The organism is bacterium, from assembly GCA_035505375.1.
Taxonomy (GTDB): Bacteria; Hydrothermota; Tepidihabitantia; order Tepidihabitantales; family Tepidihabitantaceae; genus UBA2258.
In genome coordinates, this window is sequence record DATJQV010000089.1 from 1 (window position 1) to 55713 (window position 55713).

The window sequence follows — 55713 nt, forward strand, 5'->3', positions numbered from 1 at the left end:
CTCGCTCCCCGCCCCCCGTCCCCCTCTCGACCTCCGCGGCTACCTCTGGGCCCTGCCCGTGCTTGCGCTTGCCACCGGCCTGAACCTCCTGCTGGAGCGCTACGTCAACCCGATTTCTCTCTACTCGGTCTATCTCGTCGCCGTAATCCTGGTCGCGCTTCGGTGGGGCACCGGCCCATCGGTCCTTGCTTCAGTCCTGAGCCTGCTGACATTCGACTTCCTGTTCGTCCCGCCGAAGTTCACCATGGCAATAGCCCGGCCCGGCGACGTGGTCGGCGCCCTTGTTTTCTTCCTTGCTTCCATCGTCATCGGCCAGCTCCTCCGGATTACCCGACGTCAGTATCAGGCTCTCCAGGTCCGGGCCGAACGCATCTCGGTACTCGAAGAGATGAGCAAAGAACTGCTCGCGTTACCGCCGCTCGAACTCCTCATCGGCAACATGGCCGGTCAGACCGGAGACCTCCGCGACAGCGTGAGCGTGCTGCGCACAACCGTACTCGACGACGTCGGGCAGACCACGGTGCGGAACCTATCCAAGGCAGTGGCCGACCCAATCCTCATCCTGTTCGGAGGTAGCGCCGCCAGCCTCCGCATCTGGGCCCGGTCCCAGCCCGACCTCGCGCTGACGCCTGAAGAACTCGCGGTCGCCGAATGGACCTTCGGCCACGGCGAGCCCGCGGGTTCCGGCACCGAGACCCTGGCCAGCGTCGGCTTCTACTTCATCCCGATGAAATCCCGGGAACAGACCATCGGCGTAATCGGAGTGAAGGGCGACTACCAGAGCCTGCTTCCGGAACAACGCCACCTCATCGGCGCCATCGCCAACTTGGCATCCTTGTCGGTCGCCCGCTGGGTCTCTGCCTAACCTGGCTCTGTCCTCGCTTCTGACTTCACTATTCTGCATTCTTATTTCTGACTTCGCCCGCATCCTGGACACGCCTCGCTCTCCGTCGCGCGCTGGGTCAGCGCATAAGCACGCCCGCTGACCTGAACGAACTCGCGCTGCTGCGCTGAAAGCGTCCTGCAAAGCTCGCCAGAAAGCTCGCATCAGAGTTCGCTGGAAAGTGCCTTAGAAAGCAAACTCGAAAGCTCACTTCAGAGCATCTTCCATCGCTCAGTTCAGAACTCGCTTCATCGCTTCGCGCATCGCTCGTGTCAAAGCTCAACGCATCGCTTCTTTCATCGCTCGCTGCAAAGCTCAGCCGAAAGCTCGCGCGAAAGCTCCTCTGAAAGCTCGACTCAAAGCTCGGCTCAAGGCTCGTTTCATGGCTTCTTCGAAAGCTCCTCAAAGGGCCAGCCCCCGGGCGACCCCTGTATGCGGACTTTCCCCGACGCAACAGGGCTTAACCGACTGAGAGTACTTGAGTTATGCCGGCTTCGGAGAATCGCTAGACCATCAGTTCTTGTAGGCCTTACGCGACCCCGAAATCAACCCCCCCGCGCGTCGGCAATCGCCTATCGCGGCACCGGAACTTCTCCAGAAGTGTCGGTCACCAGACTATCCGCAACCGCCCGGAGCCTCAGTTCCTTCGGGCTCTCATGATGTGGCGAATGGCAATCACGTCTGTTCATACATCACCGTACAGCTATTGATACGCGAGTTCTCGGAAAAGAGTGCAGGTTTCCGGGATAACCCCGTCGCCCCAGGGAGCGGTATGGGGGGCAATAAGGCCCGCCATGACCCCTGCCGTGACTCCAGCGATGGCTCCTGTCATGGCTCAAGTCATGACACCGGCAATGACTCAGGTCATGTCACCCGCCATGGCACAGATCATGGCTCCTGCCATATCACCCGTCATGGCTCCGGCCATGACCCAACCCGTGACTCCCGCCATAGCTCAGGCCATGACTCCAGCCATGATACCCGCCATAGCTCGCGTCATGGCTCCGGTCATAGCTCAAGCCATAGCTCCTATCATGGCTCCCGCAATAGCACCGGTCATGACCCCTGCCGTAGCTCCCATCATGGCTCCAGCAATGACTCCAGCCCCGACTTCCCGCCCGGCCCGCGGCTTGACAGCGGGCTAGGCCCGTCTACATTTCACCGTCGATGGAAGTCGATCTCTTCCCGGCCTTGACGGAAACGAGATGAATAATGTGTCCCCGAAATCTCTACGCGGACCACCCGACCGAGGATGTCGCACAGCTTGTAGGCAAATGGGTCGTGTCCCAACGCGTGGTCAGGGCGTATCAGAAAAGAGGAACCGCGACGACCGACGACTCGGTGTACCACCAGCCGGCGGCCAGTCAGCCACGGGTGTAGGAATGCCACGACTTTGCCTAAGCCTATGTCACTCTCTGCCGAGACCGGTACGATGGTTATCACGTCCCCGTCCTTGATGAACGGGGTCATGCTGCTGCCCCACACCTGAAACCGCACTGACCGGCCCTTTTCCAGCACGTCCCGCGTGAGAGCTATGAAATCCGGCATGGAGAGCCGTCGTCTTTGCCCGAGTCTCATAGAGTGTGGATTGCCCGGCGTCTGCGGCCAGTCTGTCGCCATCTGCAGTCAGTCTGAGGATTCGCCCGGCCGGGCCAGCGAGTCGGCCAGCTTCACTGCGTCCGCGCTGGTCATCCCCGCCTCGACGCATCCAGCAACGAATTTCTCGCGTCCCACCTGTCCCAGCAGCGGCTTGAGTTCCCCGGTAGCTTTCTCCGCTTTGGGCCTGTCGCCGATGGCTGAAAACACTAAAATGGCTTGAGCGAGGTACTTCAGTGCCTTGTCGAACTCGCCCTTGGAATAGCAGGTGCTCCCGATGTTACGGAGATCACTCCCCACGGCCTGCTGATACCCAACCTTGCGGGCTATCTCCAACGACTCCTCGTAATGCCTGAGCGCCTCGTCGAACTCGCCCATGGAATAGTAGATGCTCCCGATGTTGCCTAGGTCGCTCGCCACGCCCTGCTGATACCCAATTTCGCGGTCTACGGCCAGCGCTTCCTCCTGGTACTTCAGCGCTCTGTCGAGTCTACCTCTGTAGCTGTAGATGAGCCCTAGGCTGCCGAGGGCGGCCGACACGCCCTGCTGATACCCGATTTCGCGGGCCATCGCCAGCCCTTCCTCACAGTACTTCAGCCCCTTGTCAGGTTCTCCTTTGACGCTATAGATGTGCCCGAGGCTGATGAGGGCACTCGCCACGCCCTGCTGATACCCGATTTCGCGGGCCATCGCCAGCACTTCCTCGAAGTACTTCAGCCCCTTGTCAGGTTCGCCTTTGACGCTGTAGATGTGCCCGAGGCTGCCGAGTGCGTATGCTCTCCCCTTCTTGTCTCCGAACTGCTCTGCCAACCGGACCGATTCCTCGTAATTCCTCAGCGCGTCGTCCAGGCGGCCCGGCGTGTAGTGGCATAGGCCAATCAGGTTGAACAGCGCGACAAGCTGTGTACCTTTGGCGTCTATCATGGCCTTCCGGAAGTACCCGATTGCCTCATCCCACTCGCACGCCCTCATCGCGTCCATGCCTGCATCGTAGCTCAACCGCACTGGGCCGGTCGACTTGGGCAGCCCGTCGAGGTACAGAGCCATTTTGTGCATGTCGCGCTGCATGCCGTCGAGCCTATTCGCGACAGTCTTCGCATGCCGTCTGCTGGGTCCCAGCTCATACACGATGGTGGTTACGATAGCTGTGATAACGATGCCTACTGCGGCGGGTGCGACTGCCCAAAAGACAAGAGGGTCGAAGTAGTGCCCGAGGAAATGCACCATCGGCAGTCAGTCTATGCATCCTGCACCCGCCGTCAAATCCCGTCGTCTTGACTTCTAACCCCGCCGGCGTAAGATTCGACCTGTTGTGGAACCCAAACCCCGCCCGGCCTTGACGGATTTGGAGTCGAGTATGGCGCTCCCGAGACTCCCCGAGAAGCTCTGACTCATGGGTATCGCTCCGCTCTTGCCACCAAAGCGTAAGAAGAACCGCACACTCCCCATCTTGCGGGAAGTCATAGCCGTGCTGGCATGGTCTTACGTGCTGGTGAAGCTCTTCGTCTACGACGTTGACGTGTACGTGGTCGAACGACTATGTCCGGCCATCGGGTGGGTCATACGCTACAAGTTCGTCGTTCTCGTAGTACTACTTGCGGTGGTATGGACGGCGACAAGGAAGCGGACCGTCCTGTTGTGGGGGCTGTACATCGCCTTCTATCCCTTCATCGTCCTGTTCTACAGAGTCCCGCTCTTCATATTCCGTCGGCGGAGCTGGGTACTGGCCATCGCCGTGCTGGACTCAGCGATGTCCTTCTTCAGGACGACCAGGGTGAATCTAGTCCTGTTGGCTCTGCTTCTGTCATCAGGGGTGATCGTGCTCGTGACAGCGCACAGGTGGCTACTCTGGCCGACAACCGCCTCACTTGCGGTTGTCCTGCTGTTCGCGTATGGTCTGATAATCGTTCGTGTATTCAAGACACCTGCAGTGTACCGTACGTTTACTGCGATACTGACTAAAATCCGAGGCGACAGGTCGGCCTTCGCTGTAGACGAGAGCCTAAGGGGTCTTCCGGTAGCGAGCTACGATACGAGCCAGATGGCAAAATGGAGCGGTACCCTGCAGACGTCTGTCTTGTACAACCGGCTCTGTCTGTTCGGGGCGAGAAAGCTGAGCGACTTCCGCAAAAGCGGCTTCATCTACTTCTCATCTGTAGCGACACTCCTCCTGCTCCTGATACTGACCGTCATAGTCTTCGCGCTCATCAACCTGGGATGCTACAAGATAGACCATGCATCGTTTGCCGCGTTGCATCCGCCAGCCCAGTTCACCTTTTTCTACTACAGCTTTAACCGCCTAGTCTTTAACTCCATACCCGAGCTGTCGCCTGCGATCCCGTTTACCCAAGCCGTGTCCATGGCAGAGTCGTTCCTTGCGTTACTACTGGGACTGGTATTTGGCTCTTTGCTCCTGTCCGAGAGAAAGCAAAAGCGTATGGAGGAGCTGGACGACACTATCAGGCGCTTGGAGGCTGAGGGCTCCGAAATGGAGCTTTTCATTCGCGACGAGTACCAGCTGAGCTGCGTTGAAGATGCGATGGCCGAACTGGTCAAGATGAAGGCGTCCTTTGCGACGTTCCTCTACAAGATATCAGAAAGCATCCCCTAGGGGCCAGAAGCACCACTGAGAAACGGGGACACGACAAATAGGTTCGGACGCGCCCGCGTTCAACATCGGGCCACACCCCCGCTCCGCCCGGCCATCAAGGCCATCGTGGATTCTAGATTGACGATTGCAGGTTGGCGGTTGGCCGCGGCTTCGCCGCGAGGCCGGGATTGAGGCTGAGGCTAAGGTAGAGAGACGACGCGGATCTGCGTCGCAGCTACAAGCCCCAAGCCTCAAGCCTTATGCTGGCCCAAACAGCTCGCAGCCGCGACCGACGGCCAATCCCTGATCCTGAGCCACCAACCCGTGGTCCCTCCTCCTGATTGACATCCCGCCCGCGAGTTCCTAGACCGCCAATAGGCAGGGCCCTGGCCTTTCAGCCCTGACGTCCGCCTCTGTCATTGGCCTTGACTCCGATGGAATACAAGTTACTATTCCGGATAATTGGGGGCGAGGCGCGGTGGTATCTCTTCCCTGTAGTCCAAAAGACAAAGCCATCGGTCTCGCCAGAGACGATTAGATCCGCGCGACGTCGAACGCCAACACGACGTCCGATGACACGGCAGCTCCCTGCATGAGGCGGGGACAGGGAGCCGAAGGAGGTGCCCGCCACAGTGAATCAAGAAGGAGTACTGTGGACGTAAAGGTGAGAAGACCTACGTTGTTCTGCCACTCAGATGTGACGGCCAGCGAAGGACCGCGCCCGCACCGGCCTATCTGGCTCCTCTTTCTGCTCCTGGTGCTGGTCGTTCCGTTCCGGACTGTCGCGGCCAGCCCTGGTGATTCAGATGTACCGTTGAACATGCTGCCCGAGCCGGTTGCCCCAGGAGTCGTGTTACTCGGCACCGCGCCGGCAACAGTGGAACGACCCGGTTCGGCAGCAGACATTGCCGCGACCATCACCAACGCTACCGGCAGTGCGACCGCCGCGGCGTCCAACTTCGCGCTGCAGATAGCACCGTACTGGTGGCCGCATGCGCCCAAGTTGACCTACGAGAAGTACAAGAGCGACGACCTCGTCAACAACTTCCTTCAGACTGCCAGCTTGTCCATGGTTACAGGTTCGGTCGCGAAGGCTCCCGGGACAGCACTTGGGTTTGGCGCCAGATTCTCGCTAGCGCGGGGGAACGTTGATACCGTCTTCAACGGCTATGCAAAGTCAATCCGGTTTATTGACTCGGTGGCCCGAACGATTGCCGGTAAGTCGAACGCATTGGCCGAGAGCGTTCGCGGCCATGACACCATCAGGATACGCCTGATGAGTGCATCTCTGGCCGCCAAGAGCGACACTGCCTGGCAGCGTCAGTTCAACAAAAGGAACGACATCGACAACGCACTCGCTGAGAGCATCGCGGCGAGAGACTCACTGGGCCATGGACGAGATCTTGCGCGCATCAAGACTACCGCGACCAACATGCCGTTTGAGCGATTCGGATGGAAGCTTGACGTGGCCGGTGGGACCGCGCTCAACTTCCGATCATCCGTGTACGACTCGCTTACGCGCGGCAAGTCGGGTGTATGGCTCACGGGCGGCTATGAGCACCGGCATTGGAGCCTGATTGGGACGGCGCGTCTCCTCACCGGACCGGCACCGGTGGATACAACGTCACTGGACTTCGGCGCACGGTTCACCCTGCCCGCGATCAAGAAGGCAGTGCCTTCGTTCGAGTTCATCTACCGCGCGCACCCCACCACGTTACCATCTACTATGCAGCGAATACGCTTCGATGGGCTCGTCGATGTTCCAGTCGGTACGAACAAGGCGGTCTCGGTAACGGTCGGACGCGATTTCGGTGCCTGGAAGAAGGCCAAGATGATTCTCGTGCTGAAGCTGCATATGGGCTTTGGCACCAACAGACCACTCTAGGAGCCCACGGCTGGAGATAATGAGTCACTTCCAACGCCAACGGAGGATCGAAGCAATGCCCGGCCCCTGTCTCTGGCACATACGAAGTCTTGGTGAATTCAGCTGGGATTTGGGGTCTGCGGCTGCGCGCTGGACTCTGAGCACCAGCCGGGAAACTCGTTTGTTCGAACGATCGTAAACCAAGGAGGAGAACTGTGGACAAAGAGGACAGAAAACCGACGCTGTACTTCTACTCAACGAGAGGCAAACCTGTTGACCTGAGCATCAAAGTGCAAGATGGACACCGGGGTTCCACCGCGGGACCGAACGTCCCGCCGCGGAAGCCAGACGAGCGTCAACCAAATCCCCTGCCGGTTCACCTTGCGGATGATGGAAAGGAGCTTTGGGGGCGGGACATGCTGTACACAACAGAAGTTGTCGCCATGACCCCAGAACCCAGGACGAGGGTGACTTATGAACTATCGGGTGTCGACGATGCCGACTCACAGGTCAATATTCGCCCCCACCCAGGGGATGACGCCAAGGCAAAGGGCGATACGGTCGAATTTGCCCCGACATTCATGTTCCTCCGACCGAAAGAAGACGTTGAGGGCGATCAGATTCCCGAGGCGCGGCACGATAGCTCTTCCGAAGTCAAGCCGAACCCAGAGACGCGGACCGAGGACGGTGCCAAGGTCAACGTCAATTCGGACTCCACGGCACAGCACAAGAACGATGCCGAGGACAACACGAACCCCGAGGTGCCGTCCGAGCCCAAGCCACCACCAAAGGGCCCTGCTAAGAACAATCAGAACTTCGTGACCTTGAGCTTGAATGTCTTGCACGATCTTCTGGACAAGCTCACTGACGTCCTGAACTTCGGCCGTATTCTGTCCATCGGCGTCCCAGGCTTCATCGTGAACTTCAGCATGCTCATGTTGTTCTCGCTCTTCTCCGCGCGCATGCCGACACCGACTCAATGGGTGGTCGAGAGAGTGAACGAGAGTGGCATAAGGCGCGATACCATTGAGTTCACCGGGACAGCCGGTAGCGCGGTGCCCATCGCCCAATTCGATAGCGGCGGAGGCACGAGAACTGTGGTCCCTGTCTATTACGAACAGAATAGGGGCGTTCACGGACTCAGCTTCATCGATCGGAGCCGGATTGAGTTCGACGCCGAGCGAGTCGCCAGTCAACCGTACTACTGGTTATACTGGTTCATCGGCTCAATCCTCGTAGGCAGCTTGATCAGTCAGTGGGGTCATCGAGAACTGAGGAAGCGCGAAGTCCCTCATGGAATCTGGACCCGGATGATTCGGCTGGCTGGGAGTTTTGAGCCTCCCATGCTCGATGTCGTCAAGAATACCAGACCCTGGAATCTGAAAAAGCTGCGCGACGCTCTGCGTAAGCTGGAGCCAGCTGTTACTCGCGATGAAAGACGCGCTTGTGACGACTTGCGGGAGGACCTTCTGGAGCCGGCTGTCTCTCGCAGAGAAGAACGCGCGGACTTGCAGAACGACCTCTTGGAGTTGGCCGCGTCTGACAAAGAGAGACGCGCGTATGACAACTTGCTGGTTGACCTCGAGCTCGCTCGGCATGGGAGCGACGAACCAAGTTGGTCAGCGCTCCACCTGCCGCTCTTGCGCCAGACCATGATCGCTTCGCAGAACGTCACATACTGGGACCACCTGACCAAGGAATACTGGCGATTTGCTGAGTTCGCGGTCAACTGCCCGGTGGCGGTCTCACTCTTCTGTGTTTTCCTCGGATCATACTTCCTTTTGCTTTCCGCGATGTATGGCGGCGGAGCCTGGCTAGTCGGTGTCGTACTGGCATCGTCGGGCGTCGCGGTTTTCGTGGCCGCGCAGTTGTGGTGGAATCCCGTCGTAGCCTTCGCATCGTTCAACAACTACAAGATCGCCCGCTCCGGCCTGATTGCCGGCCTGTCGTTATTCCCTGCCACACAGCCCGACGTCAAGAACCCTATGCAAGAGGTGTATACGGACTGCGCCGAGTTCCGCAAATGGTACTGCGATCACTATCAAGGCAGTCTGGCGCTGCACAACCAGGGCCTGTGCGATAAGAAACCGCCCTTCGCCTGCCACAATCCGACGCCCCTGCCAGAAGGAGACGGCACTTCCATTCCGAAGGAACCGACGAAGACGCCTCGCGGCACGCAGCCCTCAGAAGAGGCCGATTCCCACAGGGGGAAATAGGCACAGCTACTCGTTCATGACGGCGTCAATTGCATCGGTCTGCGCCTCCAATTCCGCCCGCCGATTTGACCTCCCCGTCCCGAGTCCTAAGAATGGAGCCATGCCAGGGCCGGGCTCAACCGTAACGGGCCATAAGGTGGTCCACGGACTACGAAACCGGAACCAAGCAACAAAAGGAGAGCTCCGAACAATGGAGCCAAGGAGAAACTAGCATGCGCGTAGCGACTTTCAACGTCGAAAACCTGTTCAGTCGTCCGGTCGCAATGAACTACAGCGACAAAGGAATGGGGCAGCCTGTCTTGGACGACTTCCACGACCTGAACACGCTCCTGCGAAAGGAGACCTACAGCCCTGCCGACAAGCAGGAGATCGAGCGACTCTGTGACAAGTACAAGCTGACGGACCGGAACTCAGACCATCACGAGATGGTGCTGCGCGAGGTCAGAGGCAAGCTATGGCAACAGCACCAGAACGGCACCCGGGATTGGATCGCGACCGGCAGCAACGACTTTCTCGGTTGGGTCGAGCTTGTCTACGAGGCAATTGACGACCGCGCGATCCAGAATACGGCCAAGGTAATCGCCACTGTCAATGCCGACATCCAGATCATGGTTGAAGTCGAGAATCGTCCGACGCTGCAGCGCTTTCATGATGCGGTACTGAAGCCGGAGCTGGCTGCCGGACAGCAGCCCTACACGTTCATGCTGCTTATGGAGGGAAACGATGAGCGCGGCATCAACGTTGGCATCCTGTCTCGCATGCCAGTCGTTCTCATGAAGTCGAATGTCGAGCTCCGCAACAATTCCGGCCACCCGCTCTTTGCCCGTGATTGCGCGCAGTTCTTCATCGACCTGGGAGCGAACCGGCGCCTGTGTATCTTCGCCAATCACTTATCGAGCCAGGGGTCCGACCACACCGGCAAGCGCCGCAAGGAACAGGCCGACAAGGTGCGGGAACTCGTGGACTCGGTCTTGAAACAGAAACTGGCCACGGATGTCATCGTCTGCGGCGACATGAACGAACCCGAAGCGGACGGTCACCTGCAAGCACTGCTTAACCCGAACGCGGACAACAAACTCCAGGATGCGATGGACCTGCCTCAGTACCCGGAAAGCGCGCAGTTCCCCGGAACCTACAGCAACGGGACGAAGAGCAACAAGTTCGACTATCTTCTAATGTCCAAAGACCTGGTGAGCCAGGTCAAAGCGGTGGGCGTAGAACGGCGCGGTACCTACTCGAGTCAGAAGTGGACACCGTTTCCGACCGTTACCGACGAACGCAGCCAGGCATCCGACCATCATTGTCTCTGGGCCGATCTGAGCTGAGTCCGTCCTCAGGCTGCGTACCCGGTAGCGACGTCAAGCGGCCTTGCCCGCACGCGGGCGAATAGGTACGGGCCCCGGTCCGACAGCGTGCCGAACGGAGAGTTCTCAAGGCACGACGGAACCCCGATGGCCTACGGTCGTACCGTGTCGCAGGGACTTCGGGATTGCGCCCCGATTCCGCCCGGCCGTCTCGAATGAGCTTACAACCCACAGCCGGCAGCAACGTCATTCAGGATCGTAGATTTCCGATTCTAGATTGGGCGCGGCGACTGCGTCGCAGCTTCAAGCCGGTTTCTCCCCAAGCCCCATCAGCGGGGACGCAAGTCCCAAGCCCTAACGACGAATGAAGAAGGCGTGCACCTGTCACCCCGTTGGGGTGAGACCGCCTCAAGCCGCAAGCTTGAGTTCGTGAACTAGCGGTTGGCGGTTAGCGGTCAGGAACCGGCTCAGGGAGTGGAGTCAGTTCCATAGTAGAACCAGGTTAGCTGGATTTCAGGTTCGTCAATGATGTTCTCCACAGTCGTGTCGTTTCTGTAGATAACGTAGTACGTACCTGCGCTATTGAACGTGTAGTTGATCGTGTTGCACCCCTTGTACCCGCGAGTGTGGAAATCACCCCGGATGGTGGGCGCGGTGCCGTGCACCCAGTTGTTGGCGTTGTCCTCCGTCACAAGCACGCACGTAAACGGCAGGCTGTCCGGCGCATCCAGAGAATCGACCGAAACGCCGTCGGCCTCGATGTAGGGCGGGAAATCCTTGAGCATCATCTTGCTCGTGACCGTCACCCTGTAGGGCTGGAACGTGCCAGGCGCAAGAACCAGCTCCGGGCTCCCTGTATTGATCAGATCGTGTTTCGCATTCGGGACATCGTCCTTTTCGCAGCGCACCAGTACGCACAGCAGAGCGGCGGCGGCTGCAACCCGCAGCGTAAGGCGGTATCCGAGCACGAAGTCAGGCTTCACTCTTGTCTCCTTTGCTGGTCGTTATTCCTCGCGCAACCTAGTCCGGGCCTTGGCCGGCCGTTCCGAATTGGCTTCCGGCCACCGATCGTGGTCAGCCGGATACGGTGGCGACTGCCCGGACGGTAGCGCGGAATCATAGCCGGAACATGAATTGAGTCAAATTGGATAGGGGTCGCGCGACTGCGTCGCAGCTACAAGCCCCAGACTGCAAGCCGAAGGCCCGCGGCGGGAGGCCGTACGCCGTCAGCCTTCTGCCGGATGGGTCAGGTCGCAGGAGAAGACCCGAAGCGTACCTTGATGTTCATAGCCGGCCCGTTCGAGGGCGGAGTGCATCGGGCGGTTCTCCATGTCGGTCTCTGCCACGACCGTCTTGAGCCCTCTCTCTTGCAGGAGCGCCGTTCCTTTCATCAGCAGGTCGAAGCCGTAGCCTGAGCCCCGCAGTTCCGGTACAACCCCGATGTAGTTGATGCTGCCTTCGTTGTCGACCTCGATCCGTTGCGGCACGACGAGGCCGCAGAGGCTTCCGTCGGGAAGGTAGCCGAGCTGCCATTGGTCGGGCAGGAACTCAACGTCCTTGAGTATCGCCATGTACCTTTGACCCATGTAGTCCAGGCCGTACTCCGCGACGTCTGCCTTGTCCTCGCGGTCGAGGCTGCCCTCGGTGACCCGCCGCGCCGCATCCGCGAACGCGCCCTCACCGACGATGGCCATGGAGCGGTATTCCAGCCGGGTCGGCACTTCGATGGCGGCGCCCGCGTCCTGCCAGACGTACCGTTTCTTCTCCTGGAACTGACCGAACCCGACCGCTTCAAGCAGTTCCTGCTTGCGGGCCGGATCCCGCTCGTAGATGTCGTAGATGGCCGCCTTGGTACCGGTTGCGCCGGACCGGGCGAGCCGGGCGAGGGCAGTTGTCAGCAATCCTCTGCCCGTCTCCCGGAAGTCGACCGACTCATCGACGTACATCCCGAACATGTCGAATGCGGTGGAAGAACGGCCATAGAGGAAGAAGACGCGGCCAACCGGGTTGCCGTCGTTCTCCGCCACGAAGCAGAGGTCGGGCGAGCTCTTTCCTTCCCTCCAGAATCGCCTGACCACGTCGGCCAGCCAACCAGCCCCACCCAGCGCGCAGCAGGCTCCGAGTTCCTCTGCCCTGATTGTCCGTATCGTCATGAACAAGTGTAGATGACGCCCGTGACCTGTCAAAGCCAGACCGGCGTAAACAAGCCCGCCCGGAGCCGGCGCTGGACACGACCCCCCCCAGAACCGATATTGAAGCCACGAAAGCACGAAAGACACGAAGCGGACAGGATGAACCACCGATGCACTGCCTGACAGGGGCCTCGGGGGCCAACACGGATAGCCGGGCAGATGTCTCCGCCAAAACCATCTGTGTTCATCTGTGTCCATCCGTGGTTGGTCGGTCGCGTCATCCGGTTTCGTGGCCATCTATCTCGGATTCAGGGGACCCGCGCCGGCTTGACTTCTCGGCTCGCGCGAAGTATGCTTAGCCCTCCATGTCCTATCTATTCTATGGGGTTGCGTCGTGTGGCCCTGCCGAAGTGAAGACGACGCGTTGACGGCTGACCGAACCCTACCCGACCTTGTAATCGGCGACCTCGTAATCAACCCGCCTATCATTCAGGGCGGGATGGGTGTACGGGTGTCGGCGTCGCGGCTGGTTTCGGCCGTCTCGAAGGAGGGAGCGCTCGGAGTCATCGCCACGGTCGGGCTGGGCGAGGAACTGCTCGACATGACGCCCGACTACCCGAGGCGAGCGGAACTCGGCCTTCGCGAGCAAATCCAGAATACGAAGAAACACACCCACAACCCGTTCGGCGTGAACGTCATGTGCGCTCTGACCAACTACGACAACCTCGTCCAGGTTTCCGTCGCCGAAGGCGTGGCCGCAATCATCTCCGGCGCCGGCCTGCCGATGAAGCTGCCCGGCCTCGTGTCCGACCGGCACGTCAAGCTGATACCCATCGTATCTTCAGCCCGTGCCGCCGGTCTCATCTGCAAGACCTGGCAGAAGCGGTTCAGCCGCCTGCCGGACGCGCTGGTCGTCGAAGGGCCGCTGGCCGGTGGCCACCTCGGCTTCTCACACGACCAGATTCTGGACGTGGAGGCGTTCCGGCTGGAGCGGCTGGTCACTGAGGTGCTGGAGGTAGCCCGCGAGCACGGCAACATCCCGGTCATACCTGCGGGCGGCATCTACGACGGCAGGGACATTGCGAAGTTTCTCCGGATGGGCGCGTCCGGGGTTCAGATGGCCACCCGGTTCGTCTGCACCCACGAGTGCGACGCCGCCGACGCCTACAAGCAGGCCTTTCTCGATTGCCGGAAAGAGGACATCACGGTCATCCATAGCCCGGTCGGAATGCCGGCCCGGGTCATCAAGAATGACTTCGTGGAGCGATACCTCAAGGGCGAGAAGGTCAACTTCGGTTGCCCCTACCACTGTCTTCTGACCTGCGAGCCGGCGGTCGCCGGGTATTGCATCGCCCAGGCCCTGCTCGCGAGCTACCGCGGCCAGATGGACAATGGCTACGCGATGTGCGGGGCCAACGCCTGGCGGTGCAACAAGATTGTCTCGGTCCACGAGTTGATAGAGGAACTGGTCGAAGAGTGTGCCGCGGCCCTGCACGGCCAACCTTCAAGCTAGAAGACGGTTACTCGAAGTTTCGGGAACACACCCTTGTCTCATTTCGCAGCGCGGTAAGGGCATCGGACCACGACCCAGTTCCGCCCGCCCGGTTGACGGGCCGTGCTGACTCCCAGGCCCAATCGCAGCATCCCGGTGATGCTTCCTGACGACAACCTCAGAAAGCGGATACAGGACATCGTCGAGGTCGGGGCTCAGGTTGAGTCCAAGGCTTGCTACGAAGCCGACCCGGAGTTCTCCCCTCTTTCCGACGACGAGCAATAGCTCGTCCATTTGACTCCGCGCCTGTGAGCCCTAGAATCGATATTCAGCCGAGCCGGTTAGGCACGAAAGACATCGCGTGGCCGGACCGGATACGAGCTGTGGCCTGCAGGATGTTACAAACGGAGGAAAACCATGGAGAGTAAGCGACCCGGAATCGCCAGACCCCGCAGCAGCGCCTGGTACGGTTGGGTGCCGGACCTGCCGGACCAGCGCGACTTGATGTACGCCGCAATCCGCAAGGTACCGCGAAAGCTGCCCAAGTCCGTGGACTTGAGCCCGAAGTGTCCGCCGGTCGAGAATCAGGGCCAACTCGGCAGTTGCGGATCCAACGCGCTGGCCGGCGCGCTCGAGTTCCTGGAAATCAAGGATGGAGACAAGCTTGTCGACCTGAGCCGGCTGTTCATCTACTACAACACGCGCGTGGTCGAGGGCACGGTGGACACCGACAGCGGAGTCATGATTCGTGACGCCGTGAAGACGCTCGTGAAGCTGGGCGTCTGCTCGGAACAGAGCTGGCCGTACGTCATCGCGCGGTTCAAGCAGAAGCCGAGCCCGGCATGCTACAAGGAAGCCATCAATCACCAGGTCATTTCCTATCACCGCATCGCAAATCTCAACGAGATGAAGACCTGCCTGGCCGACGGTTTCCCGTTCGTCTTCGGGTTCACGGTCTACGACGCTTTTGAGTCTGACGCGGTGGCCAAAACCGGCGTGCTCAACCTGCCGAAGCCGGACGAGCAGCAGGTCGGCGGTCACGCGGTCATGGGTGTGGGATACGATGACGCCAAGCAGCGCCTGCTGGTGCGTAACTCGTGGGGCGATGACTGGGGCATGAAGGGATACTTCACGATGCCCTACGACTACGTCGAGTCCCGCAACCTCTCGGACGACTTCTGGACGATCCGGAAGGCCGAGAACATCTAGGCGCGTCGGACGAAGGGAAGCTGCAAGCCTCACGCCTCAAGCTCCGGACCGAGGCTTGTGGCTTAAGGCCGAACGCTAGGCTGTAACTTCTATCGTGCCGGGAGCGCCGGCTATGGCCGAGCCGACCACCGCGGCAAGGATACCTGCATCCTGAGCCCGGCGCTGGAATTCGGCGACACGGTTCTCAGGCAGCACAACCAACAGCCCGCCTGAACTCTGGGACTCCCAGAGGATGTTCTTCAGGGCAGGAGAGATCTCGCCCTTCCATTCGACCTTGTCCTCGAAGGAACTCTCGTTCATGGCGACCCCGGCGTCGATCATCGTCTCCGCCAGGCTGAGGACCTTGGGCAGCAGTGGTATGGCCGAGGCGCTGAACCGGAGCCGCACGCCGCTCCCCTGCGCCATCTCCTGCGCGTGACCGATGAACCCGTAGCCGGTGATGTCGGTGGCGGAGTGGACGTCGCAGGCAAGCATCGCCTCGGACGCGGCGCGATTGAGTTGCATCATTGACCGCGTCGCCGCCTGATACAGCTCCGGGTCGACTTCGTCCTGGGTCATCATCGCCTGCGCGAACACGCCGCAGCCCAGCGGCTTCGTGAGGATGAGGACGTCGCCGACCTTTGCCGCCGCGTTGGTGACAATCCTGTGCGGGTCAATCCGACCGGTCACCGACAGCCCGAACTTGATTTCCTTCTCGTTGAACGTGTGCCCGCCCGCGATCACCGCTCCTGCCTCCGTGACCGTATCCTGTCCGCCGCGCAGGATTTCGGCCAGCACCTTCTTGTCCATCAAGCCCGGGAAGCCGACGATGTTGAGGACCGTCAGCGGCGTCCCGCCCATCGCGTAGACGTCCGAAAGGGAGTTCGCTGCCGCTATCCGGCCGAACGTGTACGGGTCCTCGACCATCGGCGTCAGCAGGTCAACAGTCTGGACCAACGCGAGGCCGTCCTGCAACAGGAACACGCCCGCGTCGTCAGCAGTGCTGATGCCCACGAGCAGCCGCGGGTCCTTCTGGGGTGAGAGCCCCTCGAGTGCTTGCGCTAACTGCGCCTTGCTTAGCTTGGACGCTCAGCCGGCGCAGGTCACGGTAGCAAGTATGCCACGCTTAGCCATGTTCCTCCGTAGGTTCCAGTTGCCAGGTACCAGTTACCAGGTGGACAAGACCGTCCTGACACTGGGAACTGGTCACTGGACACTGGTCACTTTCTGCCTGAGTATTCGGACTTCGCCTTTGCGCTGCGTCACGCCGCGCGAGTCGAGGTGGTTGAGCAGCGGGATAAGGTATTTCCGGGTCGTGCCCAGTTCCTGCCTGATTTCTGAGGCGGTCAGCTCAGGCTTCCGTGCGAACTGAGCCTTGACCTTCTGCTCTGCCAGCGCGACCGTGTCGCGATGGAGTACTACCGACTCGCCGACGTCAACCAGATGACCGGATTCGAGCAGGGCGACCCTTGCCTGCTGCGCGAGCTTCTTGTCCACTCCGGCCAGCGCCTCTTCAAAACTGGGCGGAGAAAAGCCCGTTTCCTGGAACAGTTTGTCGAGGCGGTCGAACTCCTTCTGCAAGGCCGGGCTGAGCCTCATCTCGTGCGCTGCCAGCTTGACCCGGTCGTCTTCTAGCACCACCTGTCCCTCTTTGAGCAGGGCGGCGAGCACCGCCTCAAAAAGAGGAAGGGACATTGGCGCGGCCGGATGGCCTGGGGCACGACCCGGAACTCCAGAAGCGCCACGGTCATGTCCCGCGCCGGACTTGGACCGCAACTCCGGCCGCTTGAGCCCGACCCGCAACGGGTTCTCGTTGTGGAACTGGGTTAGCGCCCCGACCACGGCCGCACGCGCCTCCCCGACCATCTTCTCGTGGACGATGTACTCCTTGCCCTCGAACTCGAGCTTCCGCGCTCGATTGGTCGTAAGCAGCAGGTCGAGCATCTCCTTTGCGTCGGCGTCGGCCAATGCCAGGTCTTTGGCCGCTTGCGCGAGCGTCCTCGCGTCGAACCGGTGCTTGACCAGATACTGCTCCAGCACGCTTCCGGCCTCGCCGGTACGGAGCGCCCTGAGCCGTATCACCACGTCTTCGTCGAACCGGCGCTCCTTCGACGGGTTCGCCTCGAGCACGATGCCGCCACCGATGGTCTGCTGTGGTGCGAACGTCCTCACAACATAGTGGTCGTTCCAGTCACAAACGACCGGTTCCTCGGCGCGCACCTGGACCAGCGCCTCCTGCCCTGGTGCCAGTTCCTTGGTGTCGAGCAGCGCCACGCGGCACATCACCTCGGCAGTGCCGATGTGCAGTTTGAGGCTGGACAGGTTCTTGAAGGGCTTTTCGACCGACTTGAGCAGGTACATTGTCGCATTGAAGTTTGTCGTCGGTGCGTAGTAGCCCGGGGTCGCAAGCACGTTGCCGCGCACGACCGCCTCACGTTCAAGCCCCTGCAAATTCAGGGCCGCACGTTCTCCCAGCCCCAGCATCTCCAGCATCTGGTTGTGCCGCTGGATACCCCTGACCCGCACCTCGCGCTTCTGCGGGAGCAGATCAAGAGTGTCGCCGACGCGGACAAGGCCGGACAGGACCGTGCCGGCCACGACCGTGCCGAACCCCTTCATCGAGAAGTTCCGGTCAACCGGCATCCGGAATACGCCGCGGTCCGGTTTGGCCTCGACCTTCTTGGAAAGGTCGATGATCGCCTGCCGCAGTTCGGGCACGCCCCTGCCAGTAACGGCGGATACCGGAATCATCGGGGCACGATCGAGGAAAGAACCCTTCACCATTTCGCTGATATCCAGTTTCACCATCTCGACCCACTCGTCGTCGACGAGGTCCGCCTTGTTGATGGCGACAAGCCCTCTTCTGATGCCCATCAAGCGGCAGATTTCGAAATGCTCGCGGGTCTGCGGCATGACCCCGTCGTCGGCAGCTACGACCAGCACCACGAGGTCGATAGTGCTCGCGCCGGCCAGCATGTGCCGGACAAAGCGCTCGTGTCCGGGCACATCGATTACCGTGATGTCGGTACCGAGGAAGGCGAAGCCGAGATCGGTAGTCATCCCCCGCTCTTTCTCTTCCTTCAGACGGTCGGGGTCAGTGCCGGTCAGGGCTTTGACCAGCGCCGACTTGCCGTGGTCGATGTGCCCGGCCGTTCCGACGACTACGTGCAACTAGTTCTCCTGCCCTTCATTCGTCATTCGCACTTCGTCATTCGTCATTGTCTAGAAGCTCTTCCTGTCATTGCACCCCGCAACCCCGAGTTCGGCGCGGTACTTGGCAACAGTCCGTCGCGAGATGTCGATGGACTCAAACTTCAGTCTGGAGCAAATCTCATCGTCGCTCAAAGGACTCTTCTTGTCTTCGGCGTCCACGATTGCCTGGATCTTCTGTTTGATGCTGGTGCGCGACTTGTCACCGGCCCCGGCCTTGAAGAAGTAGTCAAAAGGAAAGATGCCCTGTTCGGTTTCGAGATACTTGCCGGCAATCGCCCTGGAAACGGTGGAGGCATGGACCCCGATGATGTCGGCGGCCTGCTTCAGGGTCGCTGGTTTCAGGTGCTGCTTGCCGTGCAAGAAGAAGTCGTGCTGCTGCTCAATGATCAGTTCCACCAGCCGCTTCAGCGTCCGGCGCCGGGACTCGATACCCTTCAGGAACATTAGTGCCCGCTGCAGTTTGTCACGCGCGAACCGCACCTGCTCGGGCGCGTAGTCCTTCGGACTCCGCAGGATATCGACGTACCGCTGGGAAAGCCGCAGCCGCGGGAAGCGCTCGTCATTGGCGCTGGCAACAAGCTCGTTGCCCTGCCACTCCACCGAGAAATCGGGTGAGACGTAATCCGGCGTACCGGGCGCGAAACAACGGGCCGGTCGAGGCTCGAGCGTAAGCAAACGCTGCACCGCCTTGCGCACGTCATCCTCCGAAACCCCGCACAGATTGGCGATCTTGGCGGTCTGCTTCCTTACCAGCAGGTCCCAGTGGTTGGTCAGCAGCGCGCGTTCGAGCGAATTGGCCCCGGTGGTAACTGCCGGGGAGTTGGGGTCGGCTTCCGCCAACTCGAGCTGGACAAGGAAAGACTCCCGCCGGTCATGGCAGGCGATGCCGCCCGGCTCCAGGCGCTGGATCGCGTAGAGTATCGACCGGAGACGGTCCACATCCACTTCCTGCTGCTGCGCCATCTCCTCGTCCGACATGGTCAGGAACCCATCTTCGTCCAGCGATTCTATTATGAACTCCGCGACCGGAGCATCCTCCTCGCTCAGCACGCTGCGGAGATGCGGCATCAGGCACTCGGCCAGTCTCTGTTCCGGCCCGGCCGCAAGCTCGGCGGCCGAGGTCTGGTCGTCGTCCGTACGCGAACCGGCATACGCGACCGGTGACCAGCCATCGTCGGGCATCAGCTCGTTGATGGTGTACTCCTCGCCTGGATTGGTTTCAATCCGGGTCTCGTGAGTCTCGGGAGCCGGTACGTTCTCAGCCGGAACCGGCGCGGCGGCCTCCGGTGCGGGTTCTGAAATCGAGGCAATGACGTCCGCCTCGATCGTACCCGGGCTGTCGTCGGACTCTTCCAGCGCCGGGTTCTTCTCGATCTCCTCGCGCACGAGCCGCTCGAGATCGAGCGCCGAGACCTGGAGCAGCTTCATCTGCAGGATGAGCTGCGGCGTCAGCCGCATCTCGAGCCCCTGTTTGATTTCCATCTCGAGCCCCAGCCTCATATCCGGAACCTCTCGCCCAGATAGACCTGTCGCGCCTTCTCATCATTGACGAGGTCGTCGGATGTACCGGACAGAAGCACTCGCGCGTCGTACATGATGTAGGCCCGGTCGGTAATCTCCAGTGTCTCCCTCACGTTGTGGTCGGTGATGAGAACCCCAAGCCCTTCATCCCGCAACTGCCGGACTATGTCCTGGATCTCGGCCCGGACGATGGGGTCAATGCCGGTAAACGGCTCATCCAGCAGGAGGAATGAGGGATTCGATGCCAGCGCGCGGGCGAGCTCGACGCGCCGCCGCTCGCCGCCGGACAGCGTGCCGCCCCGCTGCTTCCTCAGTTGTCCGACGTTGAACTTGGCCAGCAACTCGTCGACCCGGACGGCCTGTTCGGCTTTCGGCACGCCCAGCATCTCCAGAATCGCCCTGACGTTATCCTCGACCGACAGCTTTCTGAATATTGAAGGTTCCTGAGGCAGATAGCCGAGGCCGAGTCTTGCCCGCTTGTAGACGGGCATCCTCGTGATGTCGTGCCCGTCCAGCGTAATGGCGCCCTGCTCGGGCCGGATGAACCCGGTTATCATGTGGAATGTCGTGGTCTTTCCGGCGCCGTTCGGACCCAGCAATCCGACAATCTCTCCGCGCTCAAGGTCGAGACTCACACCGTCGACGACCCGGCGTTCGCCGTACCGTTTCACCAAGTCCCGGGTCTCAAGCTTCATGCGATAGTAGCAGGCTGACGTTCAGGTTCATGGTAATTCCCGATTGCGAATTCCTGATGCCCAACAAACTCTCAATCACGTCCAAGGCGCGACCGTTCGTCGGGAATCAGTCATTGGTCATTTCTTCAGATTGCTCTTGCCGTTACGAATCAGCTGTCCTGAGCTCATTTCGCTCACCGCAACCTGGTCGATGGCGCCGCCGGCGACTCGAAGCTCGATGGCCTTGCCTGCAACCACGATTGAGTCCCCGGTCTCAGTGCGGTAGTCTCCGGTCGCCCGATTGCGGATATCGACCCGGTGCAGCGCGCCGTCCTTGACCCAAAACACCATGGTGTCGCCGCTTGCCCGACTCGCCGTGTCGTGCACACGGGGACTACCCAGCGCCAGTCCCGAATCCGGCCCGGACCTGAAGTCTATCGTATCGCATTCAAGCTCGGTCGTACCTGACTCCAACCGCACGCCGCCCTGCGCCAGTGCCCGCGATGACTTCTGATACCATGACATCTGCCGGCTGGTCACGCGAGCGGAGTCCGTGTCACGCCGCCAGGTCAAGACCGGGTTTGAGTCGACAATTCCAACGTCATCGTCAAGGTCATAGGTACCCTTGTCCCCGGTCACCCTGAAGGTGCGATTGATATTCTCCAGCTCCACTCCGGAGTCCGCCAGCACAAGCTTATCCTTGGAATGATAAAGCAGCTTCGGAGCCCGGATGTCAAGCGACTCCTGACGAACGCGCACGTTGCCGTAGAGTTCGGCCAGCTTGTCGACGAGATGATAGCGGGCCGAATCGGCCCATATCTGCGCGTCGGGATTAGTGATGTGAACCGCGTCCTGAATGAACGCCAGCCCCTTGGCCTCATACATCCGCGCCAGATTCGCGGTTATGTGTGTTTGATCGTCGGTCACCACCACGCTGTCACGAAACACGGTTGCGTCGCCATCCGGGGTACGCTCGATGGACATGTGCTTCGCGCTGAGATTAGACGCGGCGCTCAATCCCAGGCAACACAGCAGCCCCGCCAGAATAGGTCCGACAGGTCCTATTCGCCCCATCACTGCTGCCTACTTTCCGGTCTCGAATTCGTAGTCCGAAGTCCCTCTTACCGGACTCAGAATGTCGATCTTGGTCAACGCGGCATCGGACACCAACCCCTTGCCCTCTACTCTGCCTTTGGGAGTCTCGATCACCAGGTTGGCGTCAGTTCTGACCAGCCGGCGCTGATTGCTCCAGGCGAGAGAATCGGTCACGAGCACCGTGCTGTCTGCGGTCCGCACGACGACATGGCCACGTGCAACCAGGTCTTCGCTCTGTGAGTATATCGAACCTCCGTCCGCCACCAGCGTGGAGTTGATACCACCGGCTTCGCTGTAGAACAACACCCGCACACCGTTCACATCGGTGCGCTGCACCGGGTCGTAGACATACGCCTTCTGTGCTTCCAGGGTGTACAACCGCTTGCCGCTGGAGCTCTCATGCACGGTGAATCCCTCGATTTCCTGGCTGGGCGGCACCGGATTCGGGCCGCAAATCGGCTTGTCGTTGCAGCTGAGCAGGATGCATACCGAGGCTACCAGCACGCCGAACGTCGTCCACTCACGGTCCGACCTTCTGCCTTCTGCCTTCATCCTGCGACTGCCCCCGCTTTGCCCCACGACACCCACTCGTCCGGATGTTGCCGCACCTGATCGAGCAAAGCCCGCACGGCAGCCCGCTCGTCTCCCGGCGGATACACGTCGATTCTAATACGGCCATTCCGTAATCTGGCAAATGCCGGCACTAGCCCCCTGCCCTCCCGTGCCGCCAGCTTGAATCCGATATCCGGCAGCCGCATCCTGACGCCGTCGCACTCAACCCAAGTCTGGTTGCCCTGGCTCGTGTTGTCCAGCATGAACCCGGTAATCGACACCTCACCCCTCGCCCCGCGGATGGCTTGCTTGAGTCCCATGGCAATGGTCACGCCTCCCGATCGACGCAAACCCGACAGCTGCCGGTCCAAGGTACGGTCGCGCTGCTTTCCGACTGCCAGAACGACCCTGCAGCCATTGCGGCTGAATACCTGCGGAAGGTACTCCCACAGTCCGAAATGGAAAGAAGCCATGGTCGCATGCAATTCTCGTTCCAATGCTTGATCACGTAGATTCTCGCCACAAACCACGGCACTGTCAACTAGTGCATCCCCCTTCCGAGTGCCCAATCTCGCCATGGTCGCGATGTTCAAACCAAGGCGCCAGCCATTCCTGACCCAGAACCACCGGCTGTCTTTCCCCGTGATAATGCGCAGGTTACGCCGAATCTCACGGCGGTAGTCGGGCCGCAGTACCAAACATGCCAGTACGATCGTGCGGGAAAGGAATGCCGCTGGCTTATCGGGCAGCGCCCGCACCAGCGCGAGAGCGACGCCGGGCAAACTCATGGCCGGCCTTGATAAACTCGTGGAAAAGCGGATGCGGCTTGAGCGGCCGCGACTTGAACTCCGGATGGAATTGGGTTGCCAGGAAGAAGGGATGACCCTTGAGTTCGACTATCTCCACGAGCCTTCCGTCCGGCGACCTGCCCGTGGCCAGCAACCCGTTCTTCTCCAACTGGGACAGGTACTTGAGGTTGACCTCGTAGCGGTGCCGGTGCCGCTCCTGAATCGACGTCGTGCGGTAGCAGCGGTACGCGAGGCTCCCCTTGCGTATTCGGCAGGGCCACGCGCCGAGCCGCATCGTGCCGCCCTTGCGCCTCACACCGCGCTGGCGCGGCATCATGTATATGACCGGGTAGGGGGTCCGCGGATTGAACTCGGTGGAATTCGCGTTATCCAGGCCGCACTGGCTCCGGGCAGTCTCAATCACCGCCGACTGCAGCCCGACGCAGAGTCCGAGGAATGGCAGCCGGTGCTCGCGGCAGTACTTCACCGCGCAGAGCTTGCCTTCGATTCCGCGCACACCAAAGCCACCCGGCACGACAATGCCGGCCAGACCGGCCAAGCGCTCATCGACCGTTTCCGGGGTGATCTCCTCGGATTCGATCCAGCGGATATTCACCCTCACACCCACGGCGGAAGCCGCGTGGTGCACGGCTTCCACCACCGACTTGTACGCGTCGTGGAGCCTCATGTATTTGCCGCACAGCCCGATCTCAAGCTGCTCAGTTGCCAGCGTTTCATGTTCGATGAAACGTTGCCACGCAACAAGGTCGGGTCTGCGGGTCTTCAGACCCAGGACCTGGCATATGTAGCCGTCGAGGTTCTGGCGATGGAAGACCAGTGGGATCTTGTACACGTTGTCGACATCAACGGCTTCAATGACCGCCTCAGGCCGCACATTGCAGAATAGAGCGATCTTGTCGCGCGACTCCTGTGGCAGGGCGGTCTCGGCACGGCACATGACGACATCGGGCTGAATCCCGAGGTCAAGCAATTCGCGCACCGAATGCTGGGTCGGCTTGGTCTTGTACTCCCCTGCGCTCTTGATGTATGGCACCAATGTCAGGTGGACGTACATGACGTTGTCTCGTCCCTCTTCCAGGGCGAACTGGCGGGCGGCCTCAAGGAAAGGCTGGCCTTCGATGTCACCCACCGTGCCGCCGATCTCGGTTATCACCACGTCGTGGCCCTTCGCCAGCTTGCGGATCCGGTCCTTGATCTCGCCGGTGATGTGCGGCACGACCTGAATGGTCCGGCCAAGATAGGCGCCCTTCCGCTCCCGGTCGATCACCGCGGAGTAGACCTGGCCGGCAGTGACGTTGTTGTCCTGCGAAAGGCTGAGGTCGATGAAACGCTCGTAGTGCCCCAGGTCGAGGTCTGTCTCGGCGCCGTCATCGGTAACGAATACCTCTCCGTGCTGGAACGGGCTCATCGTGCCGGGGTCCACGTTGATGTAGGGGTCGAACTTGAGCGGCACGACATTCAGCCCTCGCGATTTCAGAAGCAGCCCGATTGACGATGTAGCAATGCCCTTACCGAGAGACGAAACGACGCCGCCGGTTACGAAGATGTACTTAGCCACGAAGGTCAAACCTGAAGGATGAACGCTGAGGGATGAACAGCGGATCGGACAACCGAGGCCGTTCCGCCTTCATCCTTCCGCCTTCATCCTTGCCTTTGCTTATGCTTCGGCTCACGCTTGCAGATGATGTGTACTACGCCCTTGCGCTTCACGACGACGCAGTGGGCACAACGTTTCTTTACAGATGCACGGACTTTCACTATCGCTCCTTTTCAGTTCACCGCGGCCGCCGGAGAAAGGCCCTACTTGAACCGATAGATGATGCGGCCACGGGTCAGGTCGTACGGCGAGAACTCCACGGTCACCCGGTCACCGGGCAGAATCCTGATCCAGTGCAACCGCATACGGCCCGAGATGTGGGCGATAACCTGGTGTTTGTTGTCGAGCTCGACCTTGAAAGTCGCGCTGGGCAACGACTCCAGTATCGTCCCCTCAAGCTGTATCAGGTCTTTCTTACTCATTCAGCTCCATTATCCAGCTGCTGCCGGCTTCTGGTTGCTTATCGGACATCTGACAATCATGAACGGCCAATTCCTCGAGTCAATATCTCCGGCTCGCCCTCGGTGACGAGCAGCGTGTGCTCGTAGTGAGCCGAAGGCTTGCGGTCCTTCGCCACAACGGTCCAGCCGTTGCTCAGGGTCTCCACCTCAAACCCGCCCATGTTCACCATCGGCTCAATCGCCAGCGTCATGCCGGCGGCGAGCTTCATCCGGTGCCGCGGGTCGTCGAAGTTCGGCACCGAAGGGTCCTCGTGCAGGTTCGTTCCCACACCGTGCCCGCACAGGTCACGCACCACGGAATAGCCCTGGTCCTCGACGTACGTTTGCACCGCGTGGCCGATATCTGAAACCCGGTTCCCTGCCCTGGCCTGGGCCGCGCCGAGCCAGAACGAATGCTCAGTGGCGGCGACCAGCGCGGCCACCTCCGGCTTGACGTTCCCGACCGCAAACGTTCGTGCACCGTCGGCGATTAACCCGTCCTTGGTCACCCCCACGTCCACCTTCACGATGTCGCCGTCAACCAGCCTTCGATGGTTTGGTATCCCATGCACGACCTCCTCGTTCACCCCGATGCACACCGCTGCCGGGAAACCACGATACCCCAGAAAGGTCGGGTATCCGCCCTGCGCGCGGATGTACTCGTCACAGACCTTCTCGAGATCCCGCAGGGTCTTGCCCGGGCTGACCACCTTGCCGACAGCCTCCAGCGCGCCCGCGACAACGCACCCCGCTGCCCGAATCCCCTCGACCTCGCGAGCCGACTTCAGGTGGACTGGCAGGATAACTCCGCTGGAGCAGCGAACCGGAGAGACGCAGGGCTAGGCAATTAGCTTCAATATCTCCTGGTAGACCAGATCGCGGCCCAACTCACCTGCTACTCGCTTGAGCTTGCCCTGTCTCGAGTAGTGGCTCAGGACCGGCTCGGTCTGCTGGTGATAGGTATCCAGCCGGTCGCGAATTACCGATTCGGTATCATCCTTGCGCTGGTAGAGCTCCCCACCACAATCGTCGCAGACGCCGGCCACCTTCGGCGGCTTGAACGTAAGATTGTATATCTTCGAGCAGTTGCGGCACTGGCGCCGCGAGGTCAGCCGCTTCACCACCTCGTCGTCGGCAAGATCGACCAACACGGCGATGTCGACCTTGCGGCCCTGCTTGCCGAGTACGTTGTCCAGGCCCTCGGCCTGCGGGACCGTGCGCGGGAACCCGTCGAACAGAATCGGCTTGCCGATGTTCTCGGCCAGGAACGCGTTCACCACGTCGAGCACCACGTCGTCCGGAACAAGCTTGCCCGAGGTGACAAATCCCTCGACCCTGGCGCCTACCGGGGTCTTGCGACGGATGAGGTCGCGGAAGACTTCACCGGTCGAGTAATGCACGAAACCGTTCTTCTCCCGCAGGAGCTCAGCCTGCGTGCCTTTGCCGCTGCCCGGCGGACCGATCAGGACGAGGTTAAGTGAATTCATACTGCGGCGAAGTTTAGCAGCTAATGAATGAGTGTCAAGCTGCGGTCGCGGCGGTCGCGCAGATAAGCGCTGCGGCCAGCTTGACCCAGCCAGCTTAGCAGGTATCCTTAGCACCGATGTACCAGTCCGTACCGAACAGGAGTGAATGCGAATGACCGACAGACGCTTGAGGCTTGTCCTGTTTCTGGCCGTTGTGACCATCGTCCTCGGCTACTACGCATATGCGTCGGCGCCGACCAACTCATTCTGGGATTGCAGCGAATTCATCGCTACCGGATACACTCTCGGTATCCCGCACCCGCCATCGACCCCGCTGTTCGTGCAATTGGCCAGGCTCGTGTCGTTTCTGCCCTTCCGGCACGAGATTGCGGGCCGTATCACCCTGATTTCCAGCATGTTCGGCTCGGTCTGCTGCGGGCTCATCTACCTGCTGGTCGTCTACCTGATCGGACTGCAATCATCGACTCCGCGAAAGGAAACGCCGGGAGCACGAGCAGGGATGAACCACGGAAGGGATGAAACAGGAAAGACGGATGACGGAAAACCGGCTTCATCCTTCATCCCTACACTTTCATCCCTTTCCGAGAGTCCGCCGGGCGGGAACCGGATAGACTGGATTCCACACCTCTCCGGGGTCGTCGCCGCGTTGCTCTGCGCCTTCGCGTACTCCTTCATGTTCAACACGGTCGAGGCGATCATCTTCACGCCGGCGGCAACCATTGCCGTTGCGGTCACTTTCCTCGCGGTGCTGTGGTACATCAAGGAAGGCAGACATCAGGGCGATAACCGAATGGTGATCGCGTGCATCTACATCCTGGTCCTTGCCACCGGCGTTCACTTCACGCCGATGATCATCTTCTTTGCCCTGATACCGTTCTTCCTGATTGTCGACCGCCGCTCCGTCATCGACCTGCGCCTGGTCGAGCTGTTCGGGTTCTACATCATCATCCTCACCGTCGGTGTGGTCGCCGGAATCGGGGCCAAGATCATGTGGGGCTTGGCGCTGGCCGTGGTCTTCTACTTCGGGATGAAGATGCTCGAGGGCGCGGAGAAAGACCGACAGGTCTGGATGGCGATGCTGATCTTCGTCGGCATGTTCATGCTCGCCTACTTTGCCGGGGCCACGACCGAAGGCTCAAACGAGGGCGCGCGGAACCTCGTGATGGACAACGTCGTGCTGTTCCTGGCCTCACCGATTGCCGGTCTGATCGACCGAATGTTCGCCAACCTGCCGCTTTTCCTGCTGCTTGTGGCCGGCTATGGATTCTATATCTACTACCTGCACACCCGGAAGAAACTGGACACGCGCTACGCGCTCATCGGCGTGGGGCTCTTCCTCGTGGCGGGTACGGTGCAGCTTTTCCTGCTCATCCGTTCCGGCCTCGCCCCCCACATCAACGAGGTAAACCCTCACCACTGGCAGGCATTCGCCTCATCCTTGCGGCGTGAGCAATACAACGCCATGCGCCTGTTCCCTCGCCAGACGCAGTATCTGAGCGAGAACGACTACCTGAACTACCGGAACGCACCGCCCAACTACGGCCTGCTTGCCGGCTACTTCGAACAGCTCAAGTACTACCTGCGCTACTTCCTCTGGCAATGGGCCGGACGCTTCAACCTCGATTTCTTCGTTACTTCCACGACCATGTTCCTCCAGCCCCTGAAGCTGTTCCCTGCCCTGGTCGGACTGATTCCTCCGCTGCTCGGCATCTGGGGCATCCGCGAACAGTGGCGCCGTGACCACAAGACTGCCGCCCTGTTTGGCGCCGCATTCCTGATTGCCTCGCTGGGGCTCCTGACCTACCTCAACAACAAGTTCTCGCCGTCCGACCCGCGGGCCGCGCTGGTACGCCAGAACTTCCACGAGAACATGTACGTTGAGGTGCGCGAACGTGACTACTTCTACGCCTTCTCGTTCATCTTCTACACGATCCTGGTCGGGATCGGCCTCAACGCCTTCTTCCGCTGGCTGCAACGAGAGGCCCGCGGCTGGTTCCGGACCGGGCCCGGCTCGCCGGCCGTGCGGCTCACCACCTACGGGGCGGGACTGCTGTCCCTCGCCCTCCCGTTCTTTGTCCTGAGCTTCAACATGCCGGTCGTGTCCCGTCACGGCAACTGGATTCCGGCCGAGTACGGCTACAACGTCCTTGCCTCGTGCGAAAACGGCAGTGTCATCTTCACCAACGGCGACAACGACACCTTCCCGCTCTGGATGATACAGGAAGTCCCCTCGACCGTCAGCGACAGCGCCGCCCAGGCCGAGCGCAAGATGCCGGGCTACCCCAGGGACAAGATACCCAAGACCAGGGAGCCGATAACGTACGGATTCCACACCCAGGTCGCGAAAGGCTGGGGCGTGGCCGTGGCGAACCTCTCCCTCCTCAATACGGACTGGTACTGCCGCCAGCTCAAGGCCTGGGGCGCACCGGTCACGCTCACGGACGCTCAGATCGAGGATCTGACCAAGGGCGGGCTGATGAGCAGAGACGGTACGCGCCGTCTCAACCTGGGCGACGTCATGATCCGTGACATGCTCGCGACCAACACGGGCATAAAACTGAGGTGGCCCGACGACTACGCTCTGTCGACCGACCAGTTCCGTGCCCTCGTCTTCAAGAACTACCGGCCCCGGATTCCCATCTACTTCGCCACGACCGTGGACCCCAACTCCGAGCAGGACGTGCGCGGGCACCTTCTCCAGAAGGGCCTCGCGAACCTCGTGGTCGCCGATGATATTCCCCAGGACCAGGAACTTGACGGGCCGGCGACGATGGACATCATATTCCACCGCATGAGAATGAACAGCACGCTCGACCCGCATGTGGTGAAAGACGAAAACACCGTCGGCCTGATGGCCGACTACGCCCGGGCTTTTCTCAGCGCCGCCCAGTACGCTGCCAACGTCGGCGACGCCCAGGCATGCAAGAAGGTGAGCGACTACGCGGTTCGGCTCGGGCTCGACCGCGAACATCAGGCCCAGGTTTACTACCTGACGAGCAAGGACCTTGCCGACGTCGGTGTGGTTGACCAGGCCCAGGCCTATCTCGACTCTGCCAGCAAAATGCTCAAGATGGATCGCTCCACCCAGGCCGCCTTTGCCTGGACCCAGGCCGAAATCTACCGCGCTGCTGGCAAATACGCGGCGGCCGAGAGCATCTACCTCCCGCTCGTGAAGATCGCGCCGGACCTGTACTGGGACTTATCAGAACTGTATCGAATCGGATTCAAGGACAACGTCCGGGCTGAAGCCGCCCTCGATTCGTGGTACAGCAAGACCACTCCTGATTGGCCGAGCACTTCACGGTACATCCAGGCCCTGCTCGGCAACTTCGCCGACCGGCCTCGCGCCCGCCAGGTGCTCGACGCCTGGCTCAAGAAGAACCCGAAGGACACAAGTCAGGCCTCGGCCTTGCGCAAGACAATCTAGCTCGGTAGATCCCCTCGGTCTCAAGCTTGCGGGCTGTCCTGCGACAGCCCGCTTGACTTAACTCGCCCGTGCCTGTGGTTGAGGCTTGAGACTGGTCTATGACAGCCCGGTCAGCTTCCCGTCGTCGGCTATGTCTATCTTGAGCGCGTTGGGCTTCTTGGCCAGCCCCGGCAGCAACTCGATTTCACCCGCCACCGGCACGAGATAGCCGGCTCCGGCGCGGATGTGAATCGCCGAGATGGTTATCTTGAATCCCCCGCACGCACCCACGCATTCCGCGTCATCGGAAAACGAAAGCTGCGTCTTGGCGATACAGACCGGTAGCTTGTCGAACCCAAGCGCATAGACGCGCTTCAGGTCTCGCTCAGCCCGTGGAGTGTAGACCACGCGGTCCGCGCCGTATATCTTCTGCGCCACTGACTCGATCTTGTCCTCGACCCTCGCGGCGCAATCATAGACCGGCTTGTTCTGCCCCGGCCTCTCCTCTATCTGAGTCATTACCGCCCGCGCCAAGTCCTCGCAGCCCTTGCCGCCGTCAGTGAACCCGGTGCTAAGCGTACACGCTACCCCATGCTCGCGGCAGTACCGCTTCACCAGCTCGATGTCATCGTCGGAGTCGGCCTCGAACCGGTTAAGGGCGACCACCGGCTCAAGCCCCAGCGTCCGGCAGTTCTCGATGTGCCGACGCAGGTTCTCGAATCCCCGCCACAGTTCGGTCATCGTGCCTTTCTTCGCGTCCTTGGCCCCGCCCTGGTGCTTCAGCGCCCGGACCGTAGCCACGAGCACGCAGGCCGCGATATTCCAGCCCGCGAGCGGCGCTACGATGTCGACGAACTTCTCCGCACCGAGGTCGGACCCGAACCCGGCCTCGACCACGGTGTATTCTGAAAGACGCAGGGCCGCGTTTATCGAGATGATGCTTGCGGTGCCGTGTGCGATGTTGGCGAACGGCCCGGCGTGGATCAGCGCCGGCGTGTTCTCGGTCGTCTGCACCAGGTTCGGCTTGATTGCGTCTTTCAGCAGCACTGCCATCGCGCCGGTCGCGCCCAAATCGTTCGCGGTAATCGGCTTGTCGTCATAGCTTTGCGCGACGAGAATGCGACTTAGGCGCTGCTTCAGGTCGGCCCGATTCAACGCCAGGGCGAGAATCGCCATAATCTCCGAGGCTGCGGTTATGACGCAACTGTCCTCGCGCGCCGGTCCGTCGGCTCGACCTCCAAGCCCGACTACCATCATCCGCAGCACACGGTCGTTCATGTCTATTGTGCGCGGGAACGCTATTTCCCGGCCGTCAATCCTGAGCGGATTGTCGAAATGGATTGAATTGTCGAGCATCGCCGACAGCAGGTTGTGGGCGGACGTTACAGCGTGGAAATCACCGGTGAAGTGAAGGTTGATGTCCTCCATCGGCAGCACCTGCGAATACCCGCCGCCCGCGGCGCCGCCCTTGATACCGAACACCGGCCCGAGCGACGGCTGGCGCAGCACGGCGATGGACTTCTTGCCAAGCCGGTTGAAAGCCATCGAAAGCCCAACGGACACGGTGGTCTTCCCCTCGCCGTACTTGGTCGGCGTCACCGCCGTAACAAGGACCAGCTTGCCGACCGGCTTGTCCTTCAACTGGTCCAGCAGCTTGACCGAGAGCTTCGCCTTGTAGTTCCCGTTCGGCAGAATCAGATTCGGGTCGGTGATCCCGAGCCCGGCTGCAATCTCAATAATCGGCCTCAACTTCGCCTGCTGCGCAATCTCGATATCACTAAGCACATTTCCTCCACATTCTGGGCAGAGTGGAACTGCAAACTGCCACCTGCAACCTGCAAACAGTGATACTCACTAGATACCAGAAACTGCGCCCACGTCAAGCACGGTCACGAAGTCACCAAGGGTTCGGACTCCGGGTAATCGACAATCTGCAATCGACAATCGAAAATCCCCTCAAGGCTCCCTTGAAAGCTCGCTGGAAAGCTCGCCTCAGAGTTCGCCGGAAAGTACATTGGAATGCATACTCGAAAGCTCACTTCATAGCATCTTCCATTGCTCAACTCAAAGCTCGTCACATCGCATCGCGCATCGCTCATCTCAAAGCTCCGCGCATTGCTTCTCACATCGCTCGCTGCAAAGCTCAGTCGAAAGCTCGCGGCAAAGCACCTCCGAAAGCTCAGTTCAAAGCTCATCTCAAGGCTTGTTTCATGGCTTCTTCGAACGCTCCTCAAAGGGCATGCCCCCAGGCGACCCCTATATGCGGTTTTCCGGGCTTGCACCGGGCCTCAACCGGCGGATAATACAGAAGTTATGTGCCAATCGCGCCTCACGCTATTTGCTCAGTTCTTTTCGGCCTTCTCCGTTCGTCATTGGGACCTATGCGCCCTTTGCTCCTGACGGCGCAGACGGACGCCGTGCTGGCCTTCATCCGCCGAACCGAGTTTCCGCTTTCCGTGTATCGCCGGAGCGCGGCACGAGTCTGGCCGATGGTCAGGGAACAGATCAACCGTCGCATCAGCCAATTCGGCGTGCCCGTGCACGAAATCAACATCTACCGACGGTACACTACCGAGATGCTGAGGACATTCCGCACCAAGACCGGTGAGCCCCTGGCCGCGGCGATCGAGCTATGCATACGCAAGTGGACCAACCTGGGCCTCGCGCCGGAACTCCTCCAGCAACTCCTCTGCGACTGCCACCAGAAGTTTCACGCCGTCGGCCACCAACTGCCGAAGCGCAAGCCGATTGCTCCCGAACCGAGGCTAAGACGCAGACGCAGAACCACCTACGCGCAGGCACTCGGCAAGGGCCGCGTCTCGCGCAGCCCTGCGGCCACGACTGAAGAACAGTCGGCCCGCCATGTAAATGGTATAGCCCGGAACCGGGAGATCAGCCGGAAGCTGGCAGAACTGCTGGTCGCTCGCAAAGTGCCCGGCAAGGAGTTCATCCGCTACAATGCCTTCGCCCAGAAGCTCGGCCGGCTCTCCCGTAAATACGCGGACAAGTCCCTGCAGATGGCCATCGCTGACCTCGTTGACTTGTACGAAGCCAAATCCCTCGACGGCGACACACTCCGCGCCATCGCCGCGGCCCTCTTCGGCATCAATGTCACCTCCTGACCGCCGTTCGTTTCGGTCACTGCAAACTGCCAACTGCAAACTGATCACTCGCTACTGCGTGCGCTTGACTTCCGCCCGCCACTGAACTAGTATCCGTCGATGCAACCAGATGCCCACCCGGCCTTGCCCGAATCGGCGTAGGCAAGATGTCCCCGCGATCCCCAAAGGACTGACCCGTGGGAGTACTGCTTCTTACAATGTTACTGACGACTTACAGCTACGAGTTGGGCACAGTACTGGGTCGACCGGACACCATCAAGCTGCTTGTCTCACCGCAGAAGGTCGTGGAACGCGGCGATACCATCGTTGTGCTCGACGAAGAACGGCCCGCCCATTTGACCGTCAAGCACTACACCCTCGACGGATTCTTCATCAGGGAGCGTCCATACGCCCCCGCCACTGACAGCGGCTTGTTCGCTGGCCTCTGCAGGGCACCGGACTCCGTGGAGGCTCGACGCCTCGCGGGACTCGTTGACGACGAGTTGTACCCGGAGTGGAAGCGAACTGCAGCCGGTCCGGATGGTGCAACGTGGTTGGTCTACTCCTGGATCATGGGCGACGGCGGTGGACTCACCCTGGCCAAGCTGAGCGGAGACGGCGGTAGCGTGGCGGCCTCCGGCTACGGCCCGAGTGAGTTGGATTTCAGAATCGGCTCCATGCGCGACCGCTTGGTGCACGACAGCCGCGACTGGCCGGTCTTCCTCAGCATCGGGCAGAGGTACGTCTACCTGATTGCATCAGATTTCCTTTGGCAGTACGACCAACAGGCCCGTTTCATCCGCAAGGTCGGCATCGATGCCGAAGGCTGCTTCAAGGAACCGGTGGGTATCGCTTTGGGGCCGGATGGAGAGTACGTCACGGATTTCAGACTGGGTCGTGTCTGGCAGCATTCAGCCAAGTACAGGTCGTCTTGGCGTAGACTGCCCGAAGAACACTCCAGTCCCCTGCCTGAACCGGAGAGCCCGACCTACCTCTGCACAGGAGGCGAAGGAAGGGTCTGGGTCACCAATGTCCTCGCTCCAGGACTGCGTCTCCTCGGCTTCCGTAGCTTCCGAGAATTCGCGTTCGGGCGGCAATGGGGAGTCGACCCGGAAGGGCACGACTTCCGCGTTGCCCTGAAGGACAGCCTGCTGGTCTGTCTCGCCTACACCGGTGGTCTGCATCGAGTGTTCATCTACGACACGCTTGGGCGCTTCGTCCGGACGCTAGGCTTTGAATCCAACGAAGAACACAAGGCCGACGCTCTGGTCGGTTTGGATAATACCGGCACCATCTACGGCGAGATGTCGTTTCCGCACCGGATGTTTCGACTCTCGCTCGACGGTGAAGACACGACGTGGCTGCAACTCCCAGACTCGACGCGGGGCCACCAACTCAGTTGGCTCCAGACCTGGCGCGTCGCCGACACGCTCTACGTGCTGGGCCAACGGTTCGTCGGACGCGACAGTCCGCCTGCCCACTGCGTCTTCGTGTTCGTGGCGGACCGGTTCAGCCATATGATAGACGAATCCGAATTCGAGGACGGACTGCGCGGATACTTCACAGACATGGCGATGGACGCGGATGGCGATTTCTGGTTCGTGGACATCTGGGATCGGACCGTCAGAGAGTACCGCCAGAAGCACAACTAGCCCAGCGATTGTCCGCTTGGGTCCCCGCGAGAATCGGGGATTGGCGCTGAGTCTAGCCGTTTCGGACCCGGCATGGAAATTCCCGGCGACATAACAGGAGACTCGGGACGCAGGTCGCTTTCCTTGCCAACAGCGTGAATCGGAGGCCATCAGCCGTCTTAGTGTGCTTGTACCTCTGTGGTGAACTCTGAGCGCGCTTCTGCGCACGCTGCTTGACCAAGCGTAGAATCAAAGTATCATCACCCCAACCAAAGGAGACCCAATGCCTTGCAAGAAGTGTGGCGTGAAGAAGACCGCCAAGAAGACCGCGACTAAGAAGACCAAGAAGTAGCTTCAACGTCAGTCTACCGAGTGGGGGCGCAAGCCCCCTTTTGACTCTGAGAATCAGGATGAGATCTAACCACAAAGTCACGAAGACACCAACGCCAGAACCAGCCGATGTCAGAAGTCAGATGATAGATGCTAGAAGTCAGAAGTGGCAGGCACCCGGACTTCTGCATTCTGCGCTCTGCATTCTGACTTCTGAATTCGTCCGGACCTTTGTGTCTTCGTGTCTTGGTGGTAAAACTCCCCTGTCCGAGTCCGTCTGATGCACGAACTCCTCGCACGTTTCTCCAAATCCGAAGTCCTGCCGATGCTCGCTCAGCGCCTGGCAGCGGGCGCGCACACCGGCATCTCGGGCGTAGTCGGCGCCGCACGTTCGATGCTGGCTGCCGACGTTGCGCAACGGCTCGGCAGAACCGTGGTCCTGGTTCCAGACGACGCACACAATGCGCGCGCTCTGCACCTTGACCTGGAGACCATCGCTCCGGACCTCGACCCGCTTCTCTTCGAACCTGACTCGCCACGCCTGCCCGCCCAGCTCTCAGCACTCGGCTCCGGTCCCGGGGTAATCGTCGCTTCGGCGGAGAGTCTCAATCGTCCGGCCCCGGTTTTCGACAAGGACGCAACTGCATCGTTCGCCCTGGCGCTGAACCAGCAACTGGCTTTGACTGCGCTGGTTGACTGGCTGGAGGAGAACGGGTATGAGCGCACCGACCTCGTGACCGAGCCGGGCGAGTATGCAACGCGCGGCGGCATCGCCGACATCTTTCCAGAAGGAGCCGAAACGCCAACCCGAGTCGAGTTCCTCGGAGATAGCATCGCGTCCATGCGTCGCTTCGACCCGCTGCTCCAACGTTCGGTCTCGCACATTGAAATGGCGTCGGTCCCGACGCGGAAACAGCCGGGACAGTCCGACCAACCAGCGTCAACGTTGCTGCCCCGCGACCTCATTATCATCACCGAAGGCACCGAGTTCGAGGCTCACGCCGTGCTGTTGCTTTCGACCGAACCGGACGCCGAGTTCGTTCTCGGCTGCACTCCCGCGCACAGCTACCTCGGCAACATCGAGTTGCTCCGGACAGAACTAGGAGTAGGAGGTCCACAGATTACACCGATTCAGGAAGATTCTCCTCGGAACGCCCGGAACCCAAGCCAGAATCTGTGGAAATCTGTGGAATCGGTGGATCCTACTTCGGGAGCCGTGTCTGCGGAATCTGCGGATAGAGATTCAGAAATGACCTGGTTCGTTGCCGCCAGCACTGAGAGCCAGCGCGCGCGCCTCTCCTCTATCATCGGTGAAGGGCCTCACTACTTCACCGGCTCCCTGAGCGCCGGGTTCATCTGCCAGCCGCTCGGATTCGGATTGCTGACCGAGCGGGAGATATACGGTACTCCCGTGTTCCATCCGCCTCGCCGACGGTTCAAGGGTCTGCCGATTGACAACATTGTATCCTTGCGGCCGGGCGACTATGTCGTGCACATCGACTACGGCATCGGGACGTTCGAGGGGACGCGGCGGATGACGCACGCGGACGTGGAGAAGGACTACATCGTTGTCCAGTACGCCGGCAACGACAAGGTCTATGTGCCGGTGGAGAACATCGGCCTGCTCGACCGGTACGTCGGCTCCGAGGATGGCGCGCCGGCGCTTGACCGGCTGGGCGGCAGGTCGTGGCTGAATGCCAAGGCCAAGGCCGCTCGCGCCAGTGCCGAGTATGCGGAGGAACTGCTGGAAATTTACGCCCGCCGGGCGACGGCCCGCGGCATCCAGTTCGGACAGGACAACAAGTGGCAGACTGAGCTGGAGGCCTCTTTCCCCTACGAGGAAACTCCGGACCAGCTCAAGGTCTTGGACGAGGTGAAGCGCGACATGGAAGCGCCGCGCCCGATGGACCGGCTCATCTGCGGCGACGTCGGCTACGGCAAGACCGAAATAGCGCTGAGGGCCGCGTTCAAGGCGGCATCAAACCTGAAGCAGGTCGCGGTGCTCGCGCCGACCACGATTCTCTGTTACCAGCACTACGCGACCTTCCGCAAGCGCCTGGCCCGGTTCCCGTTCCGTGTAGAGATGCTTTCGCGGCTGGTCGCACCGGCGACCCAACGCGAAATCCTCACCGGGCTGAAGTCGGGCGTGGTCGACATCGTCGTCGGCACACACCAACTGCTCAACCCCGCCGTCGCGTATCACGATTTGGGCCTGCTGATAATCGACGAGGAACAGAAGTTCGGCGTGAAGCAGAAGGAACGGATCCGCGCTGCCCGAGCCGAGGTCGACGTCCTGACCCTGACCGCGACGCCGATTCCGCGGACGCTCTACATGTCGCTCTCCGGACTTCGGGACATCTCGCAGATGCACACCGCGCCGCCCGGCCGCCGCGAGATCACAACCGAAGTCGCGCCCTGGCACGACCGGCTCATTTGTGACTACGTAACCCGAGAAGTCGCGCGCGGCGGACAGGTTTTCTTCGTCCACAACGAGATCGAGACCATCACGGACGTCGCCGAGCGGATCCAGCGGATACTGCCGGGCGTGCGGTTTTCCATCGCTCACGGCCAGATGTCGGGCAGGCAGATGGCCGACATATACCTTGGGTTCGCGTCCGGCGAGTACCAGATGCTGCTCTCGACCGCGATCATTGAATCCGGTCTCGACCTGCCCAACGTCAACACCATCATCGTCAACCGCGCAGACAAGTTCGGCCTCTCCGACCTGCACCAGTTGCGGGGACGGGTTGGCCGTTCCGAGGCGCAGGCCTATGCCCTGTTCCTGACCCCGGCCCGCCGGGAAATCACCGAGGACGCACGCAAGCGCCTCTCGGCCCTGCTCGCCTACTCCAGGCTCGGGTCCGGCTTCAAGCTGGCGCTCCGCGACATGGAAATCAGGGGCGTGGGCAACCTGCTCGGTACCGAGCAGCACGGCCAAGTCGCGCGGGTCGGGTTCAACCTGTACACCCAGATGCTCAAGGAAGCGGTGGCGAGAATCAAAGGCGAGCCGGTCGTAGTCGAACCCGAACTTAGCCTCGACGTGTCGGCCTACATTCCCAGGGAATACGTATCGGACAGCTTCGAGCGGGTCGCGCTCTACAAGCGGCTGCTTGCGGTCGAGAGCGAACCGGAGCTCGAAGAGCTGCGCGCGGAACTGGTCGACCGGTTCGGCCGCTACCCGGCGCCGGTCGAAACCCTGTTCCTCATAGCGCTCGTGCGGGTCCGCAGCCGACGACTGGGACTGCTCAAGGTAAGTCTGAAGAACCACATCGCGACGATTGTCCGTGCTGACAAGACGGTCACGGCCAAAGGCGGAATCGACGAGCTACTGGACTGGCTCAAGGGAAAGTCCGAACTGCGAACGCCGAACGCCGAAGTCGGACGTTAGCAGCTAGATCGGCGCACGTAGGCCGGTAATCTCAATCCGTCGGCCGGAACCCTCGACGTCCATCCGCACCCGTATCGCCCTGTCCGGCAGGATCTTCTCCGCCCGCTCAGCCCACTCGATCAGACAGACGCCTTCACCTTCAAGGTAAGAATCAAGCCCGATCGACTCAAAGTCGCTGTTCTCGCTCAGCCGGTAGAGATCAACGTGGTAGACCGGCACCCCCTCCCTTTGTTCCCTCCCCCTCAAAGGGGGAGGGAGGGGTGAGGGTGACCGCTTCGATTCATCGTCCGAACCTTGGTGCACTTGGCAGCTCCCTTCCGGGTCAGCCGCTCTTTGTGTCTTTGTGTCTTGGTGGTGAATCCCGGCCCTCCCTTGATACTCCGTAACGATGACAAAGGACGGGCTCTTCACGACGTCTCCAACGCCCAAGCCGGCAGCAACACCCTTTATCATTGTGGTCTTGCCTGCACCCAAGTCTCCGTAGAAGGCGACCACATCACCAGGCCGCAGGATGGAAGAAAGAGCGCGGCCCAGGGCGACGGTTTCCTCTGAACTCTTGGTATGATACACCACTTGTCGCCCTAAGTGCGAACGCCGAACGCCGAACGCCAAACTGACACCGACTACAGCCCGCGCTTTGCCGTCTTCCTTGACGCAACGAAGATGGCTACAAGTTGCCTGGCCTCATCAAGGAGCCGTTCAAGCTCCGACCTCGGTCCGCACGACAGATCTGCAAGCAACTGCATCCAGTAGACAGATTCGTCCGCCTCCTCTTCCACGATGGCGAGCTTGGCGATGAAATCCGCCCGAGACCGCGCGCGCTGTGCGGAACGATAGTTGGCTCCCACTGACGTGGCTGAACGCAGCAATTGCTTCGCGATGACCTGAAACTCAACCCGCCTGGGTAGACCCGAGCAGAAGCGAATAACGTCCAGCGCGAACCGTCGGGTCCGCAGCTCAAGATCCGTTTTCACTGCGCTGCTTGAGCCTCCCGGTACGGTTCTCGCCTTTCTCTGATCCTGTTGGTAGTTCGGCGCTCGGCGTTCGGAGTTTGGCGTTTACATGAGCTCGACGCTAATGGCCGTGGCCTCGCCGCCGCCCAAGCATGCCGCGCAAAGGCCGGTCTTCAAGCCCCGGTCCTTCAAGGCGTGGATGATGGACACGATGATTCGCGCACCGGAGCAGCCGATCGGGTGCCCGAGCGCTATCGCGCCACCGTTCACATTCACCTTGTCCCAGTTCCACCCCAGACCTTTGCCATCGGCGAGCACCTGCGATGCGAATGCCTCGTTGATCTCAATCAGGTCAAAGTGGTCAATCTTCACCCCCTGGACCTGCAGTAGGTTGTTGATCGCCTTGATTGGAGCAAAGAAGAGCCGCTTCGGCTCCCCGCCGCCCGTGGCGTATGCCACGACGCGGGCCAGCGGGGTCAGACCCTTCTGCTTTGCGTACGCGCCATCTGCCAGGACCAGCGCAGCCCCGGCATCATTGATTGAAGAGGCATTGCCCGCCGTCACCGTCCCGTCCTTGGTGAACACCGGCCTCAGGGTGGATAGCTTCTCGAACGTCGTGTCGGCACGCGGACCTTCGTCGGTATCGAACACGATTGGGTCGCCCTTGCGCTGCGGAATCACGACCGGCGTAATCTCGGCCTTGAACTTCCCGGCCTTGATCGCCGCGATGGCCTTGGCGTGGCTGCCCGCAGCCCACTTGTCCTGCTCCTGGCGGGTCACGCCGGCCTCGGTTGCGGTGAAATCACCGAGCTCACCCATGTGGACGTCGCCGAAGAAATCCCAGAGTCCGTCGTAGATCATCCCGTCCTGCATCTTGACGTCGCCCATCTTGTTACCGACGCGCAGCTGCTTCAAGTAGTACGGCACGTTGGACATGGATTCCTGGCCGCCGGTCACGACCACCTTGGCGTCTCCGGCCTTGATCATCTGGCAGCCCAGCGCCGTGGCAATCATGCCCGAACCGCAGACCTTGTTCACGGTAAGGGCCGGAATCTCGACCGAAAGCCCCGACTTCACTGCGGCCTGGCGGGCCGGGGCCTGGCCGATGCCGGCCGGGCAGACGTTGCCCATTATCACGCCCTCAACGTCAGCCGGGTTGACCCTCGACCGCTCGACCGCCGCCTTGATTGCGACCGCTCCCAACTCCGGAGCGCGCAGGCATGAGAGCGAGCCGTGGAACCGACCCACCGCCGTCCGCGCGGCGCCGACAATCACAGTATCCTTTGCCTTCCCAATAGTCATATGTTACTCCTTTCAAGAAAGTTTGAGTTACGAGTGTCGAATGTCGATTTCACCTGCCCTCGCGGGCGGTCTTCTTTGACGCCACGACAATCGACACGAGTTCACCTGCTTCAGACATCAACCGGACAATGTCCTCGCCTGCCGGAACATTCAGTTCCTTCAATAGCTCAAGCCAGTAGAGACTCTCGTCAGCTTCCTCCTCCACCAACGCCAGTTTGGCTACGAAATCAGCTCTGGACCGAGCCCGACACGCGGCTCGGTAGTTGGCACCCACCGACGTAGCCGACCGCATCAACTGCCTGGCGACGACGACACACTCAGGACGTCGCGGAAGCGCCGTACAGAACCGAAGTGCATCCAGTGCGAACCGCTTCGTCCGGGCTTTCAGATCCTGGCGCGTCCTCCTGCCGGAGCAGCTTCCCGCATGGTCCGCCACGTTCATATCAAACACCAGTGCCCGTCACGTCGGCTCGTCACTCGTCGCTCGTCACTCGTCACTTCCAGTTGGGCTTGCGTTTCTCAAGGAATGCCTTGGTGCCTTCGAAGGGTTCCCCGGTTGAGAAGCACATGCCAAACGTTTCTACCTCAAACGAATTCCCCGTGGCGAGGTCAACATCCAGGCCGCGGTTGATGCAAGTCTTCGCATACTTCACGGCTGTCGGACCTTTGCTCGCGATCTTCTTCGCCATCTCGGTGACCGTCGCGATCAGCTTGTCACCGGGCACGACCTTGTTCGCAAGGCCGATGCGCAGGGCCTCGGCCGCGTCAATCGCGTCCGCCGTAAGTATCAGCTCTTTCGCGATCCCCGGCCCGACCAGGCGGGCGAGGCGCTGCGTACCACCGAAGCCCGGAATCAGCCCGAGGTTCACTTCCGGCTGGCCGATCTTCACGCTGTCGGCCAGAACCCGGATGTCACAGGCGAGCGCGATTTCGCACCCGCCGCCGAGCGCGTAGCCGTTGACCGCGGCAATGACCGGCTTCTCCATGCTCGCGATCTTGCCGAGCGCACGGTGCCCGTTCTGCGCAAACTCCCGTGCCTGCATCGGAGTGAACTTCGACATCTCGGCGATGTCGGCCCCGGCCACGAACATCTTGCCTTCGGCGTAGACAACTACGACCATCACGTCGTCTTCGCGGGCGAACCAGTCCATCGCGCGCTCGATCTCGAGCACGATCTCCGTATTGAGCGCGTTCATCGGCGGGCGGTTCATCTTCAGCCAGCCGATACCGTCTTCTTTTCTGACTACCAAGTGCTTGAATTCCACTGCGGGCCTCCTGTTCTGGCTCACCACAAGCGGGTGAGGAACATGAATATAGAACGCTCTTTGCCGATGGTCAAGCCGGCACGCGGCGGCCCCCGGCGTTTGACTGCAACCAGAAAGGCGTTATGCTAGTCCAACTAACCTGGGAGAAATATGATAGCGTTGATAATCGTCCTTGTCCTGATTGTCCTGCTGGTCATGATCGCCATCGGTATCTACAACTCGCTGGTGGTGAAGCGAAACCGAGTCAGGAACGGCTGGTCCCAGATTGACGTTCAACTCAAGCGCCGGATTGACCTGATCCCGAACCTCGTCGAAACGGTCAAAGGTTACGCCGCGCACGAGAAAGAGATCTTTGAGCGGATTGCCGAAGCCCGGTCGCTGGCTATCAACGCCAAAGGTCCGGCCGAATCGGCCAAGGCGAACAACATGCTCTCCGACACGCTGAAGACCTTGTTCGCCGTGGCCGAGAACTACCCGAACCTGAAGGCGAACGAGAACTTTCTCAGCCTCCAGGAAGAGCTCTCCAATACCGAAAACAAGATCGCTTTCGCCCGGCAGTTCTACAACGACACGGCGATGGACTACAACAACGCGACCCAGATGTTCCCTTCCAGCATCTTCGCCGGTATGTTCGGTTTCAAGCAGTCGGAGTTCTACAGCGTCCCCGAAGCCGAACGCGAGGCGCCGAAGGTCAAGTTCTAGAAGTCAACCAGTAGCACGCCCAACATGGCCGAACGTAGGAATCTGTATCAACTTATCAGCGCCAACAAGGCCAAGACCTACCTCTTCATCGTGGGTTTCTCACTTCTTCTCGAGCTGGTCGGCTACGGGCTGGGTTGGTACTTCAGATGGGGAACCGGCGCGTATGCGCTGTTCGGTCTCTTCATAGTCGGCTACAACCTCGTCCTGTACTACAACTCCGACAAGCTCGCCCTTGCCGTCAACGGCGCCAAGCCGGCGGATCCGTCTCAATACCACCAGCTACACAACGTGGTCGAGGAGGTCGCGATTGCCGCAGGGATACCGAAGCCGAGCGTCTACGTCATCGACACCGACGCACCCAACGCCTTTGCCACCGGCCGCAATCCGAACCACGCATCAGTCGCGGTGACTCGCGGTCTGCTCCAGATCATGAACCGTGAAGAACTGCAGGGCGTAATTGCCCATGAGATGTCCCACGTCCGCAACTACGACATCCTCATCATGACTATTGTCGCCATCATCGGCGGCCTTCTGGTGCTCTTCCGGGATGTCTTCCTGCGCTGGGGTCTGTTCGGCGGATTCGGCGGGGGCCGACGCCGCGAATCGAGAGGTGGCGGCGGGCAACTCGGGCTGATACTCGTAATCCTAGCGATAGCTTTTGCCATCATCTCCCCGCTCTTGATTGCCATCATACGCGCGGCCATATCCAGACAACGTGAGTATCTCGCCGATGCATCCGGCGCTCTCATACTGCGCGACCCGTACGGGCTCAGTTCGGCCCTGAGGAAGCTGGGGACCTATGAGGGCAGGCTGCGCACCGCCTCAGCCGCGACCGCCCACATGTTCATCGCCAACCCGTTCGGCAAGGACCGTGGGACATCGATGAACCTGTTCGCGTCCCACCCACCGCTGGAGGATCGTATCCGGCGGCTTGAACAACTGGAGATGCCGGACTTAACCACTGCCGGCTAGTCACCGGCGCATCCTCTCCCTGAACGTCGTCACGGCTTTGCGGGCTGCTTTCCCTTGGAGAAGTTCCCGTTTCTGAATCTGTTTCCGTTGCGTACGCAGGGCGGTATCTCACCCTTGAACCTGACCGAATCCGGTCCGAACACCTCGCGCAGCGAGCCGATCAGCTCGTTGCTCAATGCGACCCGCTGCTCCCGCAACTTCATCTCCCGGAATGAACCATCAGGTCGGATAAGATTCAGGTAGACCTGGGCGCCGCCCGGGTGCTCTTCAAGCCGCTCCCTGAGCTTTAGCAGCATCGCGTCGTCCATTTCCTTCTCGGGAACCGAAACCACGAGCGCGTTAAGGAACCGGTTGCAATCGCTGAACAGCATCACACGGTCGGCCCAGAACTGCGGGACACCCTGACCCCGGCCGGGTGAGTCTGCGGCCGCGGCCCTGACCTTTACCGTGCCCTGCACCGCGACCAGGTTGTCGGTCTTAAGCACTGCCCGGCATCCCTCCAGCACGTCCGAGAAGACCATCACTTCGATACCACCATCAAAGTCCTCGACCGTGACAATCGCATACTCCCGGTCACGTTTGTCCTTGCGCGTCCTGCGTCCGGTGATGACGCCGCCCAGCGATGCCTTTTCGCCGTCACGCATCGACTCGATCTGGGCTATGGTCGAAAGGCCCAGCGCCTCATATTCGGCCCGGTAGGGTTCAAGGGGATGGGACGAAAAATAGAACCCGAACGCGTCCTTCTCGTATGCCAACAGCTCGTGTGTATCAAACTTGACGGGGACCGGCTTCGGCTTGTCCTCTGCCTCACCGAACATGTCGAACTGCCGTTCGGCAAATCGAAGCCTCTCCGAGGCGGCCTTGTTCATCTCCCACTCCAGTGAACTGAGGGACACGGTCCGGTTCGGCTCAAAGCTGTCGAACGCGCCGGCCTTGATGAGCGACTCGACCGCCTTCCGGTTTACGGTTCCCTTGGTACGAACGAGGAAGTCGAGCTTGTCCTCGTAAGGCCCGCGTTCCTGTCGCTCCTTGACAATGAACTCGCTGGCACCGGTTCCGAGGTTCTTCACGCCGGCCAACCCGAACCGGACGTTGCCGCCCTCAATCGTGAATGGGACGAAGCTCGAGTTCACGTCCGGACGCAGCACGGCAATCCCCATCCGCCGCGCCTCGTTCACGAACTTCGCCAGTTTCTTGAAATCCCCAAGCTCGCTGGTCAGTGTTGCGGCGATGAACTCGACCGGGAAGTTCGCCTTCAAGTACGCAGTGATGTAGGAAAGATAGGCGTAGCCCGCGGCATGTGACTTGTTGAACCCGTAGCCGGCGAACTTGGCCAGGAGGTCGAAGATCTTCTCGGCCTTCAACTCCGGTATCTTGTTGTACTTCTCGCACCCCTCGACGAAGACATCGTGCTGGGCCGCCATCTCCTCCGGCTTCTTCTTGCCCATTGCCCGGCGCAACAGGTCGGCCTTCCCGAGCGAGTAACCGGCCAGCACCTGGGCCGCCTGCATCACCTGCTCCTGGTAGATCATGATTCCGTAGGTTTCGCTGCAGATCGACTCGAGCAGCGGGTGCTCGTAGGCAATCGCCTCCCGCCCGGCCTTGCGCGCCAGGTACTGCGGAATCAGCTCCATCGGTCCGGGGCGGTACAAGGCAATCAACGCGATGATGTGCTCGACTCGGTCCGGCATCATCTGCCGGCAAAGGTCACGCATACCCGCGCTCTCGAGCTGGAACACCCCAACCGTGTCGGCCCGCTGCAGCAGCTTGAAGGTGTTGGCATCGTCGAGCGGCAACGTCTCTGCGTCGAAGCTCGTGCCCTTGTTTCGCACCAGCTTCACGGCCTCTTCGACCACCGTCAGCGTCCGCAGCCCGAGTACGTCCATCTTCAAGAGCCCCGCCGCCTCCAGCGAGTACATGTCATACTGCGTGCATGCCTCTTCTCCCGGCGCTTTGTAGAGCGGCACCAGCTCGATCAGCGGTTGCGGCGCGATGACAACGGCCGAGGCGTGGATCGAGGCGTGCCGGCACAGTCCCTCGACCTTGCGCGCGATGGCCATCATCTCCCCGTACTCCGGTTTCTCCGCGACCGCGTCTCTCAGTTCTGCGACGCCCTTGAGCGCCGGATCGAGCCCCATGTTCTGAGGAATCAGTTTCGCGATGCGGTCGACATCGCCGATCGGGACATCCAGGACGCGGCCCACGTCGCGCACGGCCGCTCGTGCCTGCATCGTGCCGAACGTAATAATCTGCGCGACCGAGCCCTCGCCGTAGCGCTGTCGGATGTAGTCGATGACTTCCTGCCGCCGAGCGTCCGAGAAGTCGATGTCAACGTCAGGCAGGCTGACACGCTCGGTAGTCAGGAATCGCTCGAAGAGCAGCCCGTAGCGCAGCGGGTCAATATCGGTAATACCCAGGCAGTAAAGCACAAGACACCCCGCCGCTGAGCCTCTGCCCGGCCCCACCGGTATGCCCTTCGACCGTGCGAAGTCCACAATGTCCTTGACCACAAGGAAGTAGCCGGGGAATCCCATCCTCGCAATCACGTCCAGTTCGAACGTCAGCCGCTCCTCAATCGCCGGCGTCGGGCGATGGTAGCGCCGATGCAGTCCTTCGCGCGTCAGGTGCTTCAGGTAGGAAAGTGCATCGGCAAAACCCGGCGGCGGGCTGAAATGCGGCAGGTGGAAACGGACGTGCTCAAGGTCAAGCCGCAGGTTGCACCGGTCTGCCACCTCGCATGTCCGGTGTACCGCATTCGGCATGTCGGCGAAGACCCTGGCCATCTCCTGCTGAGACCGGAAATAGAGCTCATTTGAGCTGATCTTCAGACGGTTCTGGTCGGAGAGCTTCTTCCCGGTCTGAATGCAGACCAGGGCATCGTGGGCGCGAACGTCATCCGAACGCAGGTAGTGGCAGTCATTGGTGGCGACGATCGGAATGTCGAGCGTGGAGCTCAACTCACGGATTCCGGGAATGATCCTCTCCTGCTCAGCAAAGCCGGCACGCATCACTTCCAGGTAGAAATTCTCCCGCCCGAGCATTTGCTGGTACTCGGAAGCCGCCTGCATCGCGTGCTCCGGGTCGTCGCGGCGCAGGTAGTGGTTTACCTCACCCTTGAGGCAGCCGGACATTCCGATGAGCCCTTCCGCATGCTCAGCCAGCAGCTCCTTGTCTATGCGGGGCCGGTAGTAGAAACCTTCCAGATAGGCCTTGGTGGTCAGTTTCATCAGGTTGTGGTAGCCGGTCTCGTTTCGGCAGAGCAACGTCAGATGGAAGCTCGCCTCATGGACGTCGCTGTCGGGCTTCCGCTCGGTACGCGAACGCGGAGCTACGTACATCTCGCTGCCGATGATCGGCTTGACGCCGGCCTTCTGCGCTTCCTTGTAGAACTTGATGGCCCCGAACATGTTTCCGTGGTCGGTAATCGCCAGTGCCGGCATCCGGTACTCCGCCGCGAGTTTGACGACCGCCTCGACGCTCGATGCGCCGTCGAGCAGGCTGTATTCGGTATGGTTGTGGAGGTGGACGAAATCCACGTCCGGGGGCTTCGCGGTCACGAACCTATAATGCGAGATAGAGCCGGCAAGTCAAGGACAGAAAATGACCAATACCCAATTCGCAATGACCAACGACGAGCCAGAAGACAATCTCTGACGACCGGTCCCTTCCGCCATTGATTAGTCATCAGCAATTGGGAATTCCGGGTTCGAGTGAAGACTGGAACCGGGCTACGGTTTCTGCTCGAACTCGAGGTGGAGCTTGAGTTGCGGACCCGGGAACTCGGGCGGCAGAGGCGGGAGCTTGTCGGTCACAAGCAAAGCCCGCTCGCAGGACACGTCGTAGGCTGCGTCACCGGACTTCTTCTCGGTCACCACATCCTTGATCGTCCCGTCACGTCCGATGACGAACATGACAGTCGCGACCAGCACCTTCGATGTACCTGCATAGGGATTCAACCAGTTGTCGGAAATACGGGTCAGCATGGCGTTGAGATAGTATGAGTACCCGAGTGCCTCGGCGCCTTCGACATTCGCACCCAGACCCTCATGCCTGAACATTCCGCCTGACCCTTTGCCGGATCCGGTCCCGGCTGCCGGCTTGGTCTGCGCCTTGCCGGCCGACTTGGACCGCGCCTTGCCCTGTGAGCGCGGCTTGTTCTCGATCAACGCGGTCCCGCTCGGTGCGGTCTTGCCGGCCTCTGCGACCGCAGGCGTTCCCGGCTGAGGCAGCGGTGAGCCGCCACTGACCACCGAGACCGAGAATACGATCGGACGGCGCGTGTCTCGTACCACATGGCCAATGCTCACTAACGCGATAATGCCGACGATGAGCGCGTGGACGCCCAGAGAGAGAAGCAGGTCAGGTGCGCTCCACCGGCTCTCGGCTTTCATCTGCGTACTCATCACGGTCAATTACTGATTCCCGATTTCCAATCCCTGGTCAAGCGACATGTCCGAATGACCAACGCCGCGCGATGCTTCGGGCTTGGACATTTCCTCTCTCGTTGGTCATAGGAATTGGGAATTGGTCATTCCTCTGCATGCCTGCCGCGAACTGGCCTTAGCCGGCACAGCAGACTCGTTACTGCGGCAACGCTACAAGGCCGATGTTGCTTATCCCCTGCTCGCGGATGTCACCGAGTATCATCATGATCGTGCCGTAGTCGACTTTCTTGTCCGCGCGCAGGTATGCTCGGTCGTAGCTGCCGCGGCTGAGCTGCTCTCCCAGCACCTTGGCAAACCCGGCCACCGTCGTCGCCTTCTTCTCGACGTATACCGCGCCGTCGGCCTGGATGCTGATCTCGAGGCCCTCTTTGGTCTGAGGCTCGACGGATGAAGTGCGCGGCAGATCCAGGTCGACGCCCTGGTTGCGACTGAACGCGGTCGAGACGCCGGCGATGAGGAATATGACCATCAGGGTGAAGCTGACGTCGGCCAGCGCGGTGATGTTCATCTCGGCCATGTACCTGAGCCGTCGCCGCTTCACTGTCCGCGTCTCTCCTCGGCGACCGATGAGACGATTTCCCGGCGCAGGATGCCGGTCAGCTCGGACTCAAACCGGTCCATGTAGCCCTCGATGTCGTGCGCGCGACCGACGAAGTAGTTGTAGAAAAGAGCCGCCGGTATCGCGACCGACAGCCCCATCACTGCCGTTATCAGGGCGTCTGAGATGCCCGGCGCGATGGTCTGCAGCGTGGGTATCTGGGTCCCGCGCAGGGTCATGAACGTAACGAGCACGCCCTGGATCGTACCCAGAAGCCCCATGAACGGCGCCACCATGGTCGCGATGGAAAGGAACGTCAGTGAGCTCTCGAGCTTCTCGGTTTCGCGTGACGCTGCCCGCTCCATTGCCTCGGTGATATTCGGAATCATGTGCTGCAACAGCTCGGCTCCCCCCTCGTTCTTGCCGAAGTCGGCGCGCAGCGCCTCGTACTCCTTCACCCCGGCCAGGAGCAATGCGGACAGCGGCGAGTACTTCAACCGCTTCGCGACACTCTCGTAGTCCCCCAGCCTGGTCCGATAGCCCCATACGCTGAGAAACTGCCGGGTCTGCCGCGAGGCGCGGCCCAGGGTTCTCAGCCTGCCGATGACAATTGCCCAGCTGATGATCGACATCAGGGCCAGCGCGATTACGTCGCAGAGCGCGAACGGCCCCGCGTGGATAAAAGGTCCGAGGAATCCGCTGCTTGGGCCCGCAGCCGGTGACACGGTCTACTGCCCCAGGGCCTGAAGCCGGCCCTGCGCCAGCTTCGCCTCGTTCGTGCCCGGATACTCCTTGACGACTTTGCGGAGCTGGTTGGCGGCCTCAGCCTTGCGGTTCTGGGCGAGGTATACGAGGCCGAGCTTGTACTCGGCCGACGCCAGCTTGTTCCCCTGGGGATAAGCCGTTATCACCTGCCGGAACCCGGCCTCGGCGCTGTCCAGCCTGCCCAGCGAGTAGAAGCACTCGCCGATCCAGTATTGGGCGTTGTCCGCGTTGTCGCTCTGAGGAAAGGACGCGACGTACCGACGAAACTCGCCGATTGCCACATCATACTTACCACGGGTGAAGTCGAGATATGCCGTGTTGTAGAGCTGGTCCTCGCTGTACGCGGCCGTATCGCTCCGGGACCGTGTCGTGTCCGGCTTCACTGGTCCGGGACGCGTCCCGGTCGCTGATTCACCGACTACCGGCGTGATGTCTCCGCGTCCGGCGCCCACCCGGCGGCTGATGCGGTCAAGCCGGTCACCCAGGTCTGCCAGACGCGCGTCGAGCTGGTCGAGCCGGCCGTCGACGTTCTCGATCTCGGTCAGGACGTCGGCGCGCAGCTTGGTCATGTCCTTGTCATGCTGCTGCTGCGCCTGTTCGACTCTTACCAGCCGCACCGACATCGAGTCAAGCACCTGGCCGCGCCGAACGTACTCGCGCTGGTAGCTGCAGCCCGTGCCTGAAACGGCAACCAGTAGACCCGACGCTGCTGCCATGCCGAAGCCGGCTGCGCGCGCGAGCCTACTGGCCGCCATCAATCATCTGGTCTCGGGCGAGGTACTTACTGGGCCGGCTTGAACTCGCAGCGCCGGTTCAGCTCGTACTTGGCCTTGTCCTGAGTGACGAGCTTTTCCTGGCCGTAGCTGATGGTCGAGAACATGTTCAGGTCCGCGCCCAGCTTGACCAGGTAGGCCTTTGCTGCCTCAGCGCGGCGCATGCCCAGCGCCATGTTGTAGGCCGCCGTGCCGATCGGGTCACAGTAGCCCTCGATTGTCACCATCGGCTTCTGCTTCGCCGCGATTGCCTTCTGGAGCAGGTCATAGTTGCTCTGGAGAATCGTCGCATCACCCGGCCTGACGTCCGACTTGTCGAAGTCGAAGTGAATGGCGGCGAGGTTCAGCTCGACCTTGGGCGGCGCCGGCGGTGTGGGCGGCTTCACGTTGAGTGTCTCCGGCGGCGGGGGTGTCGCAACCGACTCCGTCGGGGTGACGCACTTCTTGGCGCAACCGAACATGGTCAGCACGAACAACGCTCCGAGGACTACGGTCGCGAGCTTTGCTGTCGTCTTCATCGACATTCCTCCTTGGGTTCTTCTGGCAGACAATAGCTGAGACTCCTGAGAATACGTCCGGACGTTCTGATGGAAATCTCGATGGAGTAATCTACTGCCACTCTAACTGCCTGTCAAGAGAAGTCTTAGTCGCACCTCGCCTCGACTGACTCCGGGCGGTTTCGCTCGCATTAACCCGGGTTCTTGACACCGGGCCCTGCTTGCCTAACATCTACCCCGAAATGGATACGGTCTAATGGGCCGCAAGGCCCGGCCCGCCCTGCGTGGTCTCGAAGCCCTGGGCGTCCGCCTCAAGCAGATCAGGGTGCAGTCGGGCCTGTCGCAGATGAAGCTGGCCAAGTCTATCGGGTTCGACCCCGCCCATGGCTACAAATACATACTGCGGCTGGAAAAAGGGCAGGTGCCCAATCCCACGTTGCGGACGATTGCCGCCTGCCTCGAAGCCTGCGGCGCCTCATGGCAGGCCATCGTCGACGTACTGCCTGCCACCGGCACCGTTTCCTCGCCGGCGCCTCGGACGCCGTCCGCCGCACCCGCTTCGGCCCCGAACCCGGCGACAGTCGCTGCGCCGCCGCCCGCTCAAGGTCCCGCTCACCCGCTACCCGCCCGGCGCAGAGACTCCCGTCCGATGCGCGAACAACTCCGCTCCCGGCGCATCGAGGAGCACGAGCAGCACGCCCGCCGCTTCTGGCTGGGCACCAAGCAGGCCGAGGCGATGACCGTCGCCCTGCTCCGCTCACTGCGGATTCCATCCTCCCTGCACCGCGCCTACCTTTCGTTCACCCGCTCCTGCTGCTCGACCATTGACGCGATCGAGACCGCCCGCCCCGAGGTGGTCGAACGGGAACTGGCCAAACTCGTCCCGCCGGCAGTGACACAGGGACTTGACCGCGCGCTACTGGCGCAACTGCAATCAGCCTGCGTGCAGATACTCCGCCCGCAGCCGGTCGCCGGAGACGCGGAGTCGGCGGGCTAGAGTGACGGACGCCGGATGAAGCGTCCGGTCCTGCTGCCGCTTCTGGTCGCCTCGGCTCTGGCCTTCTCCCTCCCGATTGAAGCAGACACGAACCAACGCGCGAGTGCCGTCGAGAAACAGACACAATCCGTGGACTACACAATTTCCGCACGGCTCGACGACGCCGCCGGAGTGATTCGCGGCGCCGAGACCATCCGCTACCGCAACCTGAGCCGGGACACCCTCAGCGACCTCTGCCTTCACCTCTACCCCAACGCCTTTCGCGATCGCGGCACGGCATATGCTCGCGAGCTTGAGGCGATGGGCCGCTACGACTTCTCGCTCACCCGGGAACGCAGCCGCGGCTCCATCCGGCTGGACTGGACCGAATCCGGCGGCCGGGTGGGCCTCATGTACGATGCCGGGACCGAACTCGCGCTGATCCTGAACCCGCCGCTCGCACCCGGCGAAACTGTGTCAATCAGCATCGGGTTCCACACCAAAGTCCCTGCCACCGGGGCCGAGCTCGCCCGCAAAGGCCGCGGCTTCGTGCTGGCCCACTGGTTCCCCGAGGTCGCCGCAAGACAGGGGCTGTCCCCATCCAGCAACTGGCTGCTTGGCGGCTACCACGTGTTCGGCCACTCGCCCGCCGCGTTCGCGGACTACCACGTGGTGCTTGACCTGGCCCCGGACCTGGACATCGCCGCGACCGGCGCGGCAAGCGACTCTCAGGCGTACCCGGCCGGGCCGGGACGCAAGGCCGTTCACATCGAAGCGACGAACGTCGCCGGATTCGCAGTCGCGGCCTTGCCGGGACTCAAGAAGATGGCCCGCACCATCGAAGGTGTGGACGTGACGATTCTGGCGCGCAGCTTCTCCAACCCGGACTGGTACTACGCCCTCATGTCCGTGGCCGACATGCTCCACGACATGCAGCAATGGAACGGCCCGTTCCCGTTTGCCGGACTGACCATCGTTGACGGCTCTGGTGTCGTCGCGCAGGATGCATCCCACCCCGGGCTCATCGTCATGGCTACGGGCCCGATTCCTTACACGCGGATATTCGAACAGGAGCTGGCGCGGCAGGTTGCGCTGCAATGGTCGCGTTGCGCGACCGGCGCCGACGAACTCACCGACCCTGCCATCGTCCAGGGCCCTGCCGCCTACTCCGCCATGCGCTACATGGACGACAAATACGGCCGCACCAGCCTCGTGTCGAACCCCGTCTTCGGCTGGCTGCTTCGGGGCCTGAACTCCGAATACTACAACCGGCTCTACTACTACCTCGGCGCGTCGAACAACGTCCTCTGCCCGGATCCGACCAGATGTCGCGACCAGGTCGGCTACCAGGCCGCCGAGCAATCCGGCCCCGCGCTCCTGCTGCTTGCGGAAGAACGGAGACAAGGCCGGACCACCTTCGACCCATTACTGCGCACATGGACACAGGGACTGCCCGGCAAAGACCCGACCGTTTTCGACCCTGTCTCCATTCTCCACGCGCGGGGTACTGACGCCAGCCGAGCACCGGACACGGTCCTGCCCAGCCGCCTCGGCAACCGCCGCGTCACCATCCAGCCCGTCTTCGAACTGCCCAGCTTCTCCGACTACCAGATCTTCTACGGCCCGTACTTCTGGGCTGACGCCTACAGCGGAGCCCAATGCTGCGTCTGGGCTCAGGGCCGCCAGTTCTTTGACGTCGGGCCGCTGCGCGGCCGCCACCAATGGATGGTGAGTGAAATCTACAGCACCCACATTCATGACTTGCACTCCAGCGTCAACTACCAGACTCCGCTCACCTTCATCGACGACCGGTTGCGCCTCTACGCCGCGCTCGACTACTCGACCGTGGACGCCGGCGCCAAACTCTACTTCAGTCAGGAACTCGGGCCGGTCTACCGCCAGCCCAAGACCACCATCGACTTCGGCTACCGCGTCCTCGACGTCAAGAGAGTCGATTTCCGCGACACCAACGCCTGGGAACTCGGCCGCACTGCCGACCTTCGCCTGCACATCGCCCAAAGCTACGAAACGCGGCTCCTCCTCGGCAGCGCGCAACTCCTCGCGCGGAAAGGCATGACTGCGCTCGGCAGCGACAGCAACTACCTCAGGCTGGGCATTGAACAATCGCATACCTGGCGGGGCCTGCGCCCGGTCGAACTGACTCTGCGGGCGTTCGCCGGCTGCGTATGGGGCAACGTGCCCAAACAGGACCAGTTCTACCTCTCCGGCGGCCTCATCAGCAACGGCGCGGAACCGGTCACCTGGGGCTACAAAGGCATCTCGTCCGGCCAGGAAAACTGGCACTACGACGCCGACGTCAACTGCCGCGGATACGCGGGCCTGTACCTCCACGGCCGCGCCGCCTACGGCCTCAACTTCCAGGTCACGACCCCGAAACTCGGCCTGATTTCCGCGTCGCCCTTCTTCGACCTCGGCAATGTCGGAGACAGCCTGAACCAGGCCGGGTTCTGGAATCCCCGCATGGACGCCGGCCTCAAACTCACGCTCGGCCCGCTCTACGCCGACTTCCCGGTCTGGCGATTCCAATCCGGCGTTTCCGACCAGCGTTTCGCCTTCCGCTGGATGCTCGGGCTCAAAGTCAGCGGCACCCTCGGCAGCTCCTGACCGCGGTCTAATCCGCCGATTACGCAGATGACGCAGATTGAGGATTCGGATAGAGCAGAATTCAGAAACCAGAAACCAGAATGCAGAATTGACGATGGACGAGGAGACGATGGACGAAAGGACGGGTAACCGTAGATTACGCAGATGACGCAGATTCAGGATTCGGATAGAGCAGAATCCAGAAACCAGAAACCAGAATGCAGAATTGACGATGGACGAAGAGACGATGGACGAGAGGACGGGTAACCGCAGATTACGCAGATTCAGGAACCGGATAGTTCAGAACTCAGAAACCAGAGACCAGGATTCAGAATTGGCCAGACGAGGAACCAAGAACCAAAAACCAGGAACTGTCGCGAACCGCAGATGACGCAGATTGCTTTGGAGTGCGGGAGCACGGCTCCCGCTCTTCACGGCCGGCCAGAGAAGCGAACCGCGCGGATGATGACCGTATGGCTGCGCCGCACTACGTCGATGGCCACCGGAAAGCTCAGGTCAAAGTCAGCCAGAAACCTTATCAAATGGCTTGTTCAGAGGCTCACTCGAAAACTGCGGTCAAGACTCTGCACATCGCTACCTCAGTCGCTTGAGCCAAAGTACGGCACAACGTTGCTGGCATCTCTCATATCATAGACCCCGACTTCGCTTCCTGAATCAACCCGGTTGACTCTGGTCAGAATCAAACCGCATTACTAGCAGCGGTCGGCATCCTCCGGAGCATCTGCCTAACCGTTCGATAGACCGCCCGACACACCTACCGGAAGTCAGTCTGCAGGACCAACTGCAAGTAGGACTATCGGATCGACCATTACACCAACCGACAGTCCGACCATAAGACATACCAGCAGTACAACCGATGATTCAACCGACAGTAGGTCTATCAGTCGAACCTGCACAGGGTCTACTAGTCCAACTGCTGGTTCGATATTTGGATGTACTGCTGCACCAATCCATAGACCGTCTACCGGACGGTCTGGTAGACGGTCTGGTAGACGGTCTAGTAGAAGCAGAGTCTTGGCGCTGCGCTGGCCGAGGCTATGTTGCTAACCTACGTACTTATGGCATTTAGATTGCTTGCGCGGTCGCTGTGTATGGCTCAGCAGTTATTCCGGTCTTGTTGCTATCAATTGCGTTCATGGCTGCCCCTGCTATGTTCATCCCGGCACTCAGCCGCTCAGGCGGAATTCGCCATTCAGTGTAGGTCAGGAATCCGCACTCCGATGCCGCCGCCCGGCCCGCCAATGAGACCAAGGTCAAAGAGACCATCAACGCATGCGGGGTCTCAACGCAGCGCCTTCCGACCCCAGCGTCTGACTCCTGCAAACTGCCAACTGGAAACTGGCAACTCGCGCCGTAGGCGCGTCAGGTCCTGGCCAGGACCCATGAGGACG

At 61.0% G+C, this 55713-nt stretch carries 43 protein-coding genes and 2 pseudogenes; 16 read left to right on the plus strand and 29 right to left on the minus strand.

The features are described from left to right. Positions 1-865: DUF4118 domain-containing protein (locus tag VMH22_15415; protein HTW93078.1), on the plus strand; the 865-nt coding region annotated here is incomplete at its 5' end. Positions 866-2041: 1176 nt separating this feature from the next. Here VMH22_15415 and VMH22_15420 read toward each other — a convergent pair. Further along, positions 2042-2461 carry a S24/S26 family peptidase gene (locus VMH22_15420; protein ID HTW93079.1) on the minus strand — a complete coding sequence of 140 codons (420 nt, stop codon included), beginning with the start codon at positions 2459-2461 and terminating at the stop codon, positions 2042-2044. 48 nt (positions 2462-2509) lie between these two features. Beyond that, positions 2510-3706, minus strand: coding sequence for a tetratricopeptide repeat protein (locus tag VMH22_15425; protein ID HTW93080.1), 1197 nt, complete (start codon positions 3704-3706; stop codon positions 2510-2512). A 184-nt stretch (positions 3707-3890) separates the two neighbouring features. On the opposite strand from VMH22_15425, the gene VMH22_15430 reads away from it, so the two are divergent. The 4 genes from VMH22_15430 to VMH22_15445 all read left to right on the plus strand — a co-directional run bounded on the left by VMH22_15430 (position 3891) and on the right by VMH22_15445 (position 10474). After that, positions 3891-5090, plus strand: a complete 1200-nt coding sequence (locus tag VMH22_15430; protein ID HTW93081.1) for a hypothetical protein — start codon at positions 3891-3893, stop codon at positions 5088-5090. A 643-nt stretch (positions 5091-5733) separates the two neighbouring features. After that, entirely contained in the window at positions 5734-6954 is a 1221-nt protein-coding gene (locus VMH22_15435; GenBank protein HTW93082.1) for a hypothetical protein, read from the plus strand. A gap of 395 nt (positions 6955-7349) precedes the next feature. Next, on the plus strand, positions 7350-9149 hold the full coding sequence (locus VMH22_15440) for a hypothetical protein (protein HTW93083.1): 1800 nt from the start codon (positions 7350-7352) through the stop codon (positions 9147-9149). A 212-nt stretch (positions 9150-9361) separates the two neighbouring features. Continuing rightward, entirely contained in the window at positions 9362-10474 is a 1113-nt protein-coding gene (locus tag VMH22_15445; protein HTW93084.1) for an endonuclease/exonuclease/phosphatase family protein, read from the plus strand. Between the two features lie 446 nt (positions 10475-10920). Here VMH22_15445 and VMH22_15450 read toward each other — a convergent pair whose 3' ends face one another. Both VMH22_15450 and VMH22_15455 read right to left on the minus strand, forming a co-directional pair. Beyond that, positions 10921-11436 carry a hypothetical protein gene (locus tag VMH22_15450; GenBank protein HTW93085.1) on the minus strand — a complete coding sequence of 172 codons (516 nt, stop codon included), beginning with the start codon at positions 11434-11436 and terminating at the stop codon, positions 10921-10923. 243 nt (positions 11437-11679) lie between these two features. Next, positions 11680-12606, minus strand: coding sequence for a GNAT family protein (locus VMH22_15455; protein ID HTW93086.1), 927 nt, complete (start codon positions 12604-12606; stop codon positions 11680-11682). A 403-nt stretch (positions 12607-13009) separates the two neighbouring features. Here VMH22_15455 and VMH22_15460 point away from each other — a divergent pair, with 403 nt between their 5' ends. The 3 genes from VMH22_15460 (at position 13010) to VMH22_15470 (ending at position 15286) form a co-directional block, all read left to right on the plus strand. Then, a complete protein-coding gene (locus VMH22_15460) occupies positions 13010-14098 on the plus strand; it encodes a nitronate monooxygenase family protein (protein HTW93087.1) in 1089 nt (362 codons plus the stop codon). A gap of 138 nt (positions 14099-14236) precedes the next feature. Beyond that, the gene (locus tag VMH22_15465; protein ID HTW93088.1) at positions 14237-14362 is read left to right on the plus strand and encodes a hypothetical protein; all 126 of its coding nucleotides are present in this window, start codon (positions 14237-14239) and stop codon (positions 14360-14362) included. 132 nt (positions 14363-14494) lie between these two features. After that, positions 14495-15286: a C1 family peptidase gene (locus VMH22_15470; protein HTW93089.1), complete on the plus strand. Its 792-nt coding sequence runs from the start codon at positions 14495-14497 to the stop codon at positions 15284-15286. A gap of 75 nt (positions 15287-15361) precedes the next feature. Here VMH22_15470 and selD read toward each other — a convergent pair. The 12 genes and pseudogenes from selD to VMH22_15530 form a co-directional block, all read right to left on the minus strand. Continuing rightward, a pseudogene (gene selD / locus VMH22_15475) lies at positions 15362-16339 on the minus strand (selenide, water dikinase SelD). Positions 16340-16471: 132 nt separating this feature from the next. Continuing rightward, on the minus strand, positions 16472-18436 hold the full coding sequence (gene selB, locus VMH22_15480; protein HTW93090.1) for a selenocysteine-specific translation elongation factor: 1965 nt from the start codon (positions 18434-18436) through the stop codon (positions 16472-16474). A 51-nt stretch (positions 18437-18487) separates the two neighbouring features. Then, complete coding sequence (gene rpoN / locus VMH22_15485) at positions 18488-19978, minus strand: RNA polymerase factor sigma-54 (protein ID HTW93091.1); 1491 nt, start codon at positions 19976-19978, stop codon at positions 18488-18490. Then, positions 19975-20694, minus strand: a complete 720-nt coding sequence (lptB, locus tag VMH22_15490; protein HTW93092.1) for an LPS export ABC transporter ATP-binding protein — start codon at positions 20692-20694, stop codon at positions 19975-19977. The genes rpoN and lptB overlap by 4 nt, the downstream gene beginning before the upstream one ends. Positions 20695-20811: 117 nt before the next feature. Further along, on the minus strand, positions 20812-21657 hold the full coding sequence (locus VMH22_15495; protein ID HTW93093.1) for an LptA/OstA family protein: 846 nt from the start codon (positions 21655-21657) through the stop codon (positions 20812-20814). Between the two features lie 99 nt (positions 21658-21756). Beyond that, complete coding sequence (gene lptC / locus VMH22_15500; GenBank protein HTW93094.1) at positions 21757-22320, minus strand: LPS export ABC transporter periplasmic protein LptC; 564 nt, start codon at positions 22318-22320, stop codon at positions 21757-21759. Next, on the minus strand, positions 22317-23108 hold the full coding sequence (locus tag VMH22_15505; GenBank protein HTW93095.1) for a hypothetical protein: 792 nt from the start codon (positions 23106-23108) through the stop codon (positions 22317-22319). Before VMH22_15505 ends, lptC begins: the two co-directional genes overlap by 4 nt. Then, complete coding sequence (locus VMH22_15510; protein HTW93096.1) at positions 23059-24687, minus strand: CTP synthase; 1629 nt, start codon at positions 24685-24687, stop codon at positions 23059-23061. Before VMH22_15510 ends, VMH22_15505 begins: the two co-directional genes overlap by 50 nt. An 83-nt stretch (positions 24688-24770) precedes the next feature. Then, complete coding sequence (gene rpmJ / locus VMH22_15515) at positions 24771-24887, minus strand: 50S ribosomal protein L36 (GenBank protein HTW93097.1); 117 nt, start codon at positions 24885-24887, stop codon at positions 24771-24773. A gap of 42 nt (positions 24888-24929) precedes the next feature. Beyond that, positions 24930-25148 carry a translation initiation factor IF-1 gene (gene infA, locus VMH22_15520; protein ID HTW93098.1) on the minus strand — a complete coding sequence of 73 codons (219 nt, stop codon included), beginning with the start codon at positions 25146-25148 and terminating at the stop codon, positions 24930-24932. Between the two features lie 56 nt (positions 25149-25204). Next, positions 25205-25969 (minus strand): type I methionyl aminopeptidase, encoded by a 765-nt coding sequence (gene map, locus VMH22_15525; GenBank protein ID HTW93099.1) that lies wholly within the window; start codon positions 25967-25969, stop codon positions 25205-25207. A gap of 36 nt (positions 25970-26005) precedes the next feature. Then, positions 26006-26653, minus strand: coding sequence for an adenylate kinase (locus tag VMH22_15530; GenBank protein ID HTW93100.1), 648 nt, complete (start codon positions 26651-26653; stop codon positions 26006-26008). 151 nt (positions 26654-26804) lie between these two features. Here VMH22_15530 and VMH22_15535 point away from each other — a divergent pair, with 151 nt between their 5' ends. Continuing rightward, positions 26805-30080: a DUF2723 domain-containing protein gene (locus VMH22_15535; protein ID HTW93101.1), complete on the plus strand. Its 3276-nt coding sequence runs from the start codon at positions 26805-26807 to the stop codon at positions 30078-30080. Positions 30081-30176: 96 nt separating this feature from the next. Here the strand turns inward: VMH22_15535 and VMH22_15540 are convergent, their stop codons facing one another. After that, the gene (locus VMH22_15540; protein HTW93102.1) at positions 30177-31844 is read right to left on the minus strand and encodes a formate--tetrahydrofolate ligase; all 1668 of its coding nucleotides are present in this window, start codon (positions 31842-31844) and stop codon (positions 30177-30179) included. A 596-nt stretch (positions 31845-32440) separates the two neighbouring features. Here VMH22_15540 and VMH22_15545 point away from each other — a divergent pair. The 3 genes from VMH22_15545 (at position 32441) to mfd (ending at position 38509) form a co-directional block, all read left to right on the plus strand. After that, entirely contained in the window at positions 32441-33181 is a 741-nt protein-coding gene (locus VMH22_15545) for a hypothetical protein (GenBank protein ID HTW93103.1), read from the plus strand. 197 nt (positions 33182-33378) lie between these two features. After that, entirely contained in the window at positions 33379-34812 is a 1434-nt protein-coding gene (locus VMH22_15550) for a hypothetical protein (protein HTW93104.1), read from the plus strand. Between the two features lie 589 nt (positions 34813-35401). Further along, entirely contained in the window at positions 35402-38509 is a 3108-nt protein-coding gene (mfd, locus tag VMH22_15555) for a transcription-repair coupling factor (GenBank protein ID HTW93105.1), read from the plus strand. Between the two features lie 3 nt (positions 38510-38512). Here mfd and tsaE read toward each other — a convergent pair whose 3' ends face one another. The 6 genes and pseudogenes from tsaE to VMH22_15585 all read right to left on the minus strand — a co-directional run bounded on the left by tsaE (position 38513) and on the right by VMH22_15585 (position 42029). Next, the gene (gene tsaE, locus VMH22_15560; GenBank protein ID HTW93106.1) at positions 38513-38728 is read right to left on the minus strand and encodes a tRNA (adenosine(37)-N6)-threonylcarbamoyltransferase complex ATPase subunit type 1 TsaE; all 216 of its coding nucleotides are present in this window, start codon (positions 38726-38728) and stop codon (positions 38513-38515) included. A 135-nt stretch (positions 38729-38863) separates the two neighbouring features. Further along, a pseudogene (locus tag VMH22_15565) lies at positions 38864-39082 on the minus strand (tRNA (adenosine(37)-N6)-threonylcarbamoyltransferase complex ATPase subunit type 1 TsaE). A 50-nt stretch (positions 39083-39132) separates the two neighbouring features. Further along, entirely contained in the window at positions 39133-39483 is a 351-nt protein-coding gene (locus tag VMH22_15570; protein HTW93107.1) for a four helix bundle protein, read from the minus strand. A gap of 84 nt (positions 39484-39567) precedes the next feature. Next, positions 39568-40764 (minus strand): acetyl-CoA C-acetyltransferase, encoded by a 1197-nt coding sequence (locus VMH22_15575; protein HTW93108.1) that lies wholly within the window; start codon positions 40762-40764, stop codon positions 39568-39570. Between the two features lie 49 nt (positions 40765-40813). After that, a complete protein-coding gene (locus VMH22_15580) occupies positions 40814-41206 on the minus strand; it encodes a four helix bundle protein (GenBank protein HTW93109.1) in 393 nt (130 codons plus the stop codon). 52 nt (positions 41207-41258) lie between these two features. Further along, complete coding sequence (locus VMH22_15585; GenBank protein HTW93110.1) at positions 41259-42029, minus strand: enoyl-CoA hydratase-related protein; 771 nt, start codon at positions 42027-42029, stop codon at positions 41259-41261. A 150-nt stretch (positions 42030-42179) separates the two neighbouring features. Between VMH22_15585 and VMH22_15590 the strand changes: the two genes are divergently transcribed. Then, positions 42180-42731 carry a LemA family protein gene (locus tag VMH22_15590; GenBank protein ID HTW93111.1) on the plus strand — a complete coding sequence of 184 codons (552 nt, stop codon included), beginning with the start codon at positions 42180-42182 and terminating at the stop codon, positions 42729-42731. A gap of 24 nt (positions 42732-42755) precedes the next feature. Beyond that, complete coding sequence (locus VMH22_15595) at positions 42756-43703, plus strand: M48 family metalloprotease (GenBank protein ID HTW93112.1); 948 nt, start codon at positions 42756-42758, stop codon at positions 43701-43703. 29 nt (positions 43704-43732) lie between these two features. Here the strand turns inward: VMH22_15595 and dnaE are convergent, their stop codons facing one another. The 6 genes from dnaE to VMH22_15625 all read right to left on the minus strand — a co-directional run bounded on the left by dnaE (position 43733) and on the right by VMH22_15625 (position 50742). Next, entirely contained in the window at positions 43733-47260 is a 3528-nt protein-coding gene (gene dnaE, locus VMH22_15600) for a DNA polymerase III subunit alpha (protein HTW93113.1), read from the minus strand. A gap of 171 nt (positions 47261-47431) precedes the next feature. Next, positions 47432-48106 (minus strand): TonB C-terminal domain-containing protein, encoded by a 675-nt coding sequence (locus tag VMH22_15605; GenBank protein HTW93114.1) that lies wholly within the window; start codon positions 48104-48106, stop codon positions 47432-47434. Between the two features lie 178 nt (positions 48107-48284). After that, entirely contained in the window at positions 48285-48689 is a 405-nt protein-coding gene (locus VMH22_15610) for a biopolymer transporter ExbD (protein HTW93115.1), read from the minus strand. Beyond that, the gene (locus VMH22_15615) at positions 48686-49411 is read right to left on the minus strand and encodes a MotA/TolQ/ExbB proton channel family protein (GenBank protein HTW93116.1); all 726 of its coding nucleotides are present in this window, start codon (positions 49409-49411) and stop codon (positions 48686-48688) included. The genes VMH22_15610 and VMH22_15615 overlap by 4 nt, the downstream gene beginning before the upstream one ends. Before the next feature lie 3 nt (positions 49412-49414). Continuing rightward, positions 49415-50206, minus strand: a complete 792-nt coding sequence (gene ybgF / locus VMH22_15620) for a tol-pal system protein YbgF (protein ID HTW93117.1) — start codon at positions 50204-50206, stop codon at positions 49415-49417. A 26-nt stretch (positions 50207-50232) separates the two neighbouring features. Further along, positions 50233-50742, minus strand: coding sequence for an OmpA family protein (locus VMH22_15625; protein HTW93118.1), 510 nt, complete (start codon positions 50740-50742; stop codon positions 50233-50235). Positions 50743-50977: 235 nt separating this feature from the next. Between VMH22_15625 and VMH22_15630 the strand changes: the two genes are divergently transcribed. Then, the gene (locus VMH22_15630; protein ID HTW93119.1) at positions 50978-51718 is read left to right on the plus strand and encodes a helix-turn-helix transcriptional regulator; all 741 of its coding nucleotides are present in this window, start codon (positions 50978-50980) and stop codon (positions 51716-51718) included. Between the two features lie 15 nt (positions 51719-51733). Continuing rightward, a complete protein-coding gene (locus VMH22_15635) occupies positions 51734-54322 on the plus strand; it encodes a hypothetical protein (GenBank protein HTW93120.1) in 2589 nt (862 codons plus the stop codon). Positions 54323-55713 lie beyond the last annotated feature (1391 nt).

Bases quoted from the DNA above. Each gene is read 5' to 3' on its own strand.
- ybgF (HTW93117.1), bottom strand. From the start codon at position 50,206: ATGGCGGCCAGTAGGCTCGCGCGCGCAGCCGGCTTCGGCATGGCAGCA.
- VMH22_15635 (HTW93120.1), top strand. From the start codon at position 51,734: ATGAAGCGTCCGGTCCTGCTGCCGCTTCTGGTCGCCTCGGCTCTGGCC.
- infA (HTW93098.1), bottom strand. From the start codon at position 25,148: ATGAGTAAGAAAGACCTGATACAGCTTGAGGGGACGATACTGGAGTCG.
- VMH22_15455 (HTW93086.1), bottom strand. From the start codon at position 12,606: ATGACGATACGGACAATCAGGGCAGAGGAACTCGGAGCCTGCTGCGCG.
- VMH22_15440 (HTW93083.1), top strand. From the start codon at position 7,350: ATGCTGTACACAACAGAAGTTGTCGCCATGACCCCAGAACCCAGGACG.
- VMH22_15580 (HTW93109.1), bottom strand. From the start codon at position 41,206: ATGAACGTGGCGGACCATGCGGGAAGCTGCTCCGGCAGGAGGACGCGC.
- VMH22_15465 (HTW93088.1), top strand. From the start codon at position 14,237: ATGCTTCCTGACGACAACCTCAGAAAGCGGATACAGGACATCGTCGAG.
- VMH22_15420 (HTW93079.1), bottom strand. From the start codon at position 2,461: ATGAGACTCGGGCAAAGACGACGGCTCTCCATGCCGGATTTCATAGCT.
- VMH22_15425 (HTW93080.1), bottom strand. From the start codon at position 3,706: ATGGTGCATTTCCTCGGGCACTACTTCGACCCTCTTGTCTTTTGGGCA.
- VMH22_15575 (HTW93108.1), bottom strand. From the start codon at position 40,764: ATGACTATTGGGAAGGCAAAGGATACTGTGATTGTCGGCGCCGCGCGG.
- rpoN (HTW93091.1), bottom strand. From the start codon at position 19,978: ATGAGGCTGGGGCTCGAGATGGAAATCAAACAGGGGCTCGAGATGCGG.
- VMH22_15530 (HTW93100.1), bottom strand. From the start codon at position 26,653: ATGAATTCACTTAACCTCGTCCTGATCGGTCCGCCGGGCAGCGGCAAA.
- lptB (HTW93092.1), bottom strand. From the start codon at position 20,694: ATGAAGCTTGAGACCCGGGACTTGGTGAAACGGTACGGCGAACGCCGG.
- VMH22_15470 (HTW93089.1), top strand. From the start codon at position 14,495: ATGGAGAGTAAGCGACCCGGAATCGCCAGACCCCGCAGCAGCGCCTGG.
- VMH22_15595 (HTW93112.1), top strand. From the start codon at position 42,756: ATGGCCGAACGTAGGAATCTGTATCAACTTATCAGCGCCAACAAGGCC.
- mfd (HTW93105.1), top strand. From the start codon at position 35,402: ATGCACGAACTCCTCGCACGTTTCTCCAAATCCGAAGTCCTGCCGATG.
- VMH22_15590 (HTW93111.1), top strand. From the start codon at position 42,180: ATGATAGCGTTGATAATCGTCCTTGTCCTGATTGTCCTGCTGGTCATG.
- VMH22_15495 (HTW93093.1), bottom strand. From the start codon at position 21,657: ATGTCCATCGAGCGTACCCCGGATGGCGACGCAACCGTGTTTCGTGAC.
- lptC (HTW93094.1), bottom strand. From the start codon at position 22,320: ATGAAGGCAGAAGGCAGAAGGTCGGACCGTGAGTGGACGACGTTCGGC.
- VMH22_15550 (HTW93104.1), top strand. From the start codon at position 33,379: ATGTTACTGACGACTTACAGCTACGAGTTGGGCACAGTACTGGGTCGA.
- VMH22_15505 (HTW93095.1), bottom strand. From the start codon at position 23,108: ATGAGTTTGCCCGGCGTCGCTCTCGCGCTGGTGCGGGCGCTGCCCGAT.
- VMH22_15625 (HTW93118.1), bottom strand. From the start codon at position 50,742: ATGAAGACGACAGCAAAGCTCGCGACCGTAGTCCTCGGAGCGTTGTTC.
- VMH22_15535 (HTW93101.1), top strand. From the start codon at position 26,805: ATGACCGACAGACGCTTGAGGCTTGTCCTGTTTCTGGCCGTTGTGACC.
- VMH22_15605 (HTW93114.1), bottom strand. From the start codon at position 48,106: ATGAGTACGCAGATGAAAGCCGAGAGCCGGTGGAGCGCACCTGACCTG.
- VMH22_15445 (HTW93084.1), top strand. From the start codon at position 9,362: ATGCGCGTAGCGACTTTCAACGTCGAAAACCTGTTCAGTCGTCCGGTC.
- VMH22_15545 (HTW93103.1), top strand. From the start codon at position 32,441: ATGCGCCCTTTGCTCCTGACGGCGCAGACGGACGCCGTGCTGGCCTTC.
- VMH22_15630 (HTW93119.1), top strand. From the start codon at position 50,978: ATGGGCCGCAAGGCCCGGCCCGCCCTGCGTGGTCTCGAAGCCCTGGGC.